This window comes from Pseudomonas sp. HPB0071, assembly GCF_000478505.2.
Lineage (GTDB): Bacteria > Pseudomonadota > Gammaproteobacteria > Pseudomonadales > Pseudomonadaceae > Chryseomonas > Chryseomonas luteola.
The window spans coordinates 243,953-301,623 of sequence record NZ_KI517368.1 but is presented as its reverse complement, the minus strand read 5'-3'; the positions used below and the strand labels follow the sequence as shown (position 1 = coordinate 301,623).

40 protein-coding genes, 1 tRNA gene and 3 pseudogenes (1 of these 44 cut by a window edge) are annotated in these 57,671 nt (G+C 53.1%); 16 read left to right on the top strand and 28 right to left on the bottom strand.

The window, feature by feature from the left end:
• A protein-coding gene (locus HMPREF1487_RS20955; protein WP_010798739.1) for an Hsp20 family protein crosses the window boundary here: on the top strand, window positions 1-348 show its 3' portion. It extends 105 nt beyond the left edge of the window; only the last 348 of its 453 coding nucleotides appear in the window; its start codon lies off the left edge, out of view; its stop codon occupies window positions 346-348.
• Between the two features lie 92 nt (window positions 349-440).
• Here the strand turns inward: HMPREF1487_RS20955 and HMPREF1487_RS20950 are convergent, their stop codons facing one another.
• The 6 genes from HMPREF1487_RS20950 to yghX form a co-directional block, all read right to left on the bottom strand.
• Window positions 441-1,799 carry an MFS transporter gene (locus HMPREF1487_RS20950; RefSeq protein ID WP_010798738.1) on the bottom strand — a complete coding sequence of 453 codons (1,359 nt, stop codon included), beginning with the start codon at window positions 1,797-1,799 and terminating at the stop codon, window positions 441-443.
• 318 nt (window positions 1,800-2,117) lie between these two features.
• Complete coding sequence (locus HMPREF1487_RS20945; protein ID WP_010798737.1) at window positions 2,118-3,158, bottom strand: LacI family DNA-binding transcriptional regulator; 1,041 nt, start codon at window positions 3,156-3,158, stop codon at window positions 2,118-2,120.
• A gap of 259 nt (window positions 3,159-3,417) precedes the next feature.
• Window positions 3,418-4,032: a peptide chain release factor H gene (gene prfH / locus HMPREF1487_RS20940; protein WP_010798736.1), complete on the bottom strand. Its 615-nt coding sequence runs from the start codon at window positions 4,030-4,032 to the stop codon at window positions 3,418-3,420.
• A complete protein-coding gene (locus HMPREF1487_RS20935) occupies window positions 4,029-5,165 on the bottom strand; it encodes an RNA ligase RtcB family protein (protein WP_010798735.1) in 1,137 nt (378 codons plus the stop codon). The genes prfH and HMPREF1487_RS20935 overlap by 4 nt, the downstream gene beginning before the upstream one ends.
• A gap of 243 nt (window positions 5,166-5,408) precedes the next feature.
• A complete protein-coding gene (msrA, locus tag HMPREF1487_RS20930; protein WP_010798734.1) occupies window positions 5,409-5,954 on the bottom strand; it encodes a peptide-methionine (S)-S-oxide reductase MsrA in 546 nt (181 codons plus the stop codon).
• 319 nt (window positions 5,955-6,273) lie between these two features.
• On the bottom strand, window positions 6,274-7,161 hold the full coding sequence (gene yghX / locus HMPREF1487_RS20925) for a YghX family hydrolase (RefSeq protein ID WP_010798733.1): 888 nt from the start codon (window positions 7,159-7,161) through the stop codon (window positions 6,274-6,276).
• A 339-nt stretch (window positions 7,162-7,500) separates the two neighbouring features.
• Here yghX and HMPREF1487_RS28515 point away from each other — a divergent pair.
• A pseudogene (locus HMPREF1487_RS28515) lies at window positions 7,501-8,535 on the top strand (cache domain-containing protein); the annotation flags it as partial.
• Between the two features lie 90 nt (window positions 8,536-8,625).
• Window positions 8,626-9,390: a methyl-accepting chemotaxis protein gene (locus HMPREF1487_RS28510; protein WP_371106401.1), complete on the top strand. Its 765-nt coding sequence runs from the start codon at window positions 8,626-8,628 to the stop codon at window positions 9,388-9,390.
• 301 nt (window positions 9,391-9,691) lie between these two features.
• On the opposite strand, the gene HMPREF1487_RS20910 is transcribed toward HMPREF1487_RS28510, so the two are convergent.
• Genes HMPREF1487_RS20910 through HMPREF1487_RS20895 form a run of 4 tightly spaced genes read right to left on the bottom strand, consistent with a single transcriptional unit; the run spans window position 9,692 to window position 13,155 of the window.
• Complete coding sequence (locus HMPREF1487_RS20910) at window positions 9,692-10,843, bottom strand: ABC transporter ATP-binding protein (protein ID WP_010798730.1); 1,152 nt, start codon at window positions 10,841-10,843, stop codon at window positions 9,692-9,694.
• A gap of 10 nt (window positions 10,844-10,853) precedes the next feature.
• Window positions 10,854-11,513 (bottom strand): ABC transporter permease, encoded by a 660-nt coding sequence (locus HMPREF1487_RS20905; RefSeq protein WP_010798729.1) that lies wholly within the window; start codon window positions 11,511-11,513, stop codon window positions 10,854-10,856.
• A 1-nt stretch (window position 11,514) separates the two neighbouring features.
• Window positions 11,515-12,432, bottom strand: coding sequence for a glycine betaine ABC transporter substrate-binding protein (locus tag HMPREF1487_RS20900; RefSeq protein WP_010798728.1), 918 nt, complete (start codon window positions 12,430-12,432; stop codon window positions 11,515-11,517).
• 9 nt (window positions 12,433-12,441) lie between these two features.
• Window positions 12,442-13,155, bottom strand: coding sequence for an ABC transporter permease (locus HMPREF1487_RS20895; RefSeq protein WP_010798727.1), 714 nt, complete (start codon window positions 13,153-13,155; stop codon window positions 12,442-12,444).
• 852 nt (window positions 13,156-14,007) lie between these two features.
• On the opposite strand from HMPREF1487_RS20895, the gene HMPREF1487_RS20890 reads away from it, so the two are divergent.
• A complete protein-coding gene (locus tag HMPREF1487_RS20890; protein ID WP_083603249.1) occupies window positions 14,008-15,660 on the top strand; it encodes a Na+/H+ antiporter in 1,653 nt (550 codons plus the stop codon).
• 52 nt (window positions 15,661-15,712) lie between these two features.
• Here the strand turns inward: HMPREF1487_RS20890 and HMPREF1487_RS20885 are convergent, their stop codons facing one another.
• Complete coding sequence (locus HMPREF1487_RS20885; RefSeq protein WP_010798725.1) at window positions 15,713-18,280, bottom strand: HWE histidine kinase domain-containing protein; 2,568 nt, start codon at window positions 18,278-18,280, stop codon at window positions 15,713-15,715.
• Between the two features lie 565 nt (window positions 18,281-18,845).
• On the opposite strand from HMPREF1487_RS20885, the gene HMPREF1487_RS20880 reads away from it, so the two are divergent.
• Window positions 18,846-21,551 (top strand): bifunctional diguanylate cyclase/phosphodiesterase, encoded by a 2,706-nt coding sequence (locus tag HMPREF1487_RS20880; protein WP_010798724.1) that lies wholly within the window; start codon window positions 18,846-18,848, stop codon window positions 21,549-21,551.
• A 33-nt stretch (window positions 21,552-21,584) separates the two neighbouring features.
• Here HMPREF1487_RS20880 and fahA read toward each other — a convergent pair whose 3' ends face one another.
• From fahA to maiA, 4 genes are all read right to left on the bottom strand, one after another.
• Window positions 21,585-22,889 (bottom strand): fumarylacetoacetase, encoded by a 1,305-nt coding sequence (fahA, locus tag HMPREF1487_RS20875; RefSeq protein WP_010798723.1) that lies wholly within the window; start codon window positions 22,887-22,889, stop codon window positions 21,585-21,587.
• Window positions 22,886-24,196, bottom strand: coding sequence for a homogentisate 1,2-dioxygenase (hmgA, locus tag HMPREF1487_RS20870; RefSeq protein WP_010798722.1), 1,311 nt, complete (start codon window positions 24,194-24,196; stop codon window positions 22,886-22,888). The genes fahA and hmgA overlap by 4 nt, the downstream gene beginning before the upstream one ends.
• A 61-nt stretch (window positions 24,197-24,257) precedes the next feature.
• Window positions 24,258-25,334: a 4-hydroxyphenylpyruvate dioxygenase gene (hppD, locus tag HMPREF1487_RS20865; RefSeq protein ID WP_010798721.1), complete on the bottom strand. Its 1,077-nt coding sequence runs from the start codon at window positions 25,332-25,334 to the stop codon at window positions 24,258-24,260.
• 129 nt (window positions 25,335-25,463) lie between these two features.
• Entirely contained in the window at window positions 25,464-26,096 is a 633-nt protein-coding gene (gene maiA / locus HMPREF1487_RS20860; protein ID WP_010798720.1) for a maleylacetoacetate isomerase, read from the bottom strand.
• A gap of 229 nt (window positions 26,097-26,325) precedes the next feature.
• Between maiA and HMPREF1487_RS20855 the strand changes: the two genes are divergently transcribed.
• The 6 genes and pseudogenes from HMPREF1487_RS20855 (at window position 26,326) to HMPREF1487_RS20835 (ending at window position 31,822) form a co-directional block, all read left to right on the top strand.
• Window positions 26,326-27,111, top strand: coding sequence for an IclR family transcriptional regulator (locus HMPREF1487_RS20855; RefSeq protein ID WP_010798719.1), 786 nt, complete (start codon window positions 26,326-26,328; stop codon window positions 27,109-27,111).
• Between the two features lie 208 nt (window positions 27,112-27,319).
• A tRNA-Arg gene (locus HMPREF1487_RS20850) sits at window positions 27,320-27,396 on the top strand.
• A 1,002-nt stretch (window positions 27,397-28,398) separates the two neighbouring features.
• Window positions 28,399-29,556 carry a hypothetical protein gene (locus HMPREF1487_RS28050; RefSeq protein ID WP_010798718.1) on the top strand — a complete coding sequence of 386 codons (1,158 nt, stop codon included), beginning with the start codon at window positions 28,399-28,401 and terminating at the stop codon, window positions 29,554-29,556.
• Window positions 29,557-29,753: 197 nt separating this feature from the next.
• Window positions 29,754-30,572, top strand: a pseudogene (locus HMPREF1487_RS28505) (MCP four helix bundle domain-containing protein); the annotation flags it as partial.
• The gene (locus HMPREF1487_RS28500; protein WP_371106400.1) at window positions 30,564-31,427 is read left to right on the top strand and encodes a methyl-accepting chemotaxis protein; all 864 of its coding nucleotides are present in this window, start codon (window positions 30,564-30,566) and stop codon (window positions 31,425-31,427) included. The pseudogene HMPREF1487_RS28505 and the gene HMPREF1487_RS28500, both read left to right, overlap by 9 nt.
• A 104-nt stretch (window positions 31,428-31,531) precedes the next feature.
• On the top strand, window positions 31,532-31,822 hold the full coding sequence (locus HMPREF1487_RS20835) for a hypothetical protein (protein ID WP_010798716.1): 291 nt from the start codon (window positions 31,532-31,534) through the stop codon (window positions 31,820-31,822).
• A gap of 50 nt (window positions 31,823-31,872) precedes the next feature.
• Here HMPREF1487_RS20835 and map read toward each other — a convergent pair whose 3' ends face one another.
• Window positions 31,873-32,664 (bottom strand): type I methionyl aminopeptidase, encoded by a 792-nt coding sequence (gene map, locus HMPREF1487_RS20830; protein ID WP_010798715.1) that lies wholly within the window; start codon window positions 32,662-32,664, stop codon window positions 31,873-31,875.
• Window positions 32,661-32,927 (bottom strand): ParD-like family protein, encoded by a 267-nt coding sequence (locus HMPREF1487_RS20825; protein ID WP_010798714.1) that lies wholly within the window; start codon window positions 32,925-32,927, stop codon window positions 32,661-32,663. Before HMPREF1487_RS20825 ends, map begins: the two co-directional genes overlap by 4 nt.
• Before the next feature lie 210 nt (window positions 32,928-33,137).
• On the opposite strand from HMPREF1487_RS20825, the gene HMPREF1487_RS20820 reads away from it, so the two are divergent.
• Window positions 33,138-33,920: a sulfite exporter TauE/SafE family protein gene (locus HMPREF1487_RS20820; protein WP_010798713.1), complete on the top strand. Its 783-nt coding sequence runs from the start codon at window positions 33,138-33,140 to the stop codon at window positions 33,918-33,920.
• Window positions 33,921-34,064: 144 nt separating this feature from the next.
• Here HMPREF1487_RS20820 and bcsR read toward each other — a convergent pair whose 3' ends face one another.
• Entirely contained in the window at window positions 34,065-34,295 is a 231-nt protein-coding gene (gene bcsR / locus HMPREF1487_RS20815; RefSeq protein WP_010798712.1) for a BcsR/BcsP family cellulose biosynthesis protein, read from the bottom strand.
• Between the two features lie 529 nt (window positions 34,296-34,824).
• On the opposite strand from bcsR, the gene HMPREF1487_RS20810 reads away from it, so the two are divergent.
• Entirely contained in the window at window positions 34,825-35,208 is a 384-nt protein-coding gene (locus HMPREF1487_RS20810) for a hypothetical protein (RefSeq protein WP_037031087.1), read from the top strand.
• Between the two features lie 101 nt (window positions 35,209-35,309).
• Here the strand turns inward: HMPREF1487_RS20810 and HMPREF1487_RS20805 are convergent, their stop codons facing one another.
• On the bottom strand, window positions 35,310-36,728 hold the full coding sequence (locus tag HMPREF1487_RS20805) for a short-chain fatty acid transporter (protein WP_010798709.1): 1,419 nt from the start codon (window positions 36,726-36,728) through the stop codon (window positions 35,310-35,312).
• A 269-nt stretch (window positions 36,729-36,997) separates the two neighbouring features.
• Here HMPREF1487_RS20805 and HMPREF1487_RS20800 point away from each other — a divergent pair, with 269 nt between their 5' ends.
• Window positions 36,998-39,109, top strand: coding sequence for a hybrid sensor histidine kinase/response regulator (locus HMPREF1487_RS20800; RefSeq protein ID WP_010798708.1), 2,112 nt, complete (start codon window positions 36,998-37,000; stop codon window positions 39,107-39,109).
• Between the two features lie 42 nt (window positions 39,110-39,151).
• On the opposite strand, the gene HMPREF1487_RS20795 is transcribed toward HMPREF1487_RS20800, so the two are convergent.
• The 4 genes from HMPREF1487_RS20795 to HMPREF1487_RS20780 form a co-directional block, all read right to left on the bottom strand.
• Complete coding sequence (locus HMPREF1487_RS20795; protein ID WP_010798707.1) at window positions 39,152-39,397, bottom strand: hypothetical protein; 246 nt, start codon at window positions 39,395-39,397, stop codon at window positions 39,152-39,154.
• Window positions 39,398-39,550: 153 nt separating this feature from the next.
• Window positions 39,551-41,176, bottom strand: coding sequence for a methyl-accepting chemotaxis protein (locus HMPREF1487_RS20790; protein ID WP_010798706.1), 1,626 nt, complete (start codon window positions 41,174-41,176; stop codon window positions 39,551-39,553).
• 324 nt (window positions 41,177-41,500) lie between these two features.
• Window positions 41,501-41,911 (bottom strand): response regulator, encoded by a 411-nt coding sequence (locus HMPREF1487_RS20785; RefSeq protein WP_037031085.1) that lies wholly within the window; start codon window positions 41,909-41,911, stop codon window positions 41,501-41,503.
• A gap of 469 nt (window positions 41,912-42,380) precedes the next feature.
• Window positions 42,381-42,650 (bottom strand): hypothetical protein, encoded by a 270-nt coding sequence (locus HMPREF1487_RS20780; protein ID WP_010798703.1) that lies wholly within the window; start codon window positions 42,648-42,650, stop codon window positions 42,381-42,383.
• A 587-nt stretch (window positions 42,651-43,237) separates the two neighbouring features.
• Here HMPREF1487_RS20780 and HMPREF1487_RS20775 point away from each other — a divergent pair.
• The gene (locus tag HMPREF1487_RS20775) at window positions 43,238-44,533 is read left to right on the top strand and encodes a hypothetical protein (RefSeq protein ID WP_010798702.1); all 1,296 of its coding nucleotides are present in this window, start codon (window positions 43,238-43,240) and stop codon (window positions 44,531-44,533) included.
• Between the two features lie 647 nt (window positions 44,534-45,180).
• Here HMPREF1487_RS20775 and HMPREF1487_RS20770 read toward each other — a convergent pair.
• A pseudogene (locus HMPREF1487_RS20770) lies at window positions 45,181-46,219 on the bottom strand (glycoside hydrolase family 5 protein); the annotation flags it as partial.
• A gap of 527 nt (window positions 46,220-46,746) precedes the next feature.
• On the opposite strand from HMPREF1487_RS20770, the gene HMPREF1487_RS20765 reads away from it, so the two are divergent.
• Window positions 46,747-49,572: a LysM peptidoglycan-binding domain-containing protein gene (locus HMPREF1487_RS20765; protein WP_010798700.1), complete on the top strand. Its 2,826-nt coding sequence runs from the start codon at window positions 46,747-46,749 to the stop codon at window positions 49,570-49,572.
• Window positions 49,573-49,610: 38 nt separating this feature from the next.
• On the opposite strand, the gene HMPREF1487_RS20760 is transcribed toward HMPREF1487_RS20765, so the two are convergent.
• The 4 genes from HMPREF1487_RS20760 to HMPREF1487_RS20745 form a co-directional block, all read right to left on the bottom strand.
• On the bottom strand, window positions 49,611-50,672 hold the full coding sequence (locus HMPREF1487_RS20760) for a lipocalin-like domain-containing protein (RefSeq protein WP_010798699.1): 1,062 nt from the start codon (window positions 50,670-50,672) through the stop codon (window positions 49,611-49,613).
• Window positions 50,662-53,130, bottom strand: coding sequence for an ABC transporter permease (locus tag HMPREF1487_RS20755; protein ID WP_010798698.1), 2,469 nt, complete (start codon window positions 53,128-53,130; stop codon window positions 50,662-50,664). Before HMPREF1487_RS20755 ends, HMPREF1487_RS20760 begins: the two co-directional genes overlap by 11 nt.
• Before the next feature lie 2 nt (window positions 53,131-53,132).
• Window positions 53,133-53,801 (bottom strand): ABC transporter ATP-binding protein, encoded by a 669-nt coding sequence (locus HMPREF1487_RS20750; RefSeq protein WP_010798697.1) that lies wholly within the window; start codon window positions 53,799-53,801, stop codon window positions 53,133-53,135.
• A 1,426-nt stretch (window positions 53,802-55,227) separates the two neighbouring features.
• The gene (locus HMPREF1487_RS20745; RefSeq protein WP_010798696.1) at window positions 55,228-56,376 is read right to left on the bottom strand and encodes an acyltransferase family protein; all 1,149 of its coding nucleotides are present in this window, start codon (window positions 56,374-56,376) and stop codon (window positions 55,228-55,230) included.
• Window positions 56,377-57,671: the final 1,295 nt, after the last annotated feature.

The following is a 57,671-nucleotide window of genomic DNA, read 5'->3' as shown; positions in this document are numbered from 1 at the left end:
CCTTACAATGTCGAGAAGCACGGCGAAAACGACTATCGCATCGTGATTGCGGCAGCGGGCCTGCATGAAGACGATCTGGATATTCAGGTCGAGCGTGGTGTGCTGACAATAAGTGCCGATCGGCGTGAGCACACCGCTGAAGGTGTGACCTACCTGCACCAAGGTATTGCCCAGCGTGCCTTCAGGCTGTCCTTCCGGCTCGATGAGCACATTGAGGTCAAAGGCGCCAGCCTACGCAATGGCTTGCTCAATATTGATCTGGTTCGCCGGGTGCCGGAAGAAGCAAAGCCAAAGCGCATTACCATTGCCAGTGAAGCGCGTCCTGCACTGAATGACGAAGCGGCATAAGTAACAAAGACAGCAAAGGGCGTCCAACGGCGCCCTTTGCCTGTATAGCGATCTGATTGGAGGACCGGCTTATTCAGCCGGTCCTTGCTGGATCAGGCCGAGGCGGGTGCAGGAACCGACGTATCCGCCAATTGCTTGCCATTCTCATCGCGCAGCTCGACACGCTGTATCTTGCCAACGATGAACAGGTAACTGAAGACTGCGACTAGCGCGTTGGCACCTACATACACCAACGCCCAGCGGAACGAGCCCGTTACCGCAATGATGTAGCCAATGATAATGGGCGTGGTAATAGAGGCGATGTTACCGAACGTGTTGAAGAGACCACCTGAAAGGCCTGCAATCTGCTTGGGTGACGTGTCCGATACAACCGCCCAACCCAGTGCACCTAATCCCTTTCCGAAGAAAGCCAGCGTCATGAAGCCAACTACCATCCATTCGGCATCCACATAGTTACAGAACACCATTGAGGTGGATAGCAGTAGCCCACACACGATCGGCAGTTTACGGGAGAAGGTCAGTGTATTGCCGCGACGCAGCAGCCAGTCGGAAATGATGCCGCCCAGTACACCCCCGATAAAACCGCAGATTGCCGGCAAAGAGGCAATGAAACCAGCCTTTAGGATGGTCATCCCACGCTCCTGGACAAGATAGACCGGGAACCAGGTCAGGAAAAAGTAGGTGATAGCATTGATACAATACTGGCCGAGATAAACACCCAGCATCATGCGATTGGTCAGCAGTTGGCTGATGTAGTGCCATTTGGGGCCGTTGTTGGTACCACGTGTCTGGTCCATGTCGACCAGACCACCGTTCTTTTCGATGTGTGCAATTTCCGCCGCATTCGCCCGTGGATGATCCTTGGGGTTATAGATCGTTTTCATCCAGATGCCGGAGAAAATGATGCCCAATACACCCATGACAACAAATACATGTTCCCAGCCGAAGCTGTAAACGATCCAGCCCATTAGCGGTGCAAACAATGCCGTTGCGAAGTATTGTGCAGAGTTGAACACGGCCGAAGCGGTACCGCGCTCTGCAGTGGGGAACCAGGCCGCAACGATGCGGGCGTTACCCGGAAATGAAGGCGCTTCGGCAAATCCCACCAGAAAACGTAGAACGAACAGCGTAACCACGGCCCAGGCTACAGGCATCATGCCAACAAAGCCCTGAAGCAGAGTAAACAGTGACCAGATGAAAATACCCGTGGCGTAAACGCGTTTTGAACCGAAACGGTCAAGTAGCCAGCCCCCCGGGATCTGACCCAGCACATAAGCCCAACCGAAGGCAGAGAAAATGTAGCCGAGCGTGACGGCATCGATTCCCAAATCCTTTTGCATACTGGAGCCGCCAATCGAAATGGTGGCTCTATCCGCATAGTTGATCGTTGTTACCAGGAACAGCATCAGGAGAATCAGATAGCGGACCCGGGTTTGCCGTGTATCGCCCATAACGTTCACCTCGATATTTATTGTTGTCGATGATTAGCCTCACCCCGTAGCGCGGTGTGGCAGAAAGGAAGCGAGCTGGAGCTATGCACCTGAGTGGGTAACAGGCAATAAGCGAGAGGGAAGGGGGAACTGAGTACGCGGTTCGGTATGTTTCACAGTTGTTGTCCTTTTTATAGTGATCAGATGGTGCCTTGGCTGATTGCGCAATCATTAAAGGCACTATCAGACAAATCGGTTGTGTCTATTGATAACCGATCTTGATGTGATTGCGCAATCATTAAAGTGCAAGAGGCTGACGAATAGCCGCCTGCCGTTGAATCAGGTTGTGGAGCGTTCCACAATTGTGAACCCAGTGTCCAACTGTACCGGCTCGGTATATTGGTCAGGATTTTGAAAGCGCGCCAGCAGGGCCTTCGCAATGAGCTTGCCCATTCGGGCACCATCAACATTCACAGTCGAGAGTGCGGGGTATACATGAGCCGCGCTGGATAGGTCGCCAAATCCTAGAACGGCCAGTTCTTCAGGCACCTTGATCCCCTGACTGGCCGCTTCTGCCAGAATGCCCTGGGCGACTGTATCGGAACTGCATACCACCACTTCAGGAAGCGAGCCACGCCCCTTGAGCTGGCGCAAACCTTCACGACCACTTAACAGCGTGGCAGGCGTTTGCATGATCTCGACAGGTACATCCGTAATGCCTAACGACGCCAGTTGGTCCAGCAGGGCACGTCCACGCTTTAGAGCTCGTATGTCGTCGACCGAAACCAGTCCAAACTGACGATACCCTTTGCCATAGAGATAATCGGCCATAGCGCGCCCAACGGCTTCATGGGAAAAGCCGATTTGCATGTCGATTGGCTCGGTTCCTAGCTCCCATGCTTCAACTACCGGAATGGAGGAGCGGGACAGTCGTTCACGACTTTCTTCGGTGTGAAGTGTGCCAGTCAGTACAATCCCGTCAGGCCGCCGACCGAGCACAGCTGCCAAAAGCTGCTCTTCCTGTTCGGGAGAGTAGCCGGTCAGACCTATCATCGTCTGGTAGCCAGACGCGGTCAGCTGATCGATCAAGGCCTGTACCGTGTCGGCAAAAATAGAATGTGCAATTGTCGGCAGGAAGATGGCGACCAGCCGACTTTTATTCGAAGCCAGGCCTCCCGCCAACATATTGGGAACATATCCGGTGGCTTTGACGGCGGCCAAGACCTTTTCCCGGGCGGCCTCGCTTACGATCTCTGGGCGATGGAGTGCTCGGGAAACCGTAATGGGTGAGACACCCGCCACCTTGGCGACATCAATCAAGGTCAGGGCGGGAGTACCAGAAGAGGGCCCGGAGGCGGTTTTCGATGATTTTCTTGCCATTACCTTCGAGGCCAACAATGAAGCAGAGCGCCATCTTAACGGCTTGCGCTTTTCTTGTATGCGTTCTGTCGTGGGTATCCAGAGCTATTGCTGAGCCGTTACCACTCGGCAAAGTATTCCTCTGTACTCCCTCTGGACATGATGGGCCACTGTTCGGATGAGGCGAAATTCAACCAAAGTTTGATACGCTGTTGCAAACTGACGTTGGACTTGAAGGCTCATACAAGAGCGGCAAGCTATACGCTTGCCGCTCAATCCCTCACTTTTCAGTGAAACGCATTCCGCGAAATGTACGAACCGGGTTACCGCGCTCAATCTCATGATGGAACAAGCGTCTATCCAGTCGCTGAGCTGCCTGGGCGTCCTCGGCGTACTGCGCAAGTTTTTGCTCAATCAATGCCATTGCCAGGCGCTTGTTGGCATGCTGGCTGCGCTCGCTTTGCATCTTAACCGAAAGCCCGCTCTGCACATGAGTAGCCCGAACGGCAGAGTCCGTCTTGTTCACGTGCTGACCACCAGGCCCTGAGGCCCGCACGTATTCGAAGCGTATGGGTCCTGAGGAGGCTGGTGCAGGTGGCGCAAATACTCTTGCGCCAAAATACCAGTTCTTTCTGCCATGCTGGGGCCGGTAAGGACTTTGGCATATCCAGAGTAGGCTACCGTTCCATCGGCCGGCCAGTGACTCGCTGCGCTCGCCTTCCAATACCACAAGTGCAGAGCTAACGGTGCCGCGGTGCTCGCCATCCGCTTGTTCAACCACTGACAGCAGCACATCCTCGCGTTCGGCTTCTTTTTCCAGAAGACGAAGCGCCCTGGTTACGGCCAGCTCGCACTCGGCCGGGCCTTGGGCCGATGAGAGTTGCAGGAGTATCACGGGCAGCACCCCCGTCGCTTGTAGGTCAGCACCGGTTTAAGCCGGGCTATGACCGTGACCAGTGAAGCACCTTGCAGGGTTTCAATGATGCTGTCGATGTCCTTGTACGCTTCTGGCGCTTCCTCGTACATCAACGCCTTGTCCTCACAGATTACCCGGCTGCCTAGGGACGTGCGCTTCAATTGATCGAACGAGAAGCGGTTGGATAACCGATCACGGCATTCTGTCCTGAGCCATTTTCTGCCGGCACCGTGGGCGAGGGAAAAGAGACTGATTGCCGAAGGAATCGGTTTGACCAGCCAGCTATAGGACCCACGAGAGCCCGGAATGATGACAGGTCCCACGTCGGCCGGAGTGGCGCCCTTGCGATGCAGCCAGCCCTGCACACCGTCAAGGGTGGCTGAGGACACAAGATTGTGGTTGATATCCAGCACCTGACAACCCTTTGCACGCAGATTCGCCAGGAGTCGTCTGGCGATAAGCTGGCGATTGGCTTCTGCATAGCGCAGGCCTTGGTCGTGCAGTGCCAGATACTCGAGCCCTTCGGGCGACTTGGGATCGAGACCGGCGTGCCCAAACACCTCGACATGCCTGCGCAAAACCGACTCGCCATAGCCTCGCGATCCGCTGTGCACAAGCAGAAGCAGGGTTTTTCGATCCAGCCCCAGTGAAGCGACCAGCGTTTCGTCATGAACGGTATCGATGGCTTGAAGCTCGGCAAAGTGATTGCCCCCGCCAATCGTGCCCAGAGAGGCTTCATGGCCTGTCCTGGAAAGCGAAAAGGCCTTTACGTCTTCGGCCCAACTGTTGTCCAGTGGCCCGTCGATACTGCCCAGGCGCCGTTCGAGTTTGTCGAGGTTCAGCTTGCCAGCTCGGATATCAGTCTGCCAGAGCGCCATGCCGCAGCCGATATCATTTCCAACCAGGGCTGGATAGATAACATTTTCAGAGAAGAACGCGGCGCCTACTGGGTAGCCACGGCCTGGGTGAAGGTCCGGCATGCCGGAGACCCGGACCATGCCAGTCAATCTGGCAGTAGTTTCCAACTGCTGTATCGCAGTACCTTCGATCCAGAGATTATCGGATGTGATAAGGTTGACGCGTTCCGATAGAGTACGAATGCAATTGCCCATAACCAGTTCCTGATGGGTAAACAATAATTCAGGGAAAGGCAGGCCGGAGCCGGGCAAAGCGTGCGCTTAAGTGCGCAGGAAAGCGTTTACGCCTGGCAGGACCTGCAAAGAGTGAAAGCGCGTCGCATGATCAGGCTCCTTGCAAGACAGAAAGAAAAGAAAAACGGATAGTAGTGGCTTGGCTGCAGAAAATCCAGTACAGGGAAGAAGAGGGCAGCCACAAAAAGGGCTACCCTGGACAACTCAGCCCTCGGTCGAGGTTTTGGACCGTTGGGCAAAGCTCTTGCGCAGCTTTTGAAGCTTGGGTGGGATTACCGCCATGCAGTACTGGTTGGCGCGCCCACGCTCTTCCCAATAGTTCTGATGATATCCTTCTGCCGGATACCAAGGCCCCAGTGGCTCGATCGTGGTCACGATGGGCGCTGAGAGACCTTCCTGTGCACGTGCAATCGCTGCTCTGGCCTCGGCTTCCTGTTCGGGGTTTGCCGGGAACAGGGCAGTACGGTACTGCGTACCCATGTCGTTACCCTGTCGGTTGAGCTGGGTCGGGTCATGGGTTGCAAAGTGAATATCGAGCAACTCGCCATAGCTGATCACGTCAGGGTCGTAACCAATACGGATGGCTTCGGCATGGTCGGTATTACCCTCACAGACCTGCTCATACGTAGGGTTGACCGTTTTGCCGCCGGTATAGCCACTCTCGACGGAAACGACTCCGATGACATCCTTGAATACTGCCTCTACGCACCAGAAGCAGCCTCCTGCAACGGTCATGTATTCGGTCGCCATAAAATTCTCCTAAAGCATGGTGTTGGGATGACTGGCTGATCAAACCTGTGCGGAACACGTAACAATCGGTTTGTGCTTACTCTACGCTATTTCGATCAGCGCTTCTGCGGCCAGAGGTTGCAAATATCGTTATGGGTCAAACGTTTGGCGAGTATACGTCTTGCTCTTGTAAGGGTTGGTAAGTATGCCTGTAAGAAGGTGCTCTGCCGTACAGGCACAGACAAGCCATCCGTGACCTGATTCTGGTTAAGGTGGCTTGCAGTGCTCTAACCTGTGATTGAGATGGTGCCTTACAAAAGCTATTTCAATAGCTCTTTACTCAGGCCAGATAACGGCGGAACCAGTCCAGTGTTCGCTCCCATGCCAGCGTTGCGGCGGCTTCGTCATAACGTGGCGTCGAGTCATTATGGAATCCGTGGTTGGTGCCGGGATAGATATAGGCTTCATAGGTTTTGCCAGCGGCTTTCAAGGCGCTCTCATAGGCAGGCCAACCTTCATTGATACGCTCATCCCGCTCGGCATAATGAATGAGTAACGGTGCCTTGATGCGAGGGACATCTTCAACTCTGGGTTGCTTGCCATAAAACGGTACGGCTGCGCCGAGTTCAGGATAGGCGACAGCTGCCGCATTGGCTATGCCTCCGCCATAGCAGAAACCGGTGATTCCTACCTTGCCAGTTGTGAGCTCATGCCCCATGAGCCATTCGACGGCAGCAAAAAAGTCGTTCATCAGCTTTTCGGGATTAACGGTTTGCTGAAGCTCGCGCCCCTTGTCGTCATTTCCCGGGTAGCCGCCTACGGAACTCAAGCCATCAGGGGCCAGCGCCACGAATCCCGCCTTTGCCAAGCGTCGCGCAACGTCCTCGATGTAGGGATTGAGCCCACGGTTTTCATGAGCGACGACAATACCCGGGACCTTTCCCTTGGCCTGCGCAGGTCGCACGAGATAGCCACGGACATGTCCATGCCCTTTAGGTGATGGATAGGAAATGTATTCAGGAATGATCTCAGGATCGGTAAATTCGACTTGCTGTGCCAGTGCATAATCTGGACTCAAGGCGGCAAGAAGCGTCGTGGTGGCCAATCCGCCTACGGCGAACTTACCTGCACGGTCGAGAAACTCCCGGCGATTGATTCGCCCATGCACGTAATAGTCATACAGCTCAAGCAGCTCAGGCGCGAAATCTTTTGCGGTAAGACGGGCCATGTATGTTCTCCTTGTTGGGTGCAGGCGGGGGATTGCTTAAGGCTTAAAGGAAGTGGATCGCTTTCATAAACATCATAAGGGTAGTTATCGGAAAATCGTCTAGGCGGCAATCGCTATTGGTGTTTCCAACTGTTGTGCGAAGGTAGGCCATGCCTGTAGGGCCTTAGAGAGGGGGGCGAGGGGTGATGGCCTTTTAATCAAGCCTGTACTTGTTTCTACCAAATTCGCATCTGCTCGATAAACGAACAACCTGCTCAAGCATTTGACGCGAAAGCCGATAGCTGTAGTTCAGTTGCGCCTTTTATCGCAACGCGTCCTTCAACCCAGAGATTCTGTCTCATGTCCAAGCAACTGAAATTCAGCCACAAGATTCTTCTGGCAGCTGCATTGGTAGTTACTGTTGCCCTAGCCGGCTTTGCCGGCTTCAATGCGTATCTTCAACGTCAGGCAATCGATCAGAGCCTGCAGGCATCCTTGACTGAAACGGGCAAAGTGACCGCAGGCAATATTGCCTACTGGCTCGATGCACGAGTTAAGTTGATTGAAAGCCAGGCGCAAACCCTGACGCGAGACAGCTCACCTGCGGTCCTGGCGGGTTTGCTTGAGCAGAAAATCTACATCGGTAATTTTGATTCCACTTACCTAGGGCAGGTAGACGGTACCTATACCACGCGTCCGGAGCGAACCTTGCCTGCTGGTTACGATCCACGCAAGCGCCCTTGGTATAACGCAGCAACCACCGCTGGCAGTACTGTTTTGACAGCGCCCTATGTTTTTGCTTCCTCAGGCCAGTTAGGCGTAACCATTGCGACACCGCTCATGCAGAACGGTCAACTGGCGGGCGTTGTGGGCGGTGACCTGAACCTGTCAACGCTGGTCAGTATCATCACATCTCTGGATGCCGGTGGCCTTGGTGAGGCCTTTCTGGTCGATAGCGAAGGAAAGATTCTTGTCAGCAGTCATACAGATCAGGTGCTAAAAAACCTTAAGGATATTTTCCCCGAGGCTACACCTACCCTGGCGCCTGGTTTTAGCGAGACGCGCCAAAATGGTCTGGACCGCCTGATCAGTTTTACGCCGGTAGAAGGCCTACCCTCTGTCAAGTGGTACCTGGGGTTGTCTATCGATAAGGACAAGGCGTATGCCCCGGTTATCAAGGCGCGTAATCTGGCGATTGTGGCGACACTGGTTGCCGTCGTGGCGATTATCGTTTTGCTGGGTTTGCTGTTGCAGACGTTGTTACGCCCTCTGCGTGATCTGACCCGCGCGATGGACAACATTGCCGAGGGCGAAGGCGACCTGACCCGTCGTCTACCCGTGGAAGCCCGTGATGAATTCGGTGCACTGGCCACGGCATTTAACCGTTTCGTTGCCCGTATCCATGACTCGATTCGTAACGTTGCACAAAGCTCGAGTGAGTTGAATCAGGTGAGCCGCTTGGTGCTGGATGCCTCTACGGCTTCCATGCAGCAGTCTGATAATCAGTCCCAGCGTACCAACAGTGTCGCTGCGGCCATCAATGAGCTGGGTGCTGCGGCACAGGAAATCGCTGGGAATGCCGCCCATGCTTCCAGTGACGCCAGCACTGCACGTATGCAGGGCGAGGAAGGACGCAAAGTGCTCGGCGAAGCGCTGCAAGCCATGCAGGCCTTATCACAAAAGATTGGCACATCGTGTGACCATATCGAAGCGTTGAACGGCAAGGCGGCCAATATCGGCCAGATTCTCGATGTCATTCGAGGTATCTCCGAGCAGACCAATTTGCTGGCGCTTAACGCGGCGATTGAAGCCGCCCGAGCCGGTGAGGCGGGACGTGGCTTCGCTGTGGTTGCTGATGAGGTGCGTTCCCTGGCGAGCCGTACTCAGAGTTCGGCGCAGCAGATTCACCAGATGATCGAAGAGCTGCAAACCGGTTCGCGAGATGCCGTACAGCTGATGCGCGAAAGCCAGGAGCAGAGTACCCACAGCATGAGCGTTGCCGAACGAGCAGGGGCACGTCTGGACAGCGTGACTCTGCTGATCGGTGATATTGATGGGCAAAACCAGTCGGTCGCGGCGGCAACTGAAGAGCAGACGGCAGTTGTTGAAACACTGAACATGGATATCAGTGAGATCAACCTGTTGAACCAGCAAAGCGTGGCGAACCTGGAATCTACACTACAGGCCTGTACGGCCCTAGAGCAGGAAGCCGCTCGCTTGCAGCACTTGGTTGGTGGGTTCCGCATCTGAGTTGATGCTAGCCCTGACAAGCTGGCGTTAGGTACAACCATTTCAAAGGGAGCGAATCATGTTGTTTGCTCCCTTTTTATTTAGCTGTAAGCAGGTCTAGGCACTCAGCTAAACCCGTCCTACCACCGCCTATAGCTCGCCTGGAATAGCTCAGATAACTGATATGTCGTCTGGGCCTCGTTTTTGATACCGCCCATGACTTTGACGGTGCCATTGCGGATTTCCATGACGTTACGTTTGATGCCTTGGGAAACAACTGCTTTCTGCTTGGCAGCGTAAGGGCACCCAAGGGTGCCTCTTCTCATGCCGTCTGTTCGGCTGGAGAAACGATGGTCGTTTTGCCGCGTGAGCGACCTGAACTGAGGTAGTCGGCAATTGATTCCTGGGTGACTTCTCCTAGAAAATCATGCTCGGCGCTTAATACCGGTAGCCACGACGAGTTGAACTGGTACATGCGAGACAGAAGAATGCGCAAGTGCTCATCATAGGCTGCGGTAGCCTTGAACGGTGTCAGAAACGGCTCTACCGGGCCGCTCTGGCCACGCAGGTCGCGTCGACGAATATAACCCAACCCTTTATTGCCGGCGTCGGTCACGACCACGTAACGCCGGTCATGCTCCTCCATCAGCTCCAGCGCATCGCCAATGAGGGTATCTGGTCGAATGGAAGGCGCATTGTCAGCAGCATCTTCGGCGCGAATCAGAAGCAGACGCTTGAGGGTACTGTCCTGACCTACAAAGCTGCTGACAAAGTCATCTTTGGGATGGGCCAATAATGTATCGGGATGGTCGAACTGAACCAGCTTGCCGCCTCGGAAGACCGCAATCTTGTCGCCCAGGCGAATGGCTTCGTCAATATCGTGACTGACCATGATAACGGTCTTGTTCAGCGCCCGTTGCATCTGGAAGAACTCGTTCTGGATGGCCTCACGGTTGATCGGATCCACTGCACCGAATGGCTCGTCCATCAGCAATAAAGGTGCTTCTGCTGCGAGTGCACGAATTACACCGATGCGTTGCTGTTGACCACCAGAGAGCTCACGTGGGTAGCGTGACAGATATTGCTTGGGATCAAGCTGTACCATACTCATGAGTTCAGTGGCGCGCTCGCGGCACCGTTTCTTGTCCCAACCAAGCAGTTTCGGCACAACGGTAATATTTTCCTCAATGGTCATGTTTGGGAACAGACCAATCTGTTGGATTACGTAGCCGATGCGGCGACGCAACGTCACCTCATCGATGCCGGTAGTATCTTCACCATTGATCAGAACACGTCCGGAAGAAGGTTCGATCAAGCGGTTGATCATCTTGAGCGTAGTGGTCTTGCCACAGCCGGAGGGACCCAGAAATACGCAAATCTGACCCTCTTCTACAGTAAGACTGACCGAATCCACGGCCTTGACGTCTTTGCCATTCTGTTTGAACGTCTTTGAGAGTTTGTCGAGCTCAATCATATGGTTCTCCTTAAACGCTGGCACACAGGCCGCGCGGGGTGAGGCGGCGTTGCAGCCACTGGAGGAACAAATCGGCCGCGATGGCCAGCAAACTGACGAGCACGGCGCCGACAATCAGGGTCGCCATGTCGCTACGGCTGATGGAGGTAAGGATGAGTACGCCCAGGCCACCCGCGCCAATGGTGGCGGCAATGGTCATTACCCCAATGTTCATGACGACGGCGGTGCGTATACCCGCCAGGATGACCGGGACGGCGATCGGTAAATCCACCATGCGCAGGCGTTGCCAGAATGTCATGCCAATGCCCGTACCGGCTTCACGTATGCCCGGCTCGACGCTGCTCAGCGCCAGATAGGTGTTTCGCAAGATAGGCAGTAGTGAGTAGAGAAAGACAGCGGTAATGGCGGGTAACGGTCCTAACCCTTGTCCGAACGTGGAGTAAACGGGTAAAAGCAGACCGAAGAGCGCGATGGCCGGAATGGTCAGCACGACCGTCGCGATACCTTGCAGCGGGCCGGCCAGCCAGGGAAAGCGCGCCATCAATACACCTAGAGGCACACCCACCAGCACAGCGAGTCCTACTGCAATCGCGACCAGGGTGATGTGCTGTTGGGTGAGGTGCAGTACTTCCATCCAGTCGATATGGTTGAACGAGGTGACGAAATCCATCTTACTGCTCTCCCTTCAACGGATGCTCACGCAAGAAATCACGCGCGACCTGCGCTGGAGTCTGGCGATTGATATCGACCTTGGCGTTGAGCTGGCGCATGGTGGCCTGATCCAGGCTTTCAGCGAGCGGCGTTAGAAGCGTCTCAAGATCCGGATGCGCTTTCAGGTAGTTGCTGTTCACTACGGGCGCGGCGGTGTAGTCGGGGAAGTAGTGCTTGTCGTCTTCCAGCACCTTGAGTTTGAACGCGTCTAGTCGCCCATCGGTGGTGTAGACGAGCCCGGCAAAGACCTGGCCGTTACGCAGAGCGGTGTAGACAAGGCCCGGGTCCATCTGTCGAATCTCCTCGCGGTCAAGCTTGATGTCATACTCCTTGACGAGCCCGGCCAGACCATCAGAGCGATTGGCAAATTCGATATCCAGCGCCAACAAGTGGGATCTTTCCGGTTCCGACTTCAGCCGTGCAGACAGATCCGTCAGAGTATTGATCTCGGGATACTCTTGGACGACTTTTTCAGGCAATGCCAGTGCATAGGTATTGTTAAAACGAGTGGGGGTGAGCCAGGTCAGCCCTATCTCTGCATCAAGCTCCTTGACTCGCTGATAGGACGCCTCCTGGTCCAGCCTGTCGGTTATGTGGTTATAAGCTACCAGGGAAGTGCCGGTGTATTCCCAGGTCAAATCCAACTGGTGATTCTTCACACCGTTCCAGGCGATGGTACTGCCCAAGCCGCCGACGATTTCAGGCTGGTAGCCTTGGGCCTGCAGATATTGCGCGGTAAGTTCGGCTAGGATGGCCTGCTCAGTAAACACCTTGGCACCGATTCGGATAGGGCCGCCTGCCGCTTGAGCAATTGACGCCAGGGTCAGGCCAAAACTTGCAAGCGTTATACCGACGAGATTAATCAGAGTTTTCTTCATGGTCTTCTCCTAACGCGCCAGGCCACGTTCGAGCCAAAGACGGCTGGCGATAAGCACCAGGCCATCCATGACCAATGCGAGCAGCGCAGTCGCGCTAGCACCCAATACCAACTGCGGCTGATTTTCCAAGGCAATCGCTGGAAAAATCAGGCTGCCCAGGCTATTGGCGCCAATAAGAAACACTAGCGGTGTGGTACCTACATTAAGAGCTAAGGCCACGCGTACTCCGCCTACGATGATCGGGACAGCATTGGGTAGCTCGACCTGCCACAGGACTTGGCTAGGCGTCATACCGATACCAACTGCTGCCTCCTTCAGTGATCCCGGTACGTTTTTGAGGCCTTCGTATGTGTTGCGTACGATGGGCAACAATGACGCCATAAACAGGGCTAGGATGGCTGGCCCGTTGCCGATGCCAAGGAACCCCAGCGCAATAGCCAGCACGGCCAAGGGCGGAATCGTGTTCCCGATATTGAACACCTGCATGAACCGCTCGGCCGTACCGACAAACCGCGGGCGGCTCAGAAGAATACCCGCTGGAATACCTATCGCCAGCGCAGCGAGCATTGACACTACAACTAGAAATACGTGTGCGTGCAGATAAAACAACAGATCATCGCGTTGATCGACAATCGAGTCCCAGCCGATCCAGCGGACCAGCAAGAGGAGGGCGACCGTGCCGGCAGCAGCGCCAAGCACAAGTGGTTTCCATCGAATCGCCATAGCGAACTCCTTCGGCTAATGGATGCCGAGGCGCTATGGGGCACTGCCCTGAAAACAACGGTAAGCCCATAGAATGAGGCAGACTGCTGCGCTTGATCCGATGCATGACCGGCTCGCTCGTTCAGAGCATGGCGTTTTGCCTCGACGCAGAATGGACGGCGCACGGAGCGTGATAGTTCGGTCAACTGCCAATGAATGACCGGAAAAGAGGACTGCACCACGTTTCAAGACACAACAGGGACTTATAACAGTCAGGGTTGTCAGGAAAAGGTTCGTAGCGCCAGCCAAGAACAGCTTCTTTACAAATGGGCATCGCTATCGCTGTAACTTGGTAAAAAGCCCATGGCTGACAACATGGGTGCCTTGTCAATATAAGTGAGTGTTTAGAGTCACTTAGCTTTGTAATGGCTTACCGTTCTAGAGATGATCCAGTAATAAGAAAAACAATCGGCTTTAATAAGACGAATGGCACATAAAGCATTTCTTCAAACTGCATAGAGGGCTAACTGCTTCTGCTGATTTCCCAGTCTTTTCAGAAACATTTTTACACATGTTGGTAATTCAAGCCTGTGCTCGAATTCTTCATGCTTTCAGGTTGACTCAGGCAGATAGGTTGATGAATGAGTGCACCGCTGTAACAGCGCTTGGTCGCGATTATGCCACGGGTGCCAACGCTCACCTCACTTACGCTGAAAAGGCTTCAGAAGCTAAATGAACACCATCATCCGAGGGACATTGGAAGACACGCCTGAGGGTGTCGGCAACGCTTATTCCATAGCGCTAAAGCGCTTTATGGTTCTTCATTGACAGGATTTTTTCTAAAGATTCATGGATACGGTTTATCTTGTTTTAATGCTTTTACTCGTCGCCTCGGCTACTGGGGTGGCGGCTCGCTTTCTACCATCACTGCCCACGCCGCTTGTACAGATTGCTTTTGGTGCGCTACTGGCCTGGCCTGCCAGCGGGCTGCATGTGGAGCTTCAGCCTGAGCTGTTCATGCTCCTATTCATTGCCCCGCTTCTATTTGCCGATGCGCGACGGTTCCCGCAGCGTGAATTCATGCTGCTTCGTGGGCCTATTTTGGCATTAGCGCTGGGCCTTGTACTGGTAACCGTGATTGGTGTGGGATATGTGGTTCACTGGTTATTCCCCGGTTTGCCTTTGCCTGTCTGCTTTGCACTGACGGCGATTCTTTCACCTACGGATGCCGTCGCGGTATCGGCTATTTCCGGTCGACTTCCTGTACCACCGCGGCTGATGCACATTCTTGAGGGCGAGTCGCTCATGAATGATGCGTCCGGTCTTGTGGCATTCAAGTTCGCGGTAGCCGCAGCCCTGACCGGTGCGTTTTCTCTGGCACAGGCAACAGTAGGGTTTCTGCTGATTTCCCTGGGTGGGCTACTGGTGGGCGCCTTGCTGGCGCTGGCCTTTAATGTGGTGCGGACCCGTCTGATCGAGCGGCACCTTGGCGAAGCTTCGACGATTCAGATCGTGCTGCTGCTCCTGCTGCTACCCTTTGCGGCGTTTCTGCTGGCGGAGCATTTTCATCTGTCCGGTATTCTCTCCGCTGTGGCAGCGGGTATGGTCATCAACCGGCTTGACCTCAAGCGCCAAGATCAGACCACGTCCCGTATCCAGACGCGCAGTGTCTGGGAAATGCTGGAGTTTGTGCTTAACGCATTGGTATTTCTGCTACTCGGTTTCCAATTGCCCGAAATCATTGGCGGCGCGCTTAACGCAACGACCAGTGCAGGCACTACGCTACCGTTTATTGAGTTGCTGGGTTTCGTCGCGCTGATTTCGATTGCGCTTCTAGGGATGCGGTTTCTCTGGATATTTGGTGCCGTACATGTGCCTCGGCTGTTGCGTCGCAAGCCAGCGCGGTCTGTCTCCGCTCGCGTCATGTTGGCCGGGACATTGGCAGGTATTCGAGGCACCATTACCTTGGCGGCTGCCTTGTCGCTGCCAGAGATGCTGAATGACGGTACGCCGTTTCCGGCCCGTGAGCTGCTGATCTTCCTGGCGACTGGCGTCATTCTGTTCACCTTGATTACCGGAAGCGTAGGTCTTCCTCTGGTGTTGCGCGGGCTGGATCTGCCTGAAGACAGCCGCGAATATGAAGAGGAGCGCCATGCGCGTATTCGTGGGGCCGAGGCGGCAATCCGGCACATTGAAAACTATCACCAAGAAAAAGCGAAGGTACTGGCGGACCACCAAGGGGATGAAGAGATTATCGTCGCGTTCAACGAGATCACCCTCCATCTGATGGACTACTACCACAAGCGCATGGAGATCAATAACCACGAGCTGCCGACCCCGCTTCTCGAAGCGCGACGCGATCTTGAGCGGGAAACGCGTCTGCAGGCGCTCAAGGCGGAGCGCACTGAATACTACAAGCTGCGTAGCCGTCACCATATCAATGACAGTACGCTACAAAAGCTGGTGAGGGAGGTGGATCTGATCGAAACCGCTTTGACTGCAAGCGCAACCAGGCAGCATCACTAAATGATGTAAGCAGGCTCCGTAACGTTGGGGCCTGCTTACGCAGCGCTGGTCATTACAAGCGATCATGCTCTTGGGTGATATCAAACCGATTGATCGCATGGGTAAGCGACCCGGCGCTGTAAGGCTTGGAAATGAGGGGGATACCCTTGAAGCGATCAGGAATCACCGTGTTTTCGCCATAGCCTGTTGCGAAAATGAAGGGATGTTTAGCATCGGCCAACTCGTCTGCAATGGCCAGACTGGTCTCCCCCGACAGATTCACATCCAGTACGACTACGTCGAAATGAGTAAAGCCCAAGGCGCGGCGTGCTTCGTTGACCGTTCCGGCAATCTCCACATCAGCGCCAGCTTCCTGGAGCATTGCCTGTGCATCCAGCGCGATCATCATGCTGTCCTCTACCAGCAACAATTTTTTCTCTGCCAACGATTGCGCCGTGACCAGCGTAGGCGCCGTTTTCAGCTCAGTAACATTCCCCACACTCACATGGCGTGCCGGGATCAAAAAACTGCCCTGGACACCTTCGATTCGGTATTCGATCCGGGCCTCACCTTGCAGCTCGAAGGGAATGGTCCGCTCGATAACGACCGATCCAAATCCTCGGCGGGAAGGCGCGCTTACTATCGGCCCTCCGCTTTCACACCACTCGATCCGAAGGTCCTGATCACTTACCAGGAACCAGGACACCAGCAGATGCCCGGTCGGGCGGCTCAAGGCGCCATACTTGACCGCATTGGTCATCATTTCATGGAAAACCAGTGCTAGCGTCTGATAGGCCCGTGCATCCAGGATGACCGAGGGACCGGAAAACATCACACGATCCTGCGCACCGTAAGCCCAGGCTTGGGCTTCGGCTTCCAGCAAGTGAAGCAATGGCGCCGAGGCCCAACCGACTTGATTCATCTGGTCATGCGCCTGAGCGAGGGCGTTGATGCGATGCTCAAGATCTGCAGTAAAGTCTTTGACGGATGTAGTCTGCTGACCACTCTGACGGACCACTGCCCGAATCAGGCTAAGAATATTCTTGACCCGATGGTTGAGCTCGGCAATGAGCAGCGATTGGCTTTCCTGGGCCACCTGCCGCTCCTGCGCAATCAATTCGGCACGCCGAAGGATCACTTCCAAAAGTGAGATGCGCAAGGTCTCGGCAATCTGTTTTTCATCGGAGCGCCAGGGTAGTGACTGCCCCCCAACTGTTTGTTTCCAAGCCTCAAAACTCTTGCGTGGGCTGATGCGCTCGCCCGGCGTGACCGGTTTGTCTGGATTGCCTCCCCAGGTGATGGTCTGCACGAATTCACGACGGAAAAACAGCAAATAGTCTCGGGGGGAGCGAGAGAAGGGTATCGCCAGTACCCCGCTGACGGCCTGCGCATAAGCCCGTGCGGGAGGAAAAAGTTTGCTTAGTTCGTGGGTGGCAAGTACCGCATTGGAACTGCCCATACTCAGAAACTGAATCAGCGGCTCTACCATCTCAGGTGGAGGCGTGATACCAAAGCCAGTGAAACGGCTGCCCGACCATACCCCGATGCCGTCACAGGGGATGATGTCATTCAAGTTTCCGGCATAGGCGGCCAGATTATCGAATAGCGTCTCACGGGGTGACATGCTGGCGATCAGCCGGTCATGCGCCTCATGCGCGCTGCTGACCAGGCGCAGCTCATCCTGATGCTCCCTCGCTTCCAGCTGAAGCGACAACACCTGCCCAAACAGTTCCGCGGCAGCGCTCATGGGACCGCTCAAGCGATAAGGCTCGCTATGGTGGCAGGCAATCAAGCCCCATAGCTCTTCCCCCCGCATAATGGAAACGGTCATCGTGGCTCGCACGTTCATGTTGTGCAGATACTCGATGTGTACGGGCGAGACGCTACGCAAGGTAGCAAGACTGAGGTCCAGGGGCAGGCCATCCGGCCCGAAGCCTGGTACCAATGGAACAGGTACATAAGCTGTATCGGTAATTACACGTAGCCATTGACGCTTGTAGAGCGCTCGGGCCTGAGCCGGAATATCCGAGGCGGGATAATGCAGCCCGAGAAAAGCATCCATGCCGGGCCTTACCGCCTCAGCAATGACCTGGCCGGAGTTATCGTGTAAAAACTTGTAGATCATGACCCGGTCGTAGCCGGTGAATGCCCTGATCTGCTGAGCCGCCTGTTTCAGGAAGCGGTCAAGGGTCGGAGCGCGCTTGAGCCGCCCGATCAGGCCTTTGACGAGCGTGACAGGGTCAGCCGCCGCGGTGTTATCCAGACTTGGCGTGCCCTCGATGATGGCTATCCCGCCCGAGACATGAACGGCCATATCGTAAAATACGTCGCTGTTGTCCAGTGACATGCGGTTAAGGCGCTCTGCCGTGCCGGACAGCATCGTCGTCTGCAGGAGGTTACGTAGCGAGTGAACGGCTTCCAAAGGCAGTACCTGCTCAAGATCAAGCCCAAGCAGATAATCGGGTGAGTATCCTTTGAGGTAGTCAGCCGTGTTGGCTGAAGCCTGAATGATTTTCCAATCAGGCAGGCTGCATCCCAAAAGAAATCCATGTGGCTGAATAGAACCAGGAACATGGATAGGTTCACGCTCACAGACGCTTAAATCCACGCCCTCGGATACGGGCTGGTACGACTCACTCACAGACGAGAGCCTCCTAGAACAAACGTTTAATTTGACACGTTGCACGTGAAAAACACGTAAAGAAAGATCAGTGGTTAGGAGAACGGGATAAGGCGCTGCGTGAGTGAGCAAGTTCCTTAGAGCCGTTTTGATGAGCATAACAGTGAGCCAGTCTGAACGCAGTACGATCAGACCGCTGGTCGAGCCGTATCTTTATAGAGCACCGTACGGAGCCAATCGGTGCATTCTTATTCTAGCCTACGTCTGTCCAGCGCTTATTGCACCTATCAATACGTGAACTTTATCGCACTTTACTATTATTGCGATAATTAAAATAGAGTGGTTGCAATCTGTCGCCTGTGTTGGACTTAAGGCATGAGTTCACGGTCATAACCCCCTGTATGGATAGAAGCCGGACGTTTACGGACGAATGGCATAAAGCTATCGCGGGGGCGGTCGATAACCTGACGCAATCCTATCTTCTATTTGTACCGCCAAGTGGTGACTTCGCTAGCAATACCTCCGGCTCAATGCGCCGCTGTTGCTGCTGACTACGAGCTTGCCGTCTGATGAGAGTAATTGGCTCATGAGTGATTTATACACCAGCGACTTGATGGCCGAGGCTGAGCGAATCGCCGTTCTCAAAGCGCTTGGAATACTCGATACCGAGGCCGAAGCTGTATTCGATCAGGTGACGCAGCTGCTCTCTGATGCGCTTGATCTGCCCATTACGCTTGTTTCGCTGGTAGATGCGGAGCGGCTATGGTTCAAATCCAAACTAGGCGTTTCCATTAACGAAATGCCTCGCGAGAGGGCCTTTTGCTCCTATGCCATCCAGCGACGCGGCCCGCTCGTTGTAAACAATGCGCTGGAAGATCCTCGCTTTTCCCACAATCCCCTGGTCATCGGAGAGCCTTATATTCGGTTCTATGCAGGCGTTCCGGTCAACAGTATCGACGGTCATCCACTGGGTACGCTCTGCGCGATTGATACCTATCCGCGAGTCTTGACGGACCAGCAGCTGGAGACCCTTGAGGCCCTGGCCGGAGTCATCAGTCGAGAAATTCAGCGGCGTGAATCGGCTGTTCAGACCTGGCAGCAACTACAGCAGTCCACTGCCCAGCTCAAGGCCAGCGAGGCCAGGTTTCGCACGATCTTCGAGCGGGCAGGCGTGGGGATCTCGCTATTGACGCCGACAGGGCAGTGGCTTGATATCAACGAGACGTTTTGCGCCATGCTGGGATTTCAACGTGATGAAGTGCTGAGCATGAATTTTGCCGAGCTCAGTCATGCTGATGACATGGCTCAAGACCTTGAGCTGCTGAATCAGTTGCGTAACGGAGAAATCGACCGGTACGAAATCGAGAAGCGTTACCGGCACAAGAACGGAGAGCACCGTTGGGTACGGTTGACGTGTACCCGGCATGTCAATGATCAGGGTGAGCTGGATTATTACGTCCGTGTTGGACAGGATATTCAAGCCCGCAAAGAGGCTGAGTTGTCACTGGCGGCACTGCACCATGATCTGGAGCAGCGTATCAATGTCCGAACCCAGGATCTTCAGCAGGCCAATGAGCGACTGACCGAAACACTCGAACAGAAGGAGCAGTCCGAGCAGGCCCTTCGCAAGCGTGAAGCCGAGCTGAGTGCAGTGCTTGAGAATAGCAGTGATGCCTATGTCAGCATGAACGAAGCCGGCCGTATCGTAGACTGGAACCGCAAGGCGGAGGCACTGTTCGGCTGGAGCCGTGAGGATGCCGTCGGGCAGCCGGTAGACCGGCTCATCATGACCTCATCCATCGGTGATCACTACCAGGCCGGTCTTAGCCGTTATCTTTCTGGGGAAATGGACCTGGGCGAGGGGGCTGCACTTGAAATCATGGTGCACCACCGTAACGGCGCACGTATCCCTGTAGAGCTCAAGGTGACAGCTGTTGATGCTCTAGACCATAAGCTTTACAGCGCTTTTCTGCATGACATCTCTGAACGCCGAGCCGAGCAGGAGCGCCGGGAACGCGAAGCGCTGGAGGACAGCCTGACGGGGCTACCAAACCGGCGTGCCTTGTACAAACGATTGAAAAGTCAGCTTGGCGCCAAGCCTACGCTGGCCAATCCCCTCTTACTGCTCTGCATGGACCTTGATAATTTCAAGCCGGTAAACGACACGCTAGGTCACGCGGCCGGTGATCGGGTTCTTATGGAAATCGCGCATCGATTAAAGAGCAGTCTGGGACGTGAAACATTCGTTGCACGCATGGGAGGAGACGAGTTTGTTATCCTCCTGCGAGGAGTGACCGGACGCTCCGCTATCGAGCAGCTCTGTGAAAGAATTCTGGCCGCTATTATCGAGCCCGTGCAGATTGGTGATCAGGAAGTCATCATTGGCAGCAGTATCGGTATCGTGTGTGCGCCACAGGATGGTCAGCGGACCGATGAACTGCTCAGGCTTGGCGATATCGCCTTGTATGAAGCCAAGGCTGCCGGCCGGAACACCTGGCAATTCTATTCCGAGGAGATGAATACCCGTATTCTGGCCCGGCGCCAAATAGAAAGTGATCTGAAGCTGGCCTTGCAACGGGACGAGTTGCGCCTGGAGTTCCAGCCCCGCTTCGACACAGCGCAAAAACGAATGTTAGGGGCAGAGGCTCTGGTGCGCTGGGAACATCCCATTCGGGGCTACCTGGGGCCTTACCACTTCATTACCGTTGCGGAGGAGACTGGCCTGATTGTCTCCTTGAGTGACTGGGTGATGCGCAAAGCCTGCCTTGAGGCATTGGAGTGGGCGCCGGATACATTTGTCTCGGTGAATCTTTCACCCCTGGAGTTCAAGCGCAGTGATGTAGTTGCCCGGGTCATGGCTGTTCTGAAGGAAACAGGGCTGCCGCCTCATCAGCTTGAGCTGGAAATCACCGAAGGCGTCGTCTTGGATAACGCCAATTCGGCGCGCGAAGTCATGCACCGGCTTAAGGCCCTGGGCGTTCGTTTGGCCATGGACGACTTTGGAACCGGCTATTCATCGCTGAGCTATCTGCATACCTATCCTTTCGATGGAATCAAGATCGACCGCAGCTTTATCGCCGGGTTGGATACCTCCTCCAATGGGGAGGCGGTCATCGAGGCCATTATCGGATTGGGTCGTGCATTGTCATTGACTGTCACGGCTGAGGGGGTGGAAACCCAACGGCAGATGGACGTACTGGCCCGGTTGAAGTGTAACCAGGCGCAGGGTTACTACCTTGCTCGTCCGATGCGAATCGAGGCGCTGAAGGCCCTGATGGATTCTCTGCTTTAGGGAGAGAAGGGCACCGTATAGTGCCCTTTGGTCTCAGCGTGCCGGTTGAATGATACCGGAGCATTCGCCAAATCCGATCGAGGCATAACCTTCACGGTGGCAACGGGCCCGCAGGATAACCTCGTCACCATCCTCCAGGAACGTGCGGGTTTCACCGTTGGGTAGCGTTAGCGGCTGCTTGCCTCCTACGGTTGTTTCCAGCAGGCTTCCATAGCTGTCCGGTTGCTCCCCTGAAAGCGTACCGGAACCGAAAAGATCCCCCGGCTGCAAGCTACATCCATTCACAGTATGGTGAGTAACAAGTTGCGACAGGGTCCAGTACATGTTCAGGCTATTGCTCAAGGCCACGCGTTGAGCCGGTAGGTTCTGCTCACGCATGGCTGCTGTACGCAGTAATACTTCCAGCTCAATGTTCAGCGCGCCCGTTTCCTGGTCGGTTGGATCAAGCAGATAGGAGAGCGGCTGAGGATCACCAGCTGGCCGGGGCGGTTGCGCGCAGCGGAACGGATCCAGGGCTTCGGCGGTAACCACCCAAGGGGAAACCGTCGTAGCAAAACTTTTGGACAGGAACGGGCCCAGCGGTTGGTATTCCCACGCTTGGATATCACGAGCCGACCAGTCATTGAGCAGGCATAGCCCGGCAATATGGTTCTTGGCATTGCCAATTGAGATGGCCTCGCCCCGAGCATTGCCTCGGCCTATCCAGACGCCGAGTTCCAACTCGTAGTCCAGGCGCTTGCAGGGACCGAACACCGGCTCGCTCTGCCCTGGTGGAAGTGTTTGTCCTTTCGGCCTTATGACCGGCGCTCCGGATACGTCAATGGTGGATGCCCGCCCGTGATAGCCGATGGGAACATATTTGTAATTGGGAAGCAGTGGATTATCCGGACGAAACAGTTTGCCCACGTTCGTGGCGTGATGGATTCCTACATAAAAATCGGTGTAGTCACCGACCTTGGCTGGCATATGCAACTGGCAGCTTTTCATTGGGCGCAATAACGTATCGCCCAGCGCGTGCATGCGCGTGCGGTGCAGGCTCGATTCGTCCAGTAATGCCAGTAGCTCTTCGCGTAAAGCACGGCGCTCGGTTGCATCCAACGCGAAAAAGGCGTTTAGCGTGGTACCTGCTGCGTATTCGGCGGCACACTGCGCCGTGCTGCTGAACAGACCCGCCTCGCAGGCAACACGCATGTCCAGAATATAGTCCCCAATCGCGACACCGCCCCTGGGCGTCTCGCCAGGAGGGCTGAACACGCCGTGGGGCAGATTCTGCAAGGGAAAATCGATATGGCTGTTGGCAGAGGCTACCCAACTCAGACGTGGATTTTCGGTTCTCATAGAGGGTCCTCCCGGTGAAACGTCTTGCCCAACCCTGACCAGCACGCGTCATAGTCAGCCTGTAAGGTTGCGGTTTCCAGAGCATGGCGGGTGGGTCTTAATACCGGCCCGGTCTCAAACATGAAGGCCATGGTGTTATCGATTTTGTGTGGTTTCAGCTCGGCGTTAATCGCCTGGTTCGTCGATACATGATCCGGCCCATGAGCACTCATGCAGCTGTGCAAGGAGGCTCCGCCCGGTGAGAAGCCGTCGGCCTTTGCATCATAGGCACCCTGGATAAGTCCCATGAATTCATTCATCAGGTTGCGATGGAACCAAGGTGGCCGGAAGGTGTTTTCGGCCACCATCCAGCGTGGCGGGAAAATCACGAAATCGATATTTGCCATTCCGTGAGTGCTGCTCGGTGAGGTCAGGACTGTAAAAATGGACGGATCGGGGTGATCAAAACTGACGGTACCGATGGTATTGAAGCGGCGTAGATCATACTTGTAGGGTACGTTGTTGCCGTGCCAGGCCACAACGTCCAGAGGTGAGTGATCCAGCGTGGTCGACCATAGTTCGCCCAGGTATTTCTGTACCAGTTCGGTTGCCTCATCACGCTCTTCGTAAGAGGCCACTGGAGCCATAAAATCGCGTGGATTGGCCAGACCATTACTGCCAATGGGTCCCAGATCCGGCAGACGAAGCGCCTGCCCATGGTTTTCACAGACATACCCGCTGGCCGCGCCATCGAGCAGTTCGACGCGAAAGCGCATGCCCCGAGGTATAACCGCAATCTCCAGCGGTCCGATCTGTAGAGTGCCCAGCTCGGTTGCCAGACGCAGTCGCCCTGCCTGGGGAACCACCAACCACTCGCCATCGGCATTGAAGAAGACTCGAGACATTGAGCTGTTGGCTGCATAGCGGTAGACGCTTACGCCCGTAGTCTGCACCGCATCGTGAGTAGCCGTCAGGCATTCCAGCCCGTCGATGAAATCGGTCTGGATCTGCGGCTGCGCGATTGGATTCCAGCGCAGGCGATTGGGTGTTACTTCACCGAGGCCGCCATGCGCCAGCTGCCGGTCAAGGCGCTTGTATTTTGAATGGTTAGCCGACGGGCGAATCCGGTAGAGCCAGGTACGCCGGGCTTCCGTGCGCGGAACGGTAAAGGCAGTTCCTGATAACAGTTCGGTATAAAGACCGTACGGGACCTTTTGAGGTGAGTTCTGCCCAACCGGCAGTGCGCCCGGAAGCGCTTCGCTGGCAAATTCGTTTCCAAAGCCGGACTGATAGGGAAGGGTATCCAGGCCCTGTGCATGTACATTCATGGCTTGATTCTCATTCTGGGCATGTCCGACAGAGCAGCCGGCGTACCGGCCGCCCGTGACCTTACTCGGTGGCTAGCACGCCACGGCGGATCTGGTCGCGCTCGATCGATTCGAACAGTGCCTTGAAGTTGCCCTCGCCAAAACCACTGTCACCCTTGCGCTGGATAAATTCGAAGAACACCGGACCCAGCAGGGTCTCGGAGAAGATCTGCAGCAGCAGGCGACGCTCACCCCCTTCGGAAGTGCCATCCAGCAGGATGCCCCGTGAGCGAAGCTCTCCAGTTGGCTCGCCATGGTTGGGCACGCGGCCTTCAAGCATCTCGTAGTAGGTCTCTGGTGGTGCTGTCATGAAGCGGGTGCCGCAGGCCTTTAGCGCATCCCAGGTCTTGATGAGATCATCGGTAAGAAAGGCAACATGCTGGATACCTTCGCCGTTGAACTGCATGAGAAACTCCTCGATCTGACCCGCCCCCTTGGAAGACTCTTCGTTCAGCGGAATCCGTACCATGCCGTCTGGCGCAGTCATGGCCTTGGAGGTCAGACCGGTGTATTCACCCTTGATGTCGAAGTAACGAATCTCGCGGAAGTTGAACAGCTTCTCGTAGAAGTCTGCCCAATAGGCCATACGGCCCCGATACACGTTATGGGTCAGGTGGTCGATGATCTTTAAACCAGCCCCGACCGGCTTGCGATCAACACCGTCGAGGAAAACGAAGTCGATGTCATAGATTGAACTGCCCTCCTCGAAACGATCGATCAGGTACAGCGGTGCGCCACCGATGCCCTTGATGGCTGGCAAGCGAAGCTCCATCGGACCGGTAGGAATGTCTACGGCTTGAGCGCCGATTTCCAGTGCCTTGTAGTAAGCTTGGTGAGCATCACGCACACGAAAGGCCATACCGCACACGGAAGGGCCATGTTCAGCAGCAAAATAGGCCGCATGGCTCTTGGGTTCACGGTTGACAATGGCATTGATATCACCCTGACGATACAGCGCAACGTCCTTGGAACGGTGGTTGGCTACGTGGGTAAAACCAATACTTTCCAGTACAGGCTCGATGACGTTAGGGGTCGGGGAGGCGAATTCAATGAACTCGAAACCCATGAGGCCCATGGGGTTTTCAAATAGATCGGCCATGACAGGCTCCTGCATAAACAAATGGATTAGGTAAGGAAAATCAGTACCCAGACCATGGCGGCGCGCAGGAGAGGCCACGGGTGCTGCGAGCCAGGTGGTCGCCCATCAGAAGCTTGAAGCCAAAGGATTTCATAGCGGTCGATCCGCCTGAGCGTCGGGGTGAGCCTGCTGGAACGCCGGATGTTCTAACGCCAGGCGTTCAATCCGGGCAATTCGAGGCAACGATTCCAGCGACACGTTGAAACGGTGCGCAGCATAAAGCTGTGGCAGCAGATATACATCGGCAAGGCCTACTTCACCAAAGCAGAAGCCTTTATCGCCTATCAACGCCTCTACAGCGCTAAGTCCCTCACTGATCCAATGCGCAATCCAGGCGGATACGTCTGCCTCGGCAATGTTCAACTGGCGCAGGCGGTTCAGTACCGACACGTTATGCAGGGGATGGATATCGCAGCCAATAATGGCCGCTACGCTCCGATGTCGGGCGCGTGCGAGTATGTCTTCTGGCAGCAGAGGCGTTTCGGGGTAGCGCTCTTCCAGGTATTCCAGGATAGCGGGCGATTGAGGAATCAGTGTGTCTTCATCCGTGCGCAGCAGCGGGACACGACCTTGTGGATTGAGCGCAAGGTAGTCCGATCGTCGATGTTCACCGCCATCCTTGATGAGGTTTACCGGTATCGCCTCGTAAGGTAGCCCCTTGAGCGCCAGGGCAATGCGCACGCGATAGGACGAAGTAGAACGGTAATAGGTAAAGAGATCCATGACTTACACCGCTTTTATTAGCGACTCTCGTGAGTCTTTTATAATGCGTAAATCAGTTACGTTTAGTGGAATGTGCGCCAAGAGCTTGTAGCTTGTCAAGCCAGGCAGACATTCATGATTAAAGGGTTGCCTTGTACACCAAGGATTCTGTAAGCGTTGCTTGCTTGTAAATTGAATCCTGAAGGCGGTCACGCTATAACACCGCCTCCCCACAGTAGCGGTTGTAGACATGGCAAGCGAATCGAAGGCTCCTGAGTCGTCCCGACGCCAAAAGGTTCAGTCGGCTGAAGTCGGCACCGATATTCTCAAGGGTCTGGCTGATCTGGCGCCAGCGACGTCGTTATCCAAACTCGCAGAGCATCTTGAGATGCCCGCCAGCAAGGTGCACCGCTACTTGCAGGCACTGATTGCCAGTGGGTTTGCCGAGCAGGACGAGGCTACCAATCATTATGGTCTCGGCCCGGCGGCGTTGTATGTTGGCATGGCAGCCCTGGGACGTCTGGATGTCGTGAAAGTGAGTGTTCCAAGGCTGGCCACACTGCGTGATGCAGTCAATGAAACATGCTTTCTAGCGGTGTGGGGCAACCACGGTCCGGCAGTGGTGCATGTGGAGCAGGCCGTCCGTGCAGTAACGTTGGTAACCCAGGTGGGATCCGTACTTCCATTGCTGAGTTCTTCTACGGGGCTGGTCTTTAATGCGTTCCTGCCGGATAGCGAAACGGCTCCGTTAAGAAAGCAGGCGCTACGTCAGGCGGGCGCACCCACTCAAAAAGTGCTGACTGACACTATGGCGTCTATCCGTGCTCATCGACTGCACTCGATTCATGGCCTGCTCATGGAGGGAGTCAATGCGCTTTCGGCACCGGTGTTTGCCGCGGGGAATCGGCTTGTAGGTGTATTGACCATCGTAGGGGCGGCACAAAGCTTTTCTGCCGAGCCCGGTAGTTTGGCTGCACAAAGGTTGCTTGAAACCGCCGAGGCGATCAGCCAACGAATGGGCGGATCCTTCGCCTAAATACACCAGATAAGCGTTAGAAGAACGTTGGCCAGCAGCGTGGAGCCAGGCGCGTCACAGCCGCTTATCAGGTTTGGTTTGATAGAGAGGAAAGGGGCAATGGGCTTATGCATATGCCTCTTTTGTAGGTGCTATTTTCTATCTAGCTGATTTTATTGAAAAAATAGCTTTACAACTTCAGGAATATCCCTATACTGGCACCCACAGCGCGCTCGTAGCTCAGCTGGATAGAGTACTCGGCTACGAACCGAGCGGTCAGAGGTTCGAATCCTCTCGAGCGCGCCATCTCCTAAAAGGGCTTGTAGAAATACAAGCCCTTCTTTCATGCCTGCAAGAAAGGCTTTCGCTTGAGTTGAATTCCCTCCTGCCTGCCTGCTTGCTCGTGAATCGACTTGCGCTCAAGGTAAAATTCATGGGTTGCTCATATAATTACAGTTCTCTACTTCATCAATCTTGGAAAAGCCTGGCTTAATAAAAACGTCCGCTCATTTAATAAATAACAATGCGATTTATACATGCCTTGTGCATTGAAATTATTGTTACTCTTAAGTCAATTGTTATCTGACGGGTATTAAGCACCTGTTAAATACTGGATTCAGAGCGGCTAAAGATGATTGGATTATCAGTCGGGATGACCGTGTTTGATTGTTTCAGTCTGTTGATGAAATGGCATATTAATGCTTAATCATAACTGATAGCTGTTGTTGTTAGTTAATAAAGTTAACGCCACTGCTGCTCTGAATTATCGTTATTTTAGCCGATTGACCAATTTAGCGCTGACATTAGAAATAAGTATGTTGGATAATATGGGTTCATTTGAGTGATGCTCTTGCATCCCTTGGTGCAGCAGGAGCCATATGGCCAGCTCCTGTGCTTAAAGCCAGGTTTGATCAGGTTTCTACGCTGCAGCAAGGAGCCCGTCAGCGGGCAGACCTGAGCTCATTATTCCAACAGCTGGCGATGAGTTGAATAACGACGTCTGGATAAAATATGAAGACGGTATTAATTCCTTTTTGAAGAAATATAGATAAAGAATTAATATTATGGCAACTAGCTATATTCAAGCCGCCTTTGTGCAACAGTAAGGCAAATAAAAAAGATTGCTAAAGTGCTAATTAAATCCTTTCGTCGGGCTGAATGGTAATAGACTTACCGACAGCTACGCTTGTACTACCAGTATTCACTGGAAAGCTAAAGAGCAAACGGAAAGCTTGTTGTTTCGTTTGGTCGCCGACCTCTCTATAAAGAGGGGTCGATCTAACTGGGCATGCTTATAAGGAATTCGATATGCGTCGTTTCAACATGCTTGCGGCCATTTCCATGGCCTTTATCTCTGCCTCTGCTGTTGCTCAAATGCATGTATCGGAAATTAACCAAGCTGGTGATGGCAATACGGCAGAGCTGGTTCAAACCGGTACGTCCCACCAGGCGCAGCAAACTCAGTTGGGTAACAACAGCTATCAGCGTATCGAACAGGATGGGACCGGCCATTCCGCCACGATCTATCAGGACGAAACCACCGATGAGGCTCATGCAACTGTTTTGCAGAGCGGCGATAATCAAACGGCTCAGATTTATCAACGAGGCGATACGTACGTTACCCTCAACCAGTCAGGCAGTTCCAATCAGTTTACTTTTGATGGCTCAGCGGTATATGGCGGTTATGTAGAAAGTACCCAAGAAGGTACAGGCAACGTGCACACGATTGTTCGCTCCGGTGATTATTGGGCTGCGATCTATACTACTTCCATAGGTAACGCCAACACTATTACGGTTGACCAAGATACCGGCGGTCTCGCTAGAGGATTCTCGGCAACCCAAACAGGTGACAATAACGCTGTTACCGCAACGCAGCGTGATACGGAGTCCATAGCCAATATCCAGCAGCTGGGAAATGGCAACAGTGCAGCACTCGAGCAGTATGGTACTAGTCCGAAAGATCTTGGAGTGGGGGCTGTATTAACAACCTTGACTCAAGAGGGAGATGGCAATACGGCCAATGTTATCCAAACACTTAATGCGTATGCAGATCTTAACCAAACGGGTAACAACAACGCGGTCAACGTAGACCAGAGCGGGCTAGCCAGCATGTCGTTTGGATCTGCTGCGGCCAGGCTTACAACTAATCAACTCGGCGATAATAATATTCTGAATGTAGACCAGACTGCTCGCGGTGGAGACAACCAAATCACTGCTACACAAGATGGCAATGGAAACACCATGGATCTGGTGCAAGCCGGCGTTGAGAATAGCTCCCTGGATGTATCGCAGATAGGCGATAACAACTACATGAGCCTCACACAACGTCAGACCATCAATGACAACTTCCAGCTAACCCAGCAAGGCTCAGGCCTGTCTGTTACGTTGGAGCGCACCGGGCAGGGTAATCAGGCAACCTTAATGCAGACCGGGCTGAGCAATACAGCTACGTTGACCCAACACTGATCAGGAAGGGTTCAAGCATTTGCTCTCTGCCAGCATTGCTGGGTTGAAAAGGCCTGGCAGTGCTGGCCTGTAGGCTTTCTTTATTATATGCAGGCCGACGACAGTCAGGCAGGGGGATGGGCTGTCATTAAGCTATCATGATCGGCTGATATAAGCGGGGCAGTCTTTATTGCCATGGTTGTCGTCGTTCCGTGAACATGCCATTAAGTGTCCTGCGCTTTTTCAAGTCTTCTGCATCCCTTCCACTTCTGCGCCGTATGGGCATTAGGAATCGCCTGATTGTCTGCTTTGGGGTTACGGCCGCGCTGTTCGTAGGGTTGGGCAGCTTCTGTCTTATACAGATGCACGAGATTCGCCAGCAGGGCGAGATGATCGAAAGCGGAGCGCTTGCCAACATTGCTTTGGCAGATGCCATTGCAATTGATCTGGGCAAACTACGCACAGAATCCCAGCGATTTCTGACCACTACGGAAGATCCATCGGTATTGATCAATGGGAAGATTGCTGTCGAGCAGCTAACGGGACAACTTGAGCAGAACTTCCAACTCTATTCGCAGCAGGCTTCGGATGCTACCCAGCGCGACTCGATCAGGGCGCTTCAGGACGCCTACCAAATTTTTCTTTCGGGTCTGCGAGATGAGATGGGGCTGATTGAACAGGGCAGGGCCCAGGATGCGCATATGCTCTCTGATACGACCTTGAGCATGCAGGGCGATCTGATGGATATGCAGGTGCAGTTGTTGAGAGAGTTGAATAAGCAGAGTGCTGCCCAATCCATCACCTCGGCACAGGCGCATTATCAACAGACGCGCTTGATTGCCCTTGTCACTATTGGGACAGTGCTGGCACTCATGATGATCTTGGCCTGGCGGCTAAGTGTCAGCATACTGGTGCCCTTGCGACAGGCTGTGGCGATCACCGAGATCATTGCTGAGGGAGATCTGAGTCAGTCTATTCAGTCGCAAGGTAAAGACGAGGCGGCTCGGCTGTTACAGGCACTGGCGCGCATGCAGAGTAACCTACACGAGACGCTGTCACATATCGAGTCAGCGTCTTCACAGCTTACTACTGCCGCGCATGAGATGAGTGCTGTCATGGAAAGCAGCGCTTGTCATCTGCAACAGCAAAACCATGAGGTAAGCCAGGCCGTTGAGGCTATGGCGCAAATGAGCCAGGCTGTAGAAGAGGTTGCGCTTAGCGCTGCCAATACCTCACAGAATTCGCTTGCCTCCAGCGAGGCCGCCATATTGGGCAAACGCGAGCTTACCGACACCATTGCCTCCATCAAGCAATTGGCAGGCAGTGTATTAGGGGCTTCCGAGCAGGCGGCCGGGCTGGCTGAAAAGACGCAGAGCGTTACCCGAATACTGGATGTCATTCGATCTGTTTCGGAACAGACCAACCTGCTTGCCTTGAACGCGGCCATTGAGGCTGCACGCGCCGGTGAGCAGGGCAGAGGCTTTGCTGTGGTAGCCGATGAGGTGCGTGCCCTGGCACTACGTACGCGAGCCTCCACTAATGAAATCGAGGCGTTGGTCCATGACGTGAATCAAGGTACTCAACAGAACGTTTCCAGTCTTCAATCCTCTGCAGAGCACGCCTGTCATACCTTGCAGCAGGCGGAAGCGACTGACCAGGCACTGCTCGAGATTACTACTGCCAGCGAGGCTATTCGTGAGCAGAATAGAACCATTGCAGCAGGCGCTAATGAGCAGGTTCAGATTGCGCATATTGTCGATAGCGCCCTGGCCAGTATTCGAACGTTGTCTACCCAGACGGCGACAGGTGCAATGCAAACCAGTCGCTCCAGTATAGAGTTGCTTGCATTGGCCTCGGAGCTTAACCGGACGGTCCAGCGGTTTCGTCTGTAAGGAAATTAGTTAGCTAATCAATAAATTGTTACGGTTAGGAAGAAACTCAACGAGTAATCGGTATTCCAAGCGGATGACGTTTTAGCTGATAAGTTGAGTTATCCATGTTGAAGTATCTATCCGTTGCCGTAATGACTGCCCTTCTACTTCCCTTGGCGGGCTGTGACAAACCTTCCGAGCAGAAGGCGCAGGACGCTGCCCAGCATACGCAGAATGCCCAGGAACATCAGGAAAAAGCGGCAGCAGCTGAGAATCCTACCGAGCGACAGACACATACCAACGCTGCGCAGGAGCAAAAGCAGGAAGCGGTTGAAGATCAGCAGAAGGCAGATGCGGCGTTGTCTAATGAGTCAGCGGTAGGCTCGACACATCCAGACCGTACCCAGGCACAATAATCATCCTGGCAGGGCGCCCATCGCAGCCCTGCCGACCGTGTCATCGTCGATTAAACGATGGGGGTATAACCGCTGGGGCTATCTGGCCATGGCGTTAGCACTTCAAACCCGCTCTCTGTCACGACGACCATATGCTCCCATTGTGCCGAGAGCGAACGATCCTTGGTAATGACCGTCCAGCCATCACCGAGTGTTTTGGTCTGATGCTTGCCGGCATTGAGCATAGGCTCGATGGTAAACATCATTCCTGTGCGCAGCTTCATCCCTTCGCCACGGTTGCCAAAGTGCAGCACCTGAGGCTCGTCGTGATAAACCTTACCGATCCCGTGCCCGCAGTATTCACGAACGACACTAAAGCCGTCACGGTGCGCGACGGTTTGGATCGCATGACCGATGTCTCCCAACGTTGCGCCGGGCTTGACCTCTTGAATGCCCGCACACATGGCTTCGTAAGTCGTTTCCACTAGGCGGCGTGCCTGAGCAGAGGGTTCCCCTACAAAGTACATGCGACTGGTATCGCCGTACCAGCCATCCTTGATGACCGCTACATCGATATTGACGATATCGCCATCCTTCAGCGTCTCAGAAGAAGGAATACCGTGGCAGATCACCTGATTGACTGAGGTGCAGACCGTTTTCGGAAATCCGTGATAACCAATATTGGCCGGAACGGCTTTTTGTACGTTTACGATATAGTCATGACACAAGCGGTCTAGTTCTTCGGTCGTTACGCCAGGTTTCACATGCTCGGCAATCATCGCTAGCACATCGGCTGCCAGCTTGCCTGCCTTGCGCGCCATGGCAATTTCTTCAGGTGTCTTTATCGAAACCGCTTTTCTCATCGTCCGGCTCCCGCCTGTTTAATCGTTGCTTGGACGTGTGGGGCATCTTCCATCGCGCTCAGGCAGTTCAGGTCAAAACCGCCTTGTTGCTCCAGACTGATCAGCAGCTTGCAGATATCCCGATGGTTCAGCTCAGGATAGAGTTCCGCCAGCATGCCTACTCGTAGCCAGTGCTCCGCCTGAGCATTGATGGAGCGGCAAAGTGCATTACTGGCGATACGCAGGTTTTCATGCATACCTTCCGAGACTTTGACAATACCCATCCATTCACCCTATATGAAATGTATATGATCCATATACTAACGTGTATGACTACGTAGGAAATTGGACGTTCCATGGGATTAATGGAGAATGGCTGTGTCTTTTTTAAATTAAATGGTTATAAGCAAGATCATATTTATATAAGCGAGCTCTTTATAAGTCGTTATGCTGCGTGCCGGTTTTTGCAGAACATGTGTCTTTAGGAAGTGATGATGGATTTCGGCGCTGGAGGTTTTGTTGTCGCAGGCTTGGTGGTCGGCTTTATTGTTGGGATGACAGGCGTAGGCGGTGGTTCCCTGATGACTCCTATCCTATTGTGGTTTGGCATCAATCCGGCCGCTGCCGTAGGAACTGATCTGCTGTATGCCGCGGTGACAAAGGCAGGCGGTGTCTGGGTGCATCAGCGCAACAAGAATATCGACTGGTCTGTGACAGGCTGGCTGGCGCTGGGAAGTCTGCCGGCCGCTGCTTTAACCCTGTGGTTGTTGAGTCGCTTGCACTCCGATCCGCAGGCGCTAAATGCGATTATCAAGCATGGTTTGGGTATTGTTCTGTTCATGACAGCCTTTGCCATTCTTTTCAAGAAACAGTTGTTTGCCTTTGTAGGCCGGCATGCCAATGACAGCTTTCACTTGAGCCCGAAAAAGCTCAATACGCTGACATTCATCACAGGTGTTGTGCTTGGCGCCATGGTGACGCTGACGTCCATTGGCGCAGGCGCTTTAGGTACCGTGGCGCTGTTCATGCTGTATCCCTTCCTGGCTACTCGACGCCTGGTAGGTACAGAAATCGCACATGCCGTACCTTTGACGCTGATTGCAGGACTGGGCCATGCCAGCATGGGCAACATGGATTGGCCTATTCTAGGCTATCTGCTGATGGGCTCACTGCCAGGCATCTTTATGGGCAGTCACCTTTCCGGTCGAATTCCTGATGGAATATTGCGTCCGTGCCTTGCCGTTATGCTGATGGTGATCGGGTACAAACTGCTCTGACCTCTCCTTGTGAGTGGTCTGAGGGCTTCAGGCCACTCACTTGCTAACGCCTTCCGAATAAAAATAAATAGCCAGAAGAGAGCTATTTCTGCCGATATATCCGCGGTACTGCTCTTTTCTATGCCATGCGGATCCGCTTCAGCCTTATCGGAGATAGGCTGGAAGCGGATTGATGATCGTCTCGTAACCGACCAGCGACGGCTGAAGGGTTTCCATCAACAATGGCCAATGTGCCATAGCTGACTGAAAGTTTTGGACAGCCTGGATTTCAAGATACTGCAACCCTTGCAAATCAAAGCATTTGGCTAGATTGGTGACGTCCTCACGGGTATCCAATGTATGGATGGAAGCGTCGAGTACTTGAAGAGCATTCATCGTGGTTTCCAGGCTGACAGATTATTTGACGCAACGGTCATTACACTGTTGCCTGCAGCAACCGGCGTGCCAGATCATCAGTGCCAGAGCACCATCAAGCCAAACGCTGACAGAAGGCATAGTCCGCTAATGGCCATCAGCAGCAGGTCCACAGGATCCCATTCACTCATGCTAGTGGTCGTCGTTGGGACGTAGGTAGCTGGATGAAGCGTTCAGGACGGAAGCGATCAGATTATTCATCCTTATGCCGTCTAAGCTCGGTGTGAATCGCAACCCCTGTAGCCACAAGGCCTATTATGGCCAGGCAGGCAATAGGGCGGCCCGGCGTTAACACCTGGGTTGTACAAAGGGTGGTGAGGTTAGTAAAGAAGTCCATATCCAGCATCCTGCTTTTTGCTTTCTGAAAGGCGAAAAGAAAGCCATTCCTATTCCGGCATGGTGAGTAATAGTAACCTCACGCGTGACCAGACTCATTCCGTATCGGTTATGGGTAGGTTCATACTGCGCAGCGACCGCGCCTGAGCCCCCTATGATTGATGTCGTGATGATATCAATGGCGGCAGCAAAGCTCAAAGACTCAAAAGTCGCATGGACTTTAGGGCAAGCGTTTACGAATGTGTCATGCAGGCGCCTGACGGGCAGAGGCGTTATGACAAGCTCAATTCCTGGGAGGCTTTTTGCTCAGGAAGGCTTCTCGAAGAATAAACACAGAAACGATGATGAGACCGTATCCTTCGAACTGGAGCATTGTGTCATTGGGCTTGTAAAGCAGACACGTTACACCCACCGCCGTGAAGAACAGGCCGAGGCAGTACAACAACCTTATTTACCTCTAAAAGACATGCTGGAGCCAGAGCTGGGCCTACTTGAAGATAGCGCTCTTGAGCGTAAGGGGGGGCTAGCCACAAAATGAGAAGTGGCTAGCAAACTTGATATCAATATGACATTGGTGGACTTAATCTGTACAGCTGTCTCGTCTGTTCAAACGACCGTTCATCATCTGTGGTGGATTCATCAAGGCATGACTGGTGGCAGATACGTCAGGGTGGCCCCCAATGCCCATAAAAGAATCAGCACCAACGGAATATGCGCCAGCATCTGCATGAAGGTAAAACCGATAAGGTCGCGCGCCTTGAGCCCCAGAACGCCTAGTAAAGGCAGCATATAAAAGGGGTTTATCAAATTGGGTAGCGCTTCAGCTGCGTTGTAGATCTGGACTGCCCAGCCCAGGTGGTAGTGCAAGTCATTGGCAACCTGCATGACGTAAGGCGCCTCGATGATCCATTTACCCCCGCCTGAAGGAATAAAGAAACCCAGGATAGCTGAATAGACGCCCATCAGGACCGCAAATGTATCGTGTGAGGCCAGTTGAACGAAGAAGGCGGAAATATGGTGGGCAAGCGTCTGACCATCACTTCCTGTCGCCTTTGTCATGATCGCAGCAATGGAGCCATAGAGGGGAAACTGGATCAGGACACCAGTAGTGGTCGGCACAGCACGCGCCACTGCATCGAGAAAATGACGAGGACGCCAATGCAGAAGCGCACCAAGCGTCAGAAATAACAGATTGTAGGTGTTGAGCCCTGAAATGGCCTCAATGGCAGGCTTGAAAGCAAACTCCTGCCAAAGCCACCCCAGCGCTAGCAGCACAATGATAATGGTCAGAAGCGGGCTATGCTCCAGCCATTCGCCTGGGCGTGTTCGCACTAGCCGAGCCGGTGTTTCCAGTACGGAGTCGACTCCACACTCACGCGCAGTACGAGCAGTCAATTCTCCAGGCGCAGTAGCATATGCAATGATCAGCGACAGCACGATCAGCGCAAGCAGCATGACGCCTGACTGCCAGAGGAAAATGGTTTCCGTAAAGGGGATGACACCGGTAATCGCCAGAACAGACGGGGGCAGGCTTCCCGGATTTGCCTGCAACTGGGCCGCTGAGGACGACAGACCCAAGGCCCATACGGCGCCCAGCCCGAGATAGGCCGCTGCACCTGCGGCCCGGTAATCCATTTTCAAATCGACACGTCGGGCAAGGGCCCTTACCAGGAGCCCTCCAAAGACCAGGCTGAGCCCCCAATTGAGCAGAGAAGCCAGCATCGAAATGAGCGCTACCCAGCAGACAGCCGACCGACCATTGCGTGGGATGCGAGCCAGCCAGTCGATCAGGCGGGCCGCAGGCGCTGAGCTGGCCACAACGTAGCCTCCGATCACTACAAACGCCATTTGCATGGTGAAGGGAATCAGGCTCCAGAATCCGTCGCCAAATGCCTTGGCTGTTCCTGAGGCCGGTGTACCGAGCAGGATGGCGGCAAGCGCCACCACAACCACGGCGACAGCGGCAAAGACCCAGGAGTCAGGGAACCAGCGCTCAGCCCAATGCGCACAACGTAACGCCAGACGAGCAGAAAATCGCTCTTCAATATGAACGGACATGTAATCTCCTTATAGCTTTTGTTATTGATTACCCGTGTAGCGCATGGCCATTTGCCTGACCGCGCCCAGGACGTATAGAGGGTAGCGCTTACCGGCGTGTTTTACTTGGCGGTTTTTCACCGTGGACGGACGGCCACTTCAAAAGGCTGCTATCGTTGCCGAATAGACTGACCTTGCCGCCGCTTCGTTTGTTTAGAATTGTTGTTTGTTGCTGTGGTCGTATCTGGACACCAACATACTGAACAGGCCTTTTTCCTAAGAGACAATCCATGCAATTTTTAAGGGACGATCATGGTTGCCTGGGCTGGAGCGGTGAGATGGCCGAGCGTATCCGGTCTTTCGACTGGTCTCGTACGGATCTCGGCCCTATTGAACAGTGGTCCAAAAGTCTGAGCGCTGCCGTCCAGTTTCTACTGGCTTCTCCTGTTCCCCTCGTGATGTTGTGGGGACGGCCTGGCTATATGATTTATAACGATGCCTATGCCGTGTTTGCGGCCGGACGTCATCCTTTTCTTCTCGGCTCGCCAGTCGAGATTGGTTGGCCGGAAGTTGCCGAATTCAATCGGAACGTAGTTGATACCTGTCTGGCTGGCGGTACGCTCTCTTATCGAAACAAAGAACTCGTGTTGTTTCGTAATGGGCGCCCGGAAGACGTCTCAATGGACCTTTACTACAGCCCGGTGCCCGAGGATGACGGCGTGCCGGCCGGCGTCATGGCCATCGTTATCGAAACCACTCAACACGTACTGTCGGAGCGGCGACGTCAGGAGGCTGAGCGTTCCTTCCGGGCAACGAATGAACGACTGCAACTGGCATTGAACTCCGGCGCGCTCCTAGGACTGTTCGTCTGGGATATCAAAGCACAATCCCTGACTGGAGATGAGCGCTTCGCACGAACCTTTTCATACCCCGTAGACGAAGCGGCGGCAGGCATTCCCATTCAGATCGCCAGCGGCTTCATTCATCCGGACGACCTGGAAAAGATCCGGATGCATATCAGGCAGACTTTTGATCAGGGCGGCGCTTTCAATGCTGAATGTCGTATCCGCCGCCCGAACGGCCTTTTCCGCTGGGTTTTAGCAAGTGGTCTATGCGAGTTTGACGAGCGTGGAGAGCCGTTTCGCTTTCCCGGTGTTCTGATTGATATTCATGAACGCAAGATGGCGGAAGAAGCGCTTTATCAACTGACGCGCAATCTGGAGCAGCGGGTCGCTGCTGAAGTGCAGGCCCGCTCGTTGGCAGAAGAGCAGCTCCGGCAATCACAAAAGCTGGAGGCGATTGGCGGACTGACCGGAGGCGTTGCACATGACTTCAATAATGTCCTGCAGGTCATTTCGAGTAACCTGCATCTGCTGGCTCGTCAGGAAAAGGACAACCCTCGTGTACAGAGCCGCGTAGAGGCTGCCATCAATGCGGTGGAGCGAGGAGCCAAGCTGTCTTCCCAACTATTGGCCTTTGCCCGTCGCCAAGCCTTATCACCCGGCATTTACAACCCAGCCCATATTTTCGAAGGGCTGGAGGAGCTCCTTCAGCGTGCACTGGGCGAGACCATCGAAATCGATATGTCCCTGCCTGACAATGCCTGGTGCATACACGTTGATCGTAACCAGTTGGAAAACGCTATTCTCAATCTGGCCATCAATGCCCGTGATGCGATGGATGGGGAAGGGCTGATCAGCGTTCATGGCGACAATGTCGTGCTGGATGAAGATTACTGTGCAGGCAAGGACATCAGTCCTGGGGACTACCTCTGCCTGTCCGTTGCCGATTCGGGCGAAGGTATGAAGCCAGAAGTGCTGGAGCATGTCTTCGAGCCATTCTTCACGACCAAGGCTGAAGGGCAGGGTACGGGACTTGGTCTTAGCATGGTGTTTGGCTTCGTCAAGCAGAGTGGGGGCCATATTGATATTCAGAGCGCCCCTGGATGCGGTACGACGGTACGGATGTATTTCGCACGCAGTCACAAACAGGCCGAAGAAGATGACCAGGGCAAATATGACTATACACTTGAGGGGCGGGAAACCATCCTGATAGTAGAGGATAATGAAGGTGTTCGATTCTCTGTTGTAGAGTTACTGCAGCAGGCCGGTTATGACGTGGCGCAGGCGCCCGATGCGGACGTGGCCATGCAGCTGCTGGAAGCCGGAACGAGGGTTGATTTGATTTTCACGGATGTCGTGATGCCCGGTCGGCTCAAGAGTACGGATCTGGCGGCATGGGCTCAGATGCAGGAACCTGCAATACCGGTATTGTTTACCTCAGGCCATACTCGGGACATCCTTTCGCAGAACAACACATTGGCACCTAACATCCATTTGCTTACCAAACCCTATCGCCCTGAGGATCTTTCAGCCATGGTACGTACTGCTCTGAGAGGATAGGCGATAGAAGCACCAGGTTCCATTTGGTGGGTCGAAGAGGTATCAGATAAAAATGTAATCCTTCTCCAAAGGCACATGGGAGCCTTTTGCACGTAGTTCATTGACGGCATAAACCAGGGTTAGGTTTAGCGCATCCTTATTCATCATGAGCTTAGGATCGAGGCGGCGCTGCACGCGTGCAGGAACGGCCGGGTCGATCAAGGTCAAAAGCATGTCTGTGCCGCGTGGTTCAAAAAGAAACTTAAGCGGCGGATCGAGACGCGCAAGTTTGTCGGCTATCAGGTTCATGGAGTGTGCCTCATGCTTAACTTAAGCATAGGCCACTGTTTCACTCGTAAAGAGCAATCCATCTGAAGATCTGGCCAGCTTTCAACAAAAAAGCCCTCTGCTAAAGAGGGCTTTCACATCTTTTCTGTCGTAAAGCGATCATTGAATAAACGATCAGACCTTGAAGCGATTGACCAGAGAGTTAAGCTCAGCCGCTAGACGTGACAGCTCATGGCTGGACGCGCTGGTTTGATGCGCGCCTGTGGCAGACTGCACGGATAGATCACGGATATTGACAAGGTTACGGTCAACTTCCCTGGCTACCTGAGCCTGCTCTTCGGCTGCGCTGGCAATTACCAGGTTACGCTCATACATTTCGCTGATCGACGACGTAATCTCGCTTAGCGCCTGGCCTGCACTTTCTGCCAGCTCCCGTGTGGAATGAGCGCGAGTGCTGCTGATCTGCATGGAGTTCAAAGCCTGACTTGCGCCGTTGCGCATGCCAGAGACCATTTGCTCGATCTCAAGCGTCGACTGTTGCGTACGATGAGCGAGCGCTCTTACCTCGTCAGCCACTACAGCAAAACCTCGGCCGGATTCGCCTGCACGGGCAGCTTCGATCGCAGCATTCAGCGCCAGTAGATTGGTTTGTTCTGCAATGGCACGAATAACATCCAGCACCTTGCCAATTTCCTGCGATCGATCGGCAAGTTGTCTTACCAGTACGGAGGTAGACTGAACCTCTTCCGACAGGTCTGTGATGGCTGTAATGGTTTCATTGACTCGAACATGACCGGCCTGTGCTGACTGGGTCGAGGTCTTGGAGGCCTCAGATGTCGATACTGCGTTACGTGCTACCTCATCAACCGCTGCGCTCATCTCGTTTACAGCGGTAGCGGCCTGCTCAATCTCATCGTTTTGCTGTTGCAAGCCGCGGCTGGCTTCTTCGGTCACGGCGTTGAGTTCATCAGCTGCTGCCGCCAGTTGGGTTGATGACCCTGAAATCTGAGCCAGGGTGTTACGCAGATTGTCCTGCATCTGGCGCAGTGCTACCTGAAGCTGATTGACCTCATCGCTACCGCTGACTTCAATGTGAGTGGTCAGGTCTCCTTTGGCAACCTGTTGTGCGGCGCGCACAGCACTCTGCAGGGGCCTGACGATACTTTGCGTCAGAAGCCAGGCCATAAGCACGGTAGCTAGGGCCGCCAAGGCAATCACGAGGATAACAATGGCGCGAGAGCTGGCGTATTGTTCCGCCGAACTCTTTCCTTCGAGCTCGATCCCTTGTGCATAGTAGTCTCCCAGCTCGCCCAATGTCTTGCCAGTGCCATCGATGACAGGCTTCATGTCAACCAGAGTGAGTTTATTCAGGGCGACAGTATCGCCTTGGCGGGCCAGGACAAACGAGTTGGTCATACCCTGCTGGTAGACTGCAAAATCCTGTTTGAATTGTCCGTACAGGCGTTGCTCTTCGGGCGTATCGACAAAGACCTCAAACGCCTTGATGTTATCCATCAAAACCTTATTACGGGCCTCATACTGGCTGGCATAGGTGTCGATGCTTTTAGGGTCGGGATCAAGCGCCATGCGCAAGGAAATGGTGCGAATACGCAGCATGTTTTCCCGGATGCTATCTACGATGCGGATGCTGGGTACCCATTCTGCTTCTATAGCCACACTACGGTCACGGATGTTGGACATCTTGCCTAGCGAGAAAATACCTAGAAAAGCAACCATCAGCGCGATCAGGCCAAACCCAAGCGCAGCCCGGGGGGCTATGTTCCAACTGCGTAGTAGCATATTTGTCATCCGCAAAAGTAGAGGCGAAAGCACGCCGAATTTTTGTTGTCTGATGACATGTATCGGCGGTCAGTCTTGAGGCTTGAATTTATTCAGTGACGGATAAAGCTCACTGCATCCATGGCTCAAGCGTTCTTGAAAGCGAACCTCTACCAGCTACCTGTTTTCTACTGCGACATTCCTAAAAAGCTAACTACCAGGCGCAGCTATGAATGCAGAGTCTGCAGTGTGCTCAAGCTGGTAGAGCATAGCCTGTCCAACTATAAAGATGACCCGTCCAAGAAGGAGCTGAAAAACCGCCAGTTAACTACCTTCAATCAACTGTTAGATTCGCTCGGTCAATATATCGACCGTGAAGGGGCTGGTCATAATAGGCGTGTCGATTTCCAGGTTTCCATCGCCTACCACAGCGCTCTCAGCATAACCTGTGATAAATAGCACCTTGAGGTCAGGGCGGCTAATACGCGGCGGCGTCAGCCATCTGTCTTCCGTTAGCCCAACATCGGAAACTAACAGGCCGATAGCGGTATCGGATTGCAGGATTGCCAAGCCAGAAGCGCCATCTTCAGCTATCAGGGCGTGGGAGCCGAGTTCTTCAAGAATCTCCACGACCAGCATACGGATAGTCGGCTCGTAATCCACAACCCGTACTGCCCCGCCAGTAACGGTAAGGAGCAACTGTTCTTGAATGGGCTCACTTGCGGTATTTACGGCCTTTTCTTCTGCGCGAGTCAAATATAGACATACCCGTATTCCTTGCCCCGTTTCCGAAGTGATATGCATCTGCCCACCGGTTAGCGCACGAAGCCGTAAATTATGGAGAGCCCAACCCTATGCCCAGAGGTTTAGTAGTGACGGTGGTCAATGTGTGCAATGCAGATGGCTAGGTTTTCGGGACCTTAGGGTTGTGCCGGTCCAATCATATGAGCGGGCATGCACCCCATCTCCCGCCGGCAGAAAGCAAGGCGCAAGACATAGGCGGAAAAGGAGATTTACGCATCATGCGAGTTGGACGTCCTGTAATGGTGACAAAAGGCAAAATCAGAGAACCTTCCATGTGGCTACCCACCAAGATGGAGAGGGTGCAACACGCGTTTAGCCCATCCGGTACGGACGTCACACTAGAAGTGCTTTGTGCTGCAAGTGTGGCAAGGAACATGAGAAGCACTGTAAAAGCACTGTGATAAAGAGGGGTAAATAATTACTACCCGAGCGAGCCATGATGTAATGGATCATCATCATGGGTAAATTCATGGCTATTGGATGCCGGCTGGTTAAGCCGACGCTGGATATCCATCAGGACCGTTTCCAAAAGCAGACGGTTACGCGCCTGGTCAGGCGTTAAGATCCACTCAAGTGGATAGCCTCCTTCAACAGGTAGTGCGGTAATAACCAGTGTCCCGTCAGGTTTTAGTAAGGTATCGACTTGATAACGGTCACGGGCCGAGTCAACAAGCATGATCAAGGCATTCATAGAATCGGCTACATCGTTGGGTGTTATCTAGTTAGAGTCAGGCTACTTCAAGAGATTCTTGAAGACTCTTCCCACTCGTCTAAAGGTTTTCCTGCCCAGTCAAAGCCTTTCTTATGCTCCGCCTCCACCCTGCATCTGATCGCTATGCGGGTCCTGTAGTGAGCCTTGGTTAAAAAGGTCCTAATAAGCTGCGGGAGGGGTGATCTATTACTAAAGAAGAGAACTAATTCAAAGTATTTATGCTGGCAAACTCACAAAACCAAGGTTTTTTGTCACTTGCTTTTGTAATGAACGTACTATGAATTTGTTTTGATGATTTATAAGTTATTTATCAATAGAAGGCAAATAGCCAGTATTCTTTCGAAATCACTCGTACCGTTACAGTAGTCTGGTTATTTGAGCCAATATGACGGTAATAATTGCCCGCAATACTAAGCTTGTCTGTTTCAAGCATTGATCTAAGTAGTCCATTGCCTGCCTTGACAGCGTCTGCGTCGCCACTAGCTTTATGATCCCTCAACAGATTGGTGTGGGTTGGCACGCTTGGTGGTTTCGAAAACAAACCGCATGTAAAGGACATAAAATTAATGATCACGGTTAGCAAGCGTAACGTCTATTACGTATGTTTGTTTATTCTTCTTATTTTTCAATTTGGTGTGTTCGAGCAAGGGCACACAAACCCTATTGGCGTAAAGTACGTCAGTGAATTGTACTTGGCGATATGCTTGGGTTTTACAGCGCTTCTTCTTACAGGTACACCTCCGGCCAACAAGCAGGACTACAACCTCGGCTTGAGTTTTTGCCTTTTTTCTGCCTTTGTGTTCTGTTTTCTACCTGCGTTATTTTCAAATCTTTTTTATGGGCAGCCGCTGTTCTATGGATTGATTGAAGAGCGTCGTGTCCTGTTCTGTTTCAGCTTTTTCGTTATTGTCTATTTTGCAAAGCGTGTAACCGCTACCCAATTCGAGCAGCTGATACTGCTGGTCGGTCTCATCTCCGTTGGGCTTTCCTGGCTTTCCTATGCAGGCGTGCTGCCCGATCTTCGTGAGCAGGTGCTTGACCTTAGTCGTCCCGGGCGTGCCTCGCCCGGCGCAGCGGCCATCATCTTCTCCTACTGCCTTAGCGTCTATTTCATGGGGCATGGACGATCTCCCCTGAACGGCGCTCCAAAGTCAAAAGTGCTCTATGGCATCCTGGCGTTTGTCTTTCTGGCCACGATTGTCTTTGTCATGCAGACAAGACAGGTCATCGTGATCTGCTTTCTCTTTACCGCGATGTGTCTGAAAAGCCGCATGGTGATGCCCATGATCCTGGGTAGCATTGCGCTCTTTCCGATATTGGTGAACCCGCATATCCTCGATAGCTTGGGGCTCAACCTTGACTTCTATATGCAATCGGTGGAGAGCGGGCCTACGGACAATGTGCGGGAAAACACCATTGCCGCCATCATGAACCATTTGCATGAATACAATTGGGTTCCTAGCGGCAGCTTGAGCCTGATGTGGAATGATGGGTTCAAACGGTTCTTCAGCAACTACTTCTTTCTGTCTGACGTAGGGGTAATTGGTACCTTATTCCGCTTCGGATTCCTGACATTTGCCATTATTCCGATTGGCTTGTTCATCCACTATAGGGTTGCAACGAAGTTAAATCCCAACTTGGACTTTACGCTGGCGTTCTTCCTGGCCAACCTTGCCATGTGGCCGTTGGTAGGTGTGTTCGAGTATCAAGCACCTACGGCTTTTCTTCTCGCCCTACAGGCACTCAAAACACACTATCAACATACAGCCAGAGCTACTGACGAAATCGCAGCGGTACCGTATCCATACCCAGCGCGGCTTGAGTCGTTGTCTGGCGCCAGAGGAATGAGAGGCATGACCTGATTCATCTTTAATAAAGGAAAAGGCTGGGCTTATACCCGGCCTTTTCCTTTAAGGGATGCCAGTAAAGCCAGATCAAGCAGATAGGTTGACTCAGAAGAGATTACAGGAGAGATGATGCATAGCGAGGCAATAACGATCAGCTTATGTAGCTGCTAGAGAATGCCGTTTTGTTGTCTTACGTAGGGAATCTGGTATGGGCTGGCAAAATACGCGTCTGATACGAACGCACCTGGCCTATTACGGAGGGAGAAAAAGTAAAGATAAGGAGCTGTCCCTAGCTCCAGATACAATCCATCACAGCCCGTAGGTAAGAGACTGTTGTTATTTAGACAAAACAGTCAGCGTCTTGGGATAACCTACGACCGATCCATTGACTGCCGCGCCATCAACATAGACACCTAGATTAGTGCCAGCCTGCACATAGGTAATCTTGCGGACCTGACCATCCGCTAGCTTAACCGACTTGCCTACCTGAAAGGCGGCTTTGTTGGCGGTCGTGCCCGGTACTGAGAAGCCAGCCTTCTTACGATACACACCATTGAGCCAATCGGTGTTGGTAAAATTGTTGATGGTGCTGGTCACGGAACCCGTCGTAGTGGATGGTGCCGGCGCAACAATGGTCGGTGTAGGTGCAGGCGAAGTTGTTGCTGCTTTCTTAGGGCCTATTTCCGTACAGCTGCTGCTGTCCATGTACTTCTTAAGGGTCGGCCACTGCGGGCGCTCTACACCATTGATAGGCTCAACCGACATGAAATAGTTGCCCCAACCCGGGCCTGCCGCCCAGTAGGATGCCGGTACGCAATTCTCTTTCAGGTAGGCCAGCATATTGTCCATCAGGATGTTCCAGCGCGGGTTGTTATCCGGTACGCCGAACTCACCAATGTAGCCACGCTTACCATGCTTTTTCAGCCACTCTACGAACGGCTTGACCCGATTCACGCCATACATCACGTCGAGCTTGTTGACGTCTACGTCACCATAGCTGCCACCGGCGTTCTCATCGAAATACGAGTGCGCCGAGAAAATGATGTTGTTGGACGGATCCTTCAGGTTCAGCAAGGGATCATTCCACTCCGCCCAGCGCGTAGCGCTCGACCAGCCGTTACCTTCCACAATGATCGGGCGGGTCTTGTCTACGGCGCGCACACCGTTGATACCGTATTGCGCAGCGGTCGCCCAGTAGGCCAGGGCCCCGTTGGGCTCATTCATGATGTCGTAGGCGTACAGGGCGGGTTGATTACTCCACTGCTGGGCAATCTTGGTCATGATCTCCTGGTAGCGCGCATACGGAACGCCACTGGTGCCAATCACCTGGCCGCGATAGCGTGCATAGTTATGCAGGTCCAGAATGATCTTGATGTTGTGCTTTTGCGCATAACCAAAGGTGCGGTCGATCAACGCAACATAGGCTGGATCCAGCGGGCCACCCAGCTTGGGTTGCAGGCGCTCCCAGATGATGGGGAAGCGGAATGTCTTGATACCCCTGGCGCTCCACTGCTGGAAATAGGATTCCACTGGAAAAATATAGTTGGTGCCATTGATTCCAGGTAGAACATGGGGAGCAAATCCCGCACCGGACAGGTTCAGACTAACCAGATCGACCGGTTCGGCTTGTACATAAGTGGTTCCAAGCGCCAAGGCGGCTGCTAGGGGAAGGCTTTTCTTTAACAGTTTCGAAAAAAACATTGGTATCACCAGACTGCTGTGACCAACCGCGACCATTTCCTGTACTGCAAGATCAGGCGGAGGCTCAGAATTAAAAAGAATTGGCTAGGCTACTGCCAAGCGGAGCGCGCTCTGTGCTCTGCGTACTGAGCTATACAAGCGATATGCCAAAACATTGACATGAATTGAAACAAAGCCAAATAAAGCTTTATTTGATAATTTAAGCGACTGATTTTTATAAGGTTTTTATTGGTTAAAACGCGCATTACCATTCGTCGGCCCGAGTATCATGAAAATAAAGTAATGGCAAAGTAATTTCATGACCTGACGGATTCTTGTTGTTTTACTGTATTAAGCAATCGGTCAATGATGATTTTCTGGCTATAAGCCTTTTATCCTGACGGAGTATTAACGTGTAGAGGTTATTGTTCCTTATGGAGCCGTAAGCATGGTTACTTCAGCTTGGCGTTAACGTGTCATGTGCTTTTCATCTAAGCCAAGCATCCTTGGTCAGGCTGACGACCGAAGCCTACCGAGGACATTACGCCATGGCGATGCCGATCGATAATGCCGGAACCTCTCGCAGTAACTTCCGCACCGCACTTCATTCATTTAGCGCGTTTATCAAGCGATCCCAGGAAACGCCGCGCCCTGAAGGGGACGCACCAAGACTCCCTGAGTCGCACCTGCAGCAGCAAAAGGTAGTTGTAGAGCCGGGTGACACCATGACGGGTATCGCCAAGAAGCATTACGTCTCACTGCACGAGGCAGCCCAACATAATCCGCAGATTTCTGATATTGATCACATTCACGCCGGTGATGTGGTCTTTTTACCTCCTCCAGCACCAGAGCAGCTGGCCGTACAGCCTGATGGCAAAACACTGTTCCTTGAAAACCTGCAGTCTCGAGGTAATGCCATCGAACACGCTAACACTGCAGACGGCGCGATCGATTACGCAGTAGAGACCGAACAACTGAATCAAGACGTGCAGACGTTTTTGTCCGCTTTGCCAGCCGCTGAGCGTAACGACTCTGCGCAATGGTTATTTGATCATGACTGGACGGACAGCGGACCGGCTCAGATAGCGATAGAGCAGGGTGCCGAACAGATGGGGTTGGTGCTGACGCCTTCCAGCCACAAGGGTCCGGACGTGGAAGCGCAGGTCAGGGAGATTGTTCAGCAGATTAACGCATCGCCGAATCCTGTTGCCGCATTGGAGACACTAGGAAAGGCTTACTCCACCGTTACACCTGATGTAAAAGAGGTTTTGTTGCAGTCATCAACAGGCCAGGAGATCTTCCAAAGTGCAGGGCAATACGCGCTTGACGCCTTGAATCAGCAGGATAACCAGTCTGGCCAGCTCGTACCGATGAAAACTGTATTCGAACGACTGGATAACATGACACAAAACCTTGACCCGCATCTTGCGGCAAAGGTCGTCGAAGCGGCAATTCCCGGACTGGAAAAGGTATTGATCGAGCCCAGCGATAATCCAGTCCCGCCCATGGTAGGCTCGTCAGGAGCCTATCATCTGGTCAACGTAACCGGACGCATTGCCGGTCAGCCCGGTGCTGAGGAGACCATCAAGCGCTTGGTCGAGCTCGGACTTTACGAGCGGACCGGAACTGTGCAGAGCATTGCCGAAGGAGCAAATCCAGCTTATCCGCTGCAGGTGCTGAGCTTTGTGGGCCAAGGCGACATACGCTATGTTTTAGAGGGCGATATCCTGCCAGGCCTGGATCAGTTCCAGAAAAAGGTTACGGATGATCTGCAGGCGTATGGAAAACAGATGGAAGAGCTCAATTGGCTCACCTTGAATGGGGGCGCTGTCATGACTACTGAGCAGCGGGATAACGCCATCCAGGATTATCTTGACTCGCGACCGCCCGAGTGGGAAGAGCAGACCCAGGCGCTAAAAGATCAGGTTGCTGAGGACGGGCGTGATCTCTTATACCAGCTGCAGGCGCTGCAAAATCTTCCGGCAGATTTTAAAGGTGACCGCAAGGCGATTGAGGACCAAATCCGCAGGACACTGGATAATCCCGACGCAATTACAGCCATGAGTTCTGCGGTGGCCCAATATCCGGAACTGACAAACGATCTGGATCAATGGAAGCTGATTGGGCAGTTTGGCAAAACAACGGATCGTGGTCGAAAGTTTCTTGAGGAAGTGGCTACGCAGGTTCTACGGCACAAGGTGATGCCAGAGTTTCAGAATGTAAAGGCGGGAGATGCTGCCAGCCTCCAAAGTGCCCTCAACAAACTGGAAGGGCTCAAAAAAGGCCCAGTAGCTGATCTGTTTGGTATACCAGACAAGGATCTCAATAAGGCTATTGATGCCTTGAAAGAGGCATTGCCGAGGCCCGGCGAAACAGCCGAGCAGATTACCGACCGTCTCGCTCGCTTCAATCTCAAGTTGGACGATATCAAATCAACCAATGGTGTCAGGACCTTTGATAATCAGACGCGCGCTGGCCAAACCTTGAGGATGATCGGGGCGGCCGGTGCCGCTGCCGTACTGGCAAGCTCCGGGGTTGCGTTACATAAACACCAGAGCCCCGAAGCCATCCTTAAGGTCTGTCTTGACGCTGCCGGCACGGCCCAAAAGACGACCGAACTCTTGATCGGCATGGGTAAGATACCCAAGGATGGTTGGGTAAACACATTGGCCGGCGGTAGCTCTCGTCCTGCGGTAAAAGTTTTGGGCGTTGCCAGCTCGCTGTTGGATCTGGTCAACGCAGGCAAGGCGGCGGAGTCTGGCGATACGGTGGGAGCGTCACTCTATACATTATCCGCAGCAGGAGGAGTGACATCAGCCTTGGGCACAGGCACTGTTTTTGGCCCAATCGGCCTTGGTGTAGTGCTGCTTTCGACCATCACATTGGGCACTCGTGACGTTATCAAACACCATGAAATGGCCAATCGCTTTCAAACGCCGGAAACCAGCCAATTTTTAACTCACGCTGGGCTTGATGAGGCGGCGGCAAAAGCACTTTCAGACCAGAGCGGAGACGGTTATAACGTCCTGCCGTTGCTCTCACGCTACGCCGAACTCAAGGGACTTGATCTGCAGGATAACCAGGACCAGCAGGCCTTTGTCACCTGGATCAATAACATGCCAAATGAAAGCCTACTGTTGTTACGGGACAACCTCCACCGCGTACTGGACAGGCGAAAGGGAAGTTATGATGACTTTCCGGAATCTCAATCCCAATCAAACTCCTGGATCTACGATACTTCCGATACCTATTTCAGTCAGCGCCTCAAAGAGAACCCTCACTTCGTGGAGATGGGCGTTGCTTATCCCAATTCGGTTTACCAACTTGATCAGACCTTGGACATGCTAGACCTGGACCGATTGGCAGTAAGCTGATCGGGCTGAGCCTGCGTTGCTATCAACGCGGCGCAGGCTCAGTAACCTGTCATTTCCAGATAGCCGATTCCGGTTTCGCTGCCTTGTACGCGTACGGGCCCTTCCCAATAGGGTGTTCCCACATCCATCCAAGCGTTGGGATTAATGGCTGACACCTCAATGTTAAGCCCGCGTTTGACTAGGGACAAAGACCAGCGCGTTGGAATTTTCCGCCCCGCGATCAAATGTTCATCCAAGGCTTTCAACTCGATTTCGTCTCTTTGCAGGGGTTCGGTCTGGCCGTCGGCCTTTATCCACGTACCGCTCAGGTAGTTATCGCCATCTGCCTGTCGCAAGCGGAACACCATGAGTTGTCGACCATCCTGCAGGTGTAGCGAAAACCAGTCCCATCCGTGCTGATCTTCCGAGAGCGGCTGACTACTCCATTCGCGATCAAGCCAGGCCGTGCCGCTTACGGCCACGGGTTTGCCCTCGATTTTCAATACACCCTGTGCGCGGAAAAAAGGTTGGCTGTAGTAATAAGACGCTTGGCCTCTGGCTGACTTGCGACTCAAGCCTTGGTCCCCTTGGAGCACAAGTGGCTGATCTGACGTCAACTGGAGCTGATAAGAGAACGTATCGCCACGGGCTTGCACTTTAAGATCTGACGATGCTTCGCCTTGCATTGACCAATCATCAATCCAGGCAGCAAAGGGTTCAGCTGTCACGCCGGCCTGTCCAACGCCCCCTCGCGCCTGTGTCTGGGCATGGAATTGCTGCGTGCGGGTAGTCAGTCCCGCGTGACCTAACCACAGATTCCCGTTGCCCCAGCCGGGCTGGTCGGCTGCGGGACGCATGGCACTACGAAAAAGCGTCCATTGCACGCCATAGTCATTGCCGGCAGCGTCCTTTAGGTTGGCAGTGACATACCACCACTCGATACGAAAATCAGGATGGGCGCCATGATCGGCTGGAAAAGAGAACACCTTGCCCGGTACGACCTGAGCAAAGCCCTTGCTTTCCTGGCCCAGACCGGCAAAGCCTTGTCCTTTGGATGAAGAGTCATCGCATCCGCCTAGGACAAAAAGGCCTACAACCAGACAGCCAATCCTAGCGTTCATCGGACAGTACCCTCAGCAAGTCAACCGGGCGGCTCCGCCACAGGGTCCAGAGAGGCCAAGCTGAGGCCAGCCAGGTAGCCAGTAGAGCGAGTCCTGCCAGACGCATCAGCTGATCCGGAAAAACCTGAAGTGGCAAACGCCACCCAAAGGCCTGAACATTAATCACGGCTACCAGGCACCATGCCAGCAGAATGCCCAGCGGAATCGCCAGGAGCAGTGTTAGCAGTGTTAGCAGCCACGTCTGACCTAAGTTAAGCAGCATCAGCTGGCGCCGCGTAACACCCATGGCCCATAACGGCGCGAGTTGCCCAAGGCGGCTCTGGCTTTGCGTTAATAAAGCAATAAAGAGCGCAACACCTGCTACGCCCAGCGTCAGCGTATTAAGGGCCGAGGTTGCACTGAACGTGCGCTCAAACACCTGTGTTGCCCATTGTTTGAGCTGTACCTGATCCACAAGACGGGAGTCATCGAGAGCAAACGTATCCTTGATGGCCTGTTTCAGGTTGCCAACGGCGGAGGGCTCCATACGCAGCGCATAACGGCTTACCGGCAGGTTGGGCCAATGGGCTTTCATTGCCTTAGCATCTACCAGAACATGGCCACGAGGGTTTCCATAATCCGCGTAGATACCCACGATCTTGGCAAGCCATGCCCCTTCGGCTGCCGGTAGTTTTACCGTGTCGCCTATTTCAACGTTTAAATGCCGAGCCAGTTGTTCACTAAGCATGACGCTATCGCCCTTGAAGAGTGCGTCCCAAGGGTTACCTGCTCGTGCCTCTAGTAAGGGCCAATGGTTGCGGTAAAGCTCATCATCCTCTACGCCTGCAATGGTCAAAGGCCAACCACCCAATTGCGTTTCAAGCTCAAGACCTGCCAAAACACGGTCAACTTCAGGACGCGCTGTTAGCCAGTTAGCCATCTCTTTCACCTGATCCGGGCTAGCTGGGCGGATATAAAGTTCGGCAGAAAGGCGCTGATCCAGCCAGACACTAAAGGTATGCCGAAACCCTTCTGTCATACTGCCGGCACCAATATTAGCGGCAAGGGCTAACAACAAAGCCATGAGGGCCAGACTCAGGCCAGGTAACTGTTGTCGGCAGTCGGCAATAAACCAGCCCAGTAATGGTGATCGCATGGAGGCAGGCGCCAGTCTCAGCAGACCGCTGAGCGCTACCGGCAGACCTAGAGCTGCCGCGAGCAGTAGGCTGCCCATCATGACGAAACCTGCCGCCAGGCTATTGCCTGTCAGCCAGGCAATGAAGGCAACCACTGCTGCAACAGCGGCGATCCATCCTTGGCGTTTTAGCCAGGCACGGTGGGCCTGATGCCAAGCCTCGCTATTGGCGAGTCCTAGCAATGGCAACCGAGCGGCGCGCCATAAACTGTTTGCGCCGGCCAACAGCGCACCCAGAAGGCTAAGTCCCAGGCTACCTAGCCACCAGATTGGACTGAGAGAGAGCTCTCCGGCCACCTCAGCACCATATAAACCTCGTAAGCTGGCTGCCACGTCCGGTAAGAGTAGGCTGGCCAGTACGTAGCCGCTCACAATACCTGCCAGCCCCCCTAGCAACGCGAGCGCTATCAGTTCTCCAGTCAGCGCTATCAGGAGTTTTTGAACACTTACACCGCTGGCGCGCAATGTACGCAATAAGGGTCTTCGTTGCTCCAAGGCCAGCCCGATAGCCGCGTGTACAATAAATAATCCAACTGCAAAGGCTAACAGCCCAAGCGCCATTAGGTTGAGGTGGAAACTTTCGGTGAGCTGTCCCGGGTCGTTTTCATTTGAATGGGGCTGCCATTGCAACCATTCATTCCACGGAGAAGGAAGGGGTGCCTGAAAACCTGCTGGGAGAACAAGACGTGAGAGTTGGTCCGGCGCCTCAAGTAGCCGCTGGGCTACTCCGATGTCGACTAGCAACATGCCGGGAGCCATGCCTGACTTACCTGTTATCGGCGGGAGGCGTTGCCCATTAACCAGGTAAGGCTGCTCACCCTCCTGCAGGTTCAATTCATGTAGTGTTTGGTTAGCAACCCAGGTTTGCCCAGGTGGACTAATAAACGCTATCAAGTCCTGTGTTTCGGTTGGTTCGCCCGCTATGGACGAGCCCACCGGCAGGCTCACTGGTTCGATACCCATGATTTGCAGACGGCGTGTTTGACCTTGAATAATGGCGCTGCCTTGTAACATTGGTAACACAGGCCATCCCTGTCGGCGTAACGCAAGAAAGCTTTCCTGAGAAATAAGTCCGCCATTACGTGCAGAAAGTGTCGCTTGAGGTAAACCGCCAATGAGCTGACTGGCCTGCGCATAGCTTTGCCTTGCCTGGCTATTAAGCGCCTGAACGCCAGTCAATAATGCCGTGGCTAGCCAGAGCCCGGTAAATAGACTGAAAAACTGCACGGGGTGTTTTCGCCAGTGACTGATTAGGCTGCGCACAGACCAATACACAACACCCATGGTCAGCTTCCCATAGGGGTAGCAATTTGGCCTGCCCGCAACACGACGCGTTGCTGCAACTGTGCCGCTACCTGTGGGCTATGAGTAACCATTAGCAGCGTACAGCCACTACGGTCTACCAGATCCAGCAACAGCTTGAGTACTTGGGCGCTAGTTACTTCGTCCAGGTTACCGGTCGGTTCATCAGCCAGTACTAACGCTGGACGTGATGCCAGGGCTCGACCCAATGCCACACGCTGTTGTTGTCCTCCCGAAAGCTGCTCTGGGTACCGTTGCAATAACTCGCTCAGACCCAGTTGCTCGGCAAGCTGGGCCTGCCACAATGGATTGTGCCGTCCCGCAAGCCGCGCCTGAAAAGCTAGATTATCCTCTACCGTCAGACTGCCGATGAGGTTGAACTGCTGAAAAATCAGGCCAATCTCACAGCGACGCCAGTCAGCCAGCGCTTGTTCGTTAAGTGAGTGTAATGCCTTTCCATCGATATCGATGCGGCCACTATCTGCCTTGTCGAGTCCAGCGATAAGATGAAGGAGTGTGCTTTTACCACTTCCCGACTCGCCCATAAGAGCCAGACTGCCACCACGCTGCAGATCTAAATCTATACCTCGAAGTACCGGCAGAATGCCCTGAGGGGTGGGGTAGCTTTTATGAAGTTGTCGCACATGAAGCATAAGTGAGCCTTGATACGTCTGGTAAACGCACAAGCAAACCAGAGACAGCGATCGCTGGGATGATCTGCGAAGAGGTCATATCGAACCCAAATCTCATGACTTAGTTCTTGAGATAGGATCGATGTAAGAAATTTATACAGTAAAAATAAAACCGCTTACTAGACTAGCGAAGAGGTGTCGTTGGCTTTAGGAGTTTCAGATAAAGGTCTATCGAAGATCATAACGCAATATTACTCGGTCACAGGTAAGCAGTCGTGCTTAACAGAGCCTTTTGCTAAAAGTAATCGTATCTTTCTCAAGTACTATTTTCTGCTATAGCAGCTCCAATCCTAAGGCCATCCTTTTTTATGCATAGTATAGCCAGTACTGATGTGAGGCATGAGGTGCCTTATTTATATAACTGGATGATCAATGCTGTGATATCAATGTGATATTAACTTATCTTAAATAGTCTGTAACGGTTTTTTGGTTGACTTTCATCCGATTAAGCGTAGCAGAGCCATGGAGATCGTTCTCATTTATACATAGTCATGCCGTTAGTCATCTTTGGCAGACCAGCCGATATAAGCCAGTTTCAAAACAACAGCGCTGCGTTAACCTCAACAGACCATAGTCAGCTACGTTTGTATTGTCATGAGAAGTAATACTGCAGAAGTAGTAGATATGCCTACTATCACCCCTATCGGTACCCAGTGCACAACAGGTCAGACGTGTCCAGAAAGTGGCATCTGGACAGTTATAGGTGCTCCTCGCACGGCCTCGCCCATCGTTAAAGGCAAACGGTTTCCGCCTTACTGCGGTAAGGCCGCTGTTTGGCAGCTAGCTTTGCACGCCTGATCTTAACCAAACGTTAGCCACTTCACGCTACCTTGATAGCGCGCGTTTGATTGGTGCGTCCTGAAAAAGACCACCCCAGTAAAAAAGCAGCAACGGGGGAAATCACTGCTTCTGGGGTGGCTGATGACGTGTTACAAACCAAACAACGGATCGTTCGCTTGCCCTCGCATTAAAGCCTTTCTGTTGTAAAGACGATACCCGTTCCAGGTAAAGGCTATGTAAATTTTGGACATGTTGGGACTGATATACTTTGCCATCTGGTGGGGACTTATTTAGTGATTGAAAGTGAAACTCATAGCATTCTTGCATTTTCCAGTAGAGCCTTTTTATCCGTATGATTTAAAGGAGGTTTAGGTGCAAACATCGCTTTGGCTTCATCCAGAGAATTTCTTTTTGCTTGATTAACGGAAAATTTTTAAAGCCCACTTTATCGGGTTTCATTTTCTTCTAGGTGCATGAGGACATTCGATCAAATGATATGTTCAGAATTAAAGCCAAAACAGTATCTAGAAATCGTTCTGGTTTATTAGGTATTTTAAATTATTGAAAACATGGGTGTCATAGTTGAAACTATGACACCCAGATCTTTTTAGAGAGGCGGTATGGTGTTTACGCCTTTTCTCGGCTTCAACATGAAAGGCTTTTCTATTCCCAGGAAAGTTAACAGGGAAAGCCCGCATACCAATACCAGCACCAAAGGCAGAAGCATAATGTAGTGGGAAACATTGCTGTCTATAAAAGGATAGACCTGTAACCAAGAAAAGAGGCTATATAGCACCAGCCCGTGAATCAAATAAACGCTGTAGCTAATTTCACCTAAAGCCTTCAAACCGTAACTACTTAATAATCCAAATAGATCGTTACCCAGTGCAATAATGGCGAACGCTATGCTAAGAAGCAAAATCTGAGGTACAGAAAAGTAATCCGGCATTGTCATGCTATATGCAATGAGAGCTATTGCCAGAGCGCCATAGACAGGTTTCTTTAGATAATCAATCCACGCTGGCCGGTGTCGCTTGATCAGCACGGGGATAAATCCGGCAATAAAGAATAGCAAGAAATGGAGCTTTAACACTTCCAATTGTGCTGCAGGTAATGCAGCTACTACCACGATGAGAGATAGGGCAAGGTAGCGGCCATAGTTTTCGCGGTTGATCAGCGCTGCGAGAACAGGAAGGGCTAGATAAAAGAACCATTCATATTTCAACGTCCACTGGACGCCGGCCGTAATGATGCGACTCTCTTGAAAGCCATTAAAAGAGGCACCAAGAAAAACAACCCATCTCAGGCTTTCCTTGGCCAGTTGAGTAAGCGATACCAGATCAAATCCGGTTCGATACAAGCTGATAAATACGACTACTGCCACGACGAATGCGTACAATGGCATGATTCTCCAGAATCGAGACTGGAATATATGTGGCCAGTCAGGCTTGCGCTGATAAATTTTTCCAAAGAATAGAAAGCCTGTAATCATGAAAAAGAGCGTGACGGGAACCGCCCCCATATTGTTCAGGAGCGCACTGCTGTCTGAGCCTGCCCATTCGCCAGTGGTCTTCCATTGGTAGGTCACCATAAAGTGGCAGCAGACCACAGTGGTAGAGAGTACGCCTCGTAGTGCGTCAATAGGGGAGGATCGGGTTAGCGCCTGCTCTGACAGGATATTTAGACGCCTGAATAATCTGTCCAAAAAGAACATGGACAACACATAAATAAGCAGTAATTCCAGCGTTACAGTCATAGCGGAGTTGATATCGTAATAGTGTTGCTCTTCCAGCCTTTTTAACGGTTAGCAGATTTTTAGTCGAAAGAGCGCTTGGATCTGCTCCTGGTAAGAGAGGGACAGTACGATAATCGACAAAAACCATAAGACCATGCGGAAAGGCATCGGCTAGGAAGACCAATGAATGGACAATGACGAGGCCTTCATAAGGCTGACGGTCATCAAAGGAAAAGAAGCAACCCAGTGGTAAGCCATAGGCTGTTGCGACTATTGCGGTCAAGCCCGAGCGGCTTCTAAATTCCAAAGAATCCTATGTGCTGATTATGACTGGATAGCGGTTGGTTTCCTGAGTTCTTACGATCCCCCTCAACACTATGTATTTGAGTAGGGCTTTTGGCGCAGCGTCTTGCGTTAATGCTTACCACTTTGCTTTTGTTTGAGAAAAAAGCCATTTAGAAACCCTGTATTTGTAAATTCATCAACCAGCTGCTCTCTATGCGCTAAGCATTTCTGGTAGATAGCAGCTAGGGTAATGACTGATAGGTTTAAAAGCCGTTCCTTTTAGCGGCTTCAAAATTAGAACTGAGTCAGCTTCAATCGTTTGTGGTAGAGCATTCCGTCTTACTCTTGTGAAATGCCTCGCACCTCATGCACCTATCGAGGCACACTATCTAGACTTCTTTCTTAAAGAGTTCTCTGCGTAACGCTTATTCAAGATGTTCAAATAAAGCTTGACCTGTGAGCGGAGGGGCCTATAATGCGCCCCACTTCCGCTGCAACGGAACAGCAAAAAGCCTTGTAGATCAATGGCTTAGCTGTTTAGTCAGGGTCAGGCCTCCGGTCTGGCAGAAGCGGAAAGAGGGAAGCGGTAGTTGACAAGCCTCTGGGCTTGTGTAGAATACGCCTCCCGCTGCCAGAACAGGTTTCCTGATCCGGCAGGTCCGGCAAGCGGTTCAGCGGGTTAGACCGGTTGAACAAAATGCTTGACAGGACAAGAGGTTAGCGTAGAATGCGCGCCTCGGTTGAGACAAGGTCTTAACCAACCGCTCTTTAACAAGTTGAATCAAGCAATTCGTGTGGGTGCTTGTGCTGTAAGACTGATGGATCGACAAGATTATCAGCAAGACAAGTAACACTCGTGAATTCGAGAGTTTATTTGCGATTGCTGAGCCAAGTTTAGGGTTTTCTCAAAACCCGGATATGTTTGAACTGAAGAGTTTGATCATGGCTCAGATTGAACGCTGGCGGCAGGCCTAACACATGCAAGTCGAGCGGATGAGGAGAGCTTGCTCTCTGATTCAGCGGCGGACGGG

What these genes read in the sequence shown, in the direction of transcription:
- HMPREF1487_RS20825 (WP_010798714.1), bottom strand. Translation starts at nt 32,927, where the DNA reads ATGGGTATTGTCAAAGTCTCGGAAGGTATGCATGAAAACCTGCGTATC.
- HMPREF1487_RS20805 (WP_010798709.1), bottom strand. Translation starts at nt 36,728, where the DNA reads ATGTCCGTTCATATTGAAGAGCGATTTTCTGCTCGTCTGGCGTTACGT.
- HMPREF1487_RS20890 (WP_083603249.1), top strand. Translation starts at nt 14,008, where the DNA reads ATGCTTTTACTCGTCGCCTCGGCTACTGGGGTGGCGGCTCGCTTTCTA.
- hmgA (WP_010798722.1), bottom strand. Translation starts at nt 24,196, where the DNA reads ATGAATGTACATGCACAGGGCCTGGATACCCTTCCCTATCAGTCCGGC.
- HMPREF1487_RS20945 (WP_010798737.1), bottom strand. Translation starts at nt 3,158, where the DNA reads ATGGCAAGAAAATCATCGAAAACCGCCTCCGGGCCCTCTTCTGGTACT.
- HMPREF1487_RS20950 (WP_010798738.1), bottom strand. Translation starts at nt 1,799, where the DNA reads ATGGGCGATACACGGCAAACCCGGGTCCGCTATCTGATTCTCCTGATG.
- HMPREF1487_RS28050 (WP_010798718.1), top strand. Translation starts at nt 28,399, where the DNA reads ATGCGTCGTTTCAACATGCTTGCGGCCATTTCCATGGCCTTTATCTCT.
- HMPREF1487_RS20910 (WP_010798730.1), bottom strand. Translation starts at nt 10,843, where the DNA reads ATGATTGAGCTCGACAAACTCTCAAAGACGTTCAAACAGAATGGCAAA.
- HMPREF1487_RS20900 (WP_010798728.1), bottom strand. Translation starts at nt 12,432, where the DNA reads ATGAAGAAAACTCTGATTAATCTCGTCGGTATAACGCTTGCAAGTTTT.
- HMPREF1487_RS28500 (WP_371106400.1), top strand. Translation starts at nt 30,564, where the DNA reads ATGCAGAGTAACCTACACGAGACGCTGTCACATATCGAGTCAGCGTCT.
- HMPREF1487_RS20905 (WP_010798729.1), bottom strand. Translation starts at nt 11,513, where the DNA reads ATGGATTTCGTCACCTCGTTCAACCATATCGACTGGATGGAAGTACTG.
- hppD (WP_010798721.1), bottom strand. Translation starts at nt 25,334, where the DNA reads ATGGCCGATCTATTTGAAAACCCCATGGGCCTCATGGGTTTCGAGTTC.
- HMPREF1487_RS20745 (WP_010798696.1), bottom strand. Translation starts at nt 56,376, where the DNA reads ATGACTGTAACGCTGGAATTACTGCTTATTTATGTGTTGTCCATGTTC.
- HMPREF1487_RS20800 (WP_010798708.1), top strand. Translation starts at nt 36,998, where the DNA reads ATGCAATTTTTAAGGGACGATCATGGTTGCCTGGGCTGGAGCGGTGAG.
- HMPREF1487_RS20935 (WP_010798735.1), bottom strand. Translation starts at nt 5,165, where the DNA reads ATGGGCAATTGCATTCGTACTCTATCGGAACGCGTCAACCTTATCACA.
- HMPREF1487_RS20750 (WP_010798697.1), bottom strand. Translation starts at nt 53,801, where the DNA reads ATGCTTCATGTGCGACAACTTCATAAAAGCTACCCCACCCCTCAGGGC.
- fahA (WP_010798723.1), bottom strand. Translation starts at nt 22,889, where the DNA reads ATGAGAACCGAAAATCCACGTCTGAGTTGGGTAGCCTCTGCCAACAGC.
- HMPREF1487_RS20895 (WP_010798727.1), bottom strand. Translation starts at nt 13,155, where the DNA reads ATGGCGATTCGATGGAAACCACTTGTGCTTGGCGCTGCTGCCGGCACG.
- maiA (WP_010798720.1), bottom strand. Translation starts at nt 26,096, where the DNA reads ATGGATCTCTTTACCTATTACCGTTCTACTTCGTCCTATCGCGTGCGC.
- HMPREF1487_RS20765 (WP_010798700.1), top strand. Translation starts at nt 46,747, where the DNA reads ATGGCGATGCCGATCGATAATGCCGGAACCTCTCGCAGTAACTTCCGC.
- msrA (WP_010798734.1), bottom strand. Translation starts at nt 5,954, where the DNA reads ATGGCGACCGAATACATGACCGTTGCAGGAGGCTGCTTCTGGTGCGTA.
- HMPREF1487_RS20810 (WP_037031087.1), top strand. Translation starts at nt 34,825, where the DNA reads ATGATTGATGTCGTGATGATATCAATGGCGGCAGCAAAGCTCAAAGAC.
- HMPREF1487_RS20790 (WP_010798706.1), bottom strand. Translation starts at nt 41,176, where the DNA reads ATGCTACTACGCAGTTGGAACATAGCCCCCCGGGCTGCGCTTGGGTTT.
- HMPREF1487_RS28510 (WP_371106401.1), top strand. Translation starts at nt 8,626, where the DNA reads ATGCAGCAGTCTGATAATCAGTCCCAGCGTACCAACAGTGTCGCTGCG.
- HMPREF1487_RS20835 (WP_010798716.1), top strand. Translation starts at nt 31,532, where the DNA reads ATGTTGAAGTATCTATCCGTTGCCGTAATGACTGCCCTTCTACTTCCC.
- HMPREF1487_RS20780 (WP_010798703.1), bottom strand. Translation starts at nt 42,650, where the DNA reads ATGAATGCCTTGATCATGCTTGTTGACTCGGCCCGTGACCGTTATCAA.
- HMPREF1487_RS20820 (WP_010798713.1), top strand. Translation starts at nt 33,138, where the DNA reads ATGGATTTCGGCGCTGGAGGTTTTGTTGTCGCAGGCTTGGTGGTCGGC.
- HMPREF1487_RS20855 (WP_010798719.1), top strand. Translation starts at nt 26,326, where the DNA reads ATGGCAAGCGAATCGAAGGCTCCTGAGTCGTCCCGACGCCAAAAGGTT.
- HMPREF1487_RS20755 (WP_010798698.1), bottom strand. Translation starts at nt 53,130, where the DNA reads ATGGGTGTTGTGTATTGGTCTGTGCGCAGCCTAATCAGTCACTGGCGA.
- HMPREF1487_RS20795 (WP_010798707.1), bottom strand. Translation starts at nt 39,397, where the DNA reads ATGAACCTGATAGCCGACAAACTTGCGCGTCTCGATCCGCCGCTTAAG.
- HMPREF1487_RS20760 (WP_010798699.1), bottom strand. Translation starts at nt 50,672, where the DNA reads ATGAACGCTAGGATTGGCTGTCTGGTTGTAGGCCTTTTTGTCCTAGGC.
- HMPREF1487_RS20775 (WP_010798702.1), top strand. Translation starts at nt 43,238, where the DNA reads ATGATCACGGTTAGCAAGCGTAACGTCTATTACGTATGTTTGTTTATT.
- HMPREF1487_RS20880 (WP_010798724.1), top strand. Translation starts at nt 18,846, where the DNA reads ATGAGTGATTTATACACCAGCGACTTGATGGCCGAGGCTGAGCGAATC.
- yghX (WP_010798733.1), bottom strand. Translation starts at nt 7,161, where the DNA reads ATGGCCCGTCTTACCGCAAAAGATTTCGCGCCTGAGCTGCTTGAGCTG.
- bcsR (WP_010798712.1), bottom strand. Translation starts at nt 34,295, where the DNA reads ATGAATGCTCTTCAAGTACTCGACGCTTCCATCCATACATTGGATACC.
- map (WP_010798715.1), bottom strand. Translation starts at nt 32,664, where the DNA reads ATGAGAAAAGCGGTTTCGATAAAGACACCTGAAGAAATTGCCATGGCG.